Consider the following 56,481-nt stretch of genomic DNA (forward strand, 5'->3'; position numbering starts at 1 on the left):
AGGCGATGGCCGCAATGGGCGTCCCAACGACGCGGGCGCTTGCCGCGGTGGCAACGGGCGATCGGGTGCAGCGCGAGCGCGCGCATCCCGGGGCGGTGCTGACCCGGATCGCGAGCAGCCATATCCGGGTCGGAACGTTCCAGTTTTTTGCCGCCCATTTCGGCGCCGAGCATGTGGCGCAACTGTCGGATTACGCCGTGGCACGCCACTTTCCCGATCTGGCTGGCGCCGACAATCCCCATCTGGCGCTGCTCGACCGGGTGATCGAACTGCAGTGCCAACTGGTTGCCCACTGGCTCGGCGTCGGTTTTATCCATGGCGTGATGAATACCGACAATGTCGCGATCAGCGGCGAGACGATCGATTATGGTCCCTGCGCCTTCATGGATCGCTTTGCGGTCAACACTGTCTTCAGCTCGATCGACGCCAATGGCCGCTATGCCTATGGGCGGCAGCCGCAGATTTTGCACTGGAACATGGCGCGGTTCGCCGAAGCACTGCTGCCGGCGATACACAGGGTGTCGCCGACCGACGTCGATGCGGCGAAAGCGCTGGTGGACGCTATACCCGGCCGCTTTCGCGCGCGGTGGCATGCCCGGGTCCGGTCAAAGCTGGGGCTGGGCGGCAGTGACGCCGACGATGGCGCGCTCATCGACAGTCTCTTCGACCAGCTCGAGCAGCATGACGTCGATTTCACCTCCTTTTTTCGTGCGCTCGCGATGCTGCTGCGCGGGGACGGGGCGATGCTCGAAGCGCTGTTGCCGTCGCCTGACGCGATGGCGCCCTGGATCGCGGAATGGTGGGAGAGGATCGCGCACGAAGCGAAAGGGCCGCTGGAGCACGCTGCGGCGATGGACGCGGTCAACCCGCTGTATATCCCGCGCAATCATTTGCTCGAAGCCGCCCTCATGGCCGCCGAAGCTGGCGATATGGCACCGTGGCTCGAACTGCTCGACGTCGTGCGTCAGCCTTACGATGCGCGTCCGGGGCAGGAGCGCTATACCATGCCGGCGTCTGCCGATTTTGGTCCTTACAAAACCTTCTGCGGAACCTGACGCATCGGACCGCATTTTTCGGGCGAGCAAACCCGGTGAATCCGATTTTTCGGCTCGCCGCATCGCGGGGAACTGTCCCATTGTCGGAGAGTTAGCCTATGAAATGGGGAGAAACGGGTTGCACAGCCATATCTCGCAAGCCACAAGTGCGCACCGGTGGCCAGCAGATGAAAAGATCTGAAATTTCCTGCGAATCTTCAAGGCGCCGATTCTCGCGGATTCGGCCGCTGTTGACTGGCGCGACGTCCTTCCTGTGTCTGGCATGGGCTGGCGCCGCGCAGGCACAACAACAGGTCGAGCCACCCAAGGTGGTTCCGACGCTTGCGCCCGCCACGGGCGGATCCATCGCCGCGCCATCGCCGCCGCCGCCTGACGTCCAATTGCCCGAGGTCGAGCCCATCATAAGCGACGAGGAGTTCGAGAAAGCGATCCCGGCGATCAGCGCCGATGATGACGCCGAACTCGACCGCCCGCTTGAATCGATCGCCGATTTCGAAAGGCGTCAGGCCGCGGAAGCCGCTAAGCCCGCTGCAACGACCGCGGACGGGTCGGCGATTCCCGCAGCGGAGACCATAGTTGAGACGCAGCCGCCTTCGGTTGATGGTATCCCGGTTCCGGCGCTGGCCGATGGCGATGCCGTCGAGGCGATCGGCGACGCGCCGATCAGCGATGTCGAACTTGCCGCGCCGCTGCCGCCGCTCGAAAGCTTCGACGTCGAACCAGTACAATTCGCCGAGGCCGAGGACGACAAGGATAATGTCGAAATCGCTTATACGGTAAAGGTCAACGGCCTCGACGCCGCCGACGACAGCACCGACGTCGACCTCGCCGACCTGTTCGGCGATTTGTCCGCGCTTTACGATGGGGATGGCAAGGCCGACAATGCGGCGATGATCCGCGCGCGCCTTACCGCCGATGGCGAGTTGATGCAGCGCGTCCTCGCGTCCGAGGGCTATTATGACGCGGTGGTCGATACGCGCATCGATCGCGGCGAGCGCACCCCGGGCGAAACGCGCCAGCGGCTGCCGATTACCGCGATCATCGATGTGAAGCCGGGGAAACGCTACACACTGGCCGACATCATCATCAACGCGGATCCCACTGTGCCGCCGACGCTGATCGCTGATAATTTCCCGCTCGCGATAGGCGAACCGATCGTTGCGCAGCGCATTCAGGGCGCCGAGGCTGCGATTGCGCTTAAGCTCCCCCAAGAGGGCTATCCTTTCGCCAAGGTCGGCCAGCGCGACATCCTGCTCGACGGCGCGACCGGCGACGGCGTTTACACGTTGCCGGTCGATATCGGCAAACGCTCGCGGTTCGGCGGGATCGAGACCACCGGCGACCTGGCATTCGACGCCGAGCATGTCGAGGTGCTGACGCGATTCAAGCGCGGCGATCTCTATGACAGCCGTATGGTCGACGATCTGCGGCAGGCGCTTGTTGCCACCGGGCTTTTCTCGACCGTCGCGGCCGAGCCGCAAGCGACGGGCGAAAGCGCCGGCGACGGCACCGAATATGTGACTATGCTTGTCACCCAACAGGCCGGCCCGCCGCGGACGCTGGCGGCGAGCGCCGGCTATGGAACGGGCCAGGGCATCCGGATCGAGGGCAGCTGGACGCACCGCAATCTGCTGCCGCCCGAAGGCGCGTTGACCTTCCGCGGGGTCCTGGGAACGCAGGAACAGGGAATCGGCGCGACGCTTCGCCGCTCGAACGCCGGGCGCCGCGACCGGACTTTCGAGCTGACGACGGAAGTCACGCGCAGCGACTATGACGCGTTCAATGCGATGACCGGCCGGGTGGCGGCACGCGTAAGCTATGATTCGACGCCGATCTGGCAAAAGAAGTTCACTTATGCCTATGGTGTCGAACTGATCGCGACGCGCGAGGATGATTATGATTTCACAAAGGCTGCGCGGTCTTATGATTTCTATACCATCCTCGGCCTGACCGGACAGGTCGGCATGGATCGCACCGACAGCCTGCTCGATCCGACCAAGGGTTTTCGCATCACCACGCTGATCCAGCCCGAAGGTTCGCTGGCCGGAAGCTTCTCGCCCTATGGGCGCCTGCGGACCGACATCAGCGGCTATTATCCGGTGACCGACAGCATCGTCGTCGCGGGCCGCGTCCGCGTCGGATCGATCCTTGGCGCGGCGCGCGAACGACTGGCGCCGTCGCGGCGCTTCTATGCCGGCGGCGGTGGTTCGGTGCGCGGCTTCGGTTATCAGGAACTTGGGCCGAAGGATCCGAACAACGACCCGATCGGCGGCCGCAGCGTTGCCGAGGCGGCCTTCGAAACGCGCTATCGCTTCGGGAATTTCGGCGTCGTCGGTTTTGTCGACGCCGGGCAGGTTTATCGTTCGTCGGCGCCGACCTTCCAGAATTTGCGCTTCGGTGCGGGTATCGGCGCGCGTTATTATACGAACTTCGGTCCGATGCGCTTCGACATCGCGACCCCGATCGGACGCAAGCCCGGCGAGGCGCGCGTCAGCGTCTATGTTTCGATCGGTCAGGCGTTCTGATGGCCGACGATGCCGCCTTTGCTACGGAAGAAACCGCTTCGGTAAAAAAGCGATCATGGCCGCTGACCATCTTGCGCTGGATCGGCCTGTCCTTGCTCGGGCTTGTACTGTTGTTCGCGCTGTTCGTCATCGGGCTCAACAGCGATGCGGGGCGGCGGTTCGTCGTGACCCAGATCGAGAAATATGAATTCGAAAACGGGATGAAGATCGGCATCGGCCGGCTCGATGGTTCGCTCTACGGCCGGATGGTCATCCGCGATTTCACGCTGTCCGATCCAAAGGGCGTGTTCCTCGCATCGCCCGAGGTCAAGGTCGATTGGAGGCCGATCCGCTATCTTGCGAACCATGTCGACGTTCGATCCGCGACTGCGGCGACGATGACGATGCGGAAACTGCCCGAGTTCAAGGTGCTCCCCGACACCGGCGAGCCTTTGTTGCCGGATCTCGACATCGACGTCGGTGCGCTGCGTATCGACCGCTTCATCTTTGAGGCGCCCGTCGCGGGGGAACGGCAGGAAGCGCGCATCGCGGGCAAGATCGCGATTGCCGACCGCCGCGCGCAAGTCACTGCCAATGCCGAGACGATCGGTGCCAATGCCAAAGGCGATACGCTGAAGCTGTTGCTCGATGCCGTGCCCGAGGCAAATCGTCTTGCCGTAACGCTCGACGTCAATGCGCCGCAAGGCGGGGTGATTGCAGCGATGGGCGGGTTCAAGGAACCGCTGACCGCGAAGCTCGACGGGCGCGGCGACTGGAAGGCGTGGAACGGCAATCTGACTGCGAACCTCGGTGCATCGCCGCTGGCGAACGTCGCGCTCACCGGACGCGACGGCACCTTCACCGCCAAGGGAACGGCGCGGGCTTCGCGGCTGCTGGCCGGGCCGATGACCGAGATGCTGGGCACCGAAACGGCGATCGATCTGACGGCGCGGCTGCAGGATCGCAAGGCCGTGATCGACGGGCGATTGTCGTCGGATGCAGCGCGGCTTGGCATCAGCGGCGGCGTCGATCTGGGTGCCAGCCGCTATGAAGGGCTACAACTCGCGGTCAATATATTGCGGCCGGGCGCAATCGCCCCGGCGGTTCGTGCCGATGGCCTCCGCGCGACGGCAAAGCTCGATGGCGCTTTCGCGTTGCCGACGGTTGAATATCAGGCCAACGCCAACAGCCTCGCGTTCAATGACATCATCGTCGAGGGGCTCAGTCTTGCGGGCAAGGCGCGGGTCGATGCCGACCAGATCATCATCCCCGTCGCGGGCCGCGCGGCGCGCATTCGCGGGCTCGATACGGTTGCGGGCGGCACGCTTGTTTCGGTCCGGCTCGACGGCGATCTGGCGTATAGCAACGGCCGTATCCTCAGCGACAATCTGCGGCTGCGTTCGCCGCGCATCGACGCGAAGGCGATCGTCATCGCCGATCTCAACAAGGGTTTCTATACCGGTGCGATCGACGGGCGGATCAACGATTATCGCGTTGAGAGCGTCGGTATTTTCGATGTCGATACCGATGCCGATCTGAAGACCGCACCGCGCGGCGGCTTCGAGATCGTCGGCCGCGTTCGCGCACGATCGACCAAGCTCTTCAATTCGGGCGTGCGCGATTTCCTTGGCGGCAATGCGACGGCGTCGAGCGATGTGCGCTACGGCACCGACGGTATCATCCGCTTCTCGGGCCTTCGTCTGTCGGCGCCGCGCTTGCGGGTCACCGGCGGGCTGGGGAGCTATGCGCCGAACGGCGAGATTCGCCTTACCGCTCGCGCCAATTCGAGCGACTATGGTCCCGTCGGCGTCCAGCTTGCGGGGACGATCAGTGACCCGCGCGCGGTGGTGACCGCCGAACGGCCCGGCCTCGGCATCGGCCTTGCCAATCTGGTGGCGAAGATCAACGGTGCGCCGAACGGTTATCGCCTCGCCGCGACCGGCGACACCGATTATGGCCCGCTCTCGGCCGATGTCATACTGCTCACCGCAACAGGTCCGCTGACGATCGATGTCGAACGCGGCGACCTGTCGGGCATCGGTTTCAACGGCCGGCTGGTGAAGAGCGATGCGGGGCCCTTCGTCGGTCAGCTCAATGCGTCGGGACAGGGCCTCGGCGGTCTCGTCCGGCTGAGTGCTGCCGGTCCATATCAGGCGGCGGCGATCAATGTTCGTGCGAACAATGTCGTGCTCCCCGGACCAGCGCAGCTTGCGGTCGGATCGGCTATTGTCGACGCCGATGTCACCCTTTATGACACGCCGCATGTCGTCGCCGACATCCAGATCGCGGATACGCAAATCCGCGATTATGACATCGCCGTCGGGCGCATGAAGATCGACCATCGCGACGGCGCCGGAAAGGCGCAGGCGCTTGTCGAGGGCACCAGCGGGGTGCCTTTCCGTATCGCCGCGAACGCCGATCTCCAGCCCAAACTCTGGCGCGCATCGGTGCAGGGCCGCGCAACGGGGATCAATTTCCGCACCACCACACCTGCGCGGATCATTCCGGGCGCCGATGGCTATGAATTGCTGCCGACGACGGTCAACCTCGGACGCGGCAGCAGCGCGAGGGTCGCGGGGCGGTTCGGCGATGGGATCATGATCCAGAGCCGGCTGGAGCGCGTCAACATGGCGATCCTCAACGCCGTCTACCCCGATATGGGCCTCGGCGGCCGCGCAACGGGCAGCCTCGATTTCGAGCAGGCCAATTCGGACAGCTTCCCGCGTGCCGATGCGCGGCTGACGATCAGCGGCTTCACGCGCACCACCGCGGCGTCAGTGAGCCAGCCGGTCGACGTCAATTTTGCGGGCAAGCTGCTCGCCGATGGCGGCGAAGCGCGGGCGGTGATGCGCAAGCGCGGCAGCGTCATCGGCCGCATGCAGGCATCGCTCCGGCCACTTGGCGCGGGCGCGGGAACCTGGACCGAACGGTTGATGGCGGCGCCGCTGGGCGGCGGCATCCGCTATAATGGACCTGCCGACACGCTCTATTCGTTCTTCGGCCCCGCGAACCAGCATGTGTCCGGCCCGATCGCGGTTGCCGCCGATTTCAGCTGCAGCGTCGCCGACCCGTGCCTGCAGGGCGTCGTGCGCGGCAAGGACATGGTCTATGAAAACCAGACCTATGGTACGCGCCTGACCAACATGGCCGTCAGTGGCCGTTTCACCGGCAACCGGCTGGAGATCGAGCAGCTCACCGCGAAGGCCGGCGACGGCACCGTCCAGGCCAAGGGCTTTATCAGCCTTGCCTCGGCCGACGGCTATCCGATGAATATCTCTGCCACGCTCGACAATGCGCGCCTCGCCAAGAGCGAGAATATCGCGGCGCGCGCGACGGGCAATCTGACGCTGGAGAAGGTCGCGGGGCAGACCGCCTTGCTGTCGGGTAGCCTGCGCCTGCCCGAAACCCGCTATCGCATCATCCGCGAAGGCGCGGCGCAGGTTCCGGTGTTGACCGGCGTGCGTCGCAAGCTGCCCGCGGGCCGCCAGCGCATCAGCGGCGACGGGCTCGCCGCGGTCGGGGGCAGCCTGTTCGACCTCATCCGCCTTGATATTGCCTTGAAGGCGCCGGACGAAATCTACGTCACGGGCATGGGGCTTGAATCCGAATGGAAGGCCGACATCGTCCTGCGCGGGACGACCGAGGCTCCGCGGGTAACGGGCGAAATCGAACTGGTCCGCGGAACGCTCGGCTTTGCCGGCCGCTCGTTCGAGCTGCAGGAGGGCAGGGTGACCTTCCCGACTGGCGACGCGTTCGACCCTGCGATCCGCCTCCTCGCCAGCGATACGATCGAAACTGTGACGGTCAGCGTCAGCGTGACCGGGCGTGCGAGCAATCCGCAGATCGCCTTTTCGAGCGTTCCCGGCCTGCCGCAGGACGAAATTGTCTCGCGCATCCTGTTCGGCGATTCGATCACGACCTTGTCGCCATTGCAGGCGGTGCAGCTCGCGTCGTCGCTCAATACGCTGAGCGGTAGCGGCGGCGGATTGAGCCCGCTCGGGGCATTGCAATCGGCCACAGGCATCGATCGCCTGCGGGTTCTTGGTCCCGACGATACCGTCGGGCGCGGCGCGGCGCTCGCTGCCGGGCAATATATCACCAAGGACATCTACATCGAGGTGATCACCGATGCGCGCGGCTATACCGCGACGCAGCTCGAGATCAGCCTGACCCCGGCGCTGTCGCTGCTGAGCCAGGCCGGCGGATCGGGGCAATCGAACCTCAGTATCCGTTACCGCAAGGATTATTGATGCGCGCTGCTGTCCTGGTCGTCCCGCTGCTGTTGCTCGTCGCCTGCAAGGACGAGCCTCGTTTCGATGATCGCTATGCCAAGGCGACCAAGGAGATAGAGGCACGCGCCAAGGCCATGGATGCCGACATCGCTGAATCCGAAGCGGCTGCGGCGGCGGGGACCGTGTCGGAGCAGAAAACCGAGCCGGGCGGGAAAATTCCGCGCATGGCCCCCGAACCCTTGCCAGACACCGTCAAGCCGTCTAACCCGCCCGCGTCATCTGGGGAGTAGCCAGCCGTCGTTTGCGACGGGCCATCGTGTCAACATACTCGGCCGAGAGGTCGTGGTGCGGTGGAAGCGGGAAACCGCTTGGGCGAGACCAATGGCATCGACCTTCGTCCGGGCCGGGCGGTGGGGTTGATGTCTATTGGAATCGCAAGCCGCTCGGCCCCGGAGTATCCCATGGAAGCCCTGTTCACCTCGACCGCCGTCGTCGCGCTCGCCGAAATCGGCGACAAGACGCAGTTGCTCGCGATATTGCTCGCGACGCGGTTCAACCGCCCGGTGCCGATCATCCTCGGCATATTATTCGCGACCCTCGCCAACCACGCGCTTGCGGCGCTGCTTGGCGCGTCCGCCGCCGCGTTTCTCGACAGCCCGATCTTCCGCTATGCGATCGGTTTGTCGTTCATTGCGATGGCGGCCTGGACGCTGATCCCCGACAAGCTCGACGACGACGCGCCGAAACCGCGCTTCGGGGCGTTTCTGACCACGCTTGTCGCCTTCTTCCTCGTCGAAATGGGCGACAAGACGCAGGTCGCGACGATCGCCCTCGGCGCGCAATATCACAACGTCCCGTTGGTCACCGCGGGCACGACATTGGGCATGATGATCGCCAACGTCCCGGCGATTTTCCTGGGCCACGAACTGCTCAAGCGCGTCGACCTGGCAAAAGTCCGCATGGTTGCGGCGGGGTTGTTCCTGATCATCGGACTGTGGGTGCTCGTGCAGACCGCCGGCTGGTTCGGCTAGTCGGCGTTTCGCGTCGCGAGCATCCGTTCGAAGCGCCAGCTCGACGCGCACATCGCGTCGAGGTCGCGGTCCGCCGTCCAGCCCAGTTCGCGCGCGGCGCGATCGGGGCTGGCGAAGCAGCTCGCGACGTCGCCGTCGCGACGCGGAGCGATACGATAGGGGATGTTTACACCGTTCACGCGCTGGAACGCCTCCACCATGTCGAGCACCGAATAACCCGTCCCGGTGCCAAGGTTCCAGGTCGAGAGCGGCTGGTCGGTCTTTGTAATCGCATCGAGCGCGGCGACATGTCCGTCGGCAAGGTCGACGACGTGGATGTAATCGCGTACGCCGGTGCCGTCGGGCGTGTCGTAATCGCCGCCGAACACCGACAGTTCGTGCAGCCGCCCGGCGGCGACCCGGCTGATGAACGGCATCAGGTTATTGGGAGTACCATTCGGATTCTCGCCGATCAGCCCGCTGTCATGCGCGCCGACCGGATTGAAATAGCGCAAGATCGCGATGCGCCATGCGGGATCGGCGGCAGCGACGTCGGCGAGCATTTCTTCGATCATCAGCTTGGTGCGGCCATAAGGATTGGTCGCCGAGGTCGGATGGTTCTCGTCGAGCGGCAGATATTGCGGCTGACCGTAAACCGTCGCGCTCGACGAAAAGACCAGCGTCTTGGCGCCGCTATCGCGCATCGCTTCGAGCAGCGATAATGTGCCGCGCACATTATTGTCATAATATTTGATCGGCTCTGCAACCGATTCCCCGACGGCCTTCAGCCCGGCGAAATGGATCACGGCCTCGATGCCATGGTCGGCCATAACCTTGCGCAACGCATCGCCGTCGCGGATATCGCCTTCGACCAGCGGGATGGCCGTCCCGGTAATGGCTTCGAGGCGATCCATCACGGCGGCATCGCTGTTCGACAGATTGTCGAAACAGATCACCCGGTGCCCGGCCGAAACCAGCGGCGCCGCGACATGGCTGCCGATGTAACCCGCTCCGCCCGTCAGCAGAATATTCATGCCTTGCCAGTCTCCGTTCGCGCACAACGCCGTTTCACATGGCCCTATTCTATAGAAGACATCCTGCCAAATCATTGTCCTGCCGACAGCAGAGGCGTTGGTGCAACTTTTGCGGAGATATCAGTGAAGTGAGCAGGAGTGCCGATCATCCGCGCTCTCAAGGGGAATCCTTTGTGCCTGTTTCCGCCATTCGCGCCCGACGCGCACCCTGCCAGAATGCGCGTGAAATGAGCATCGACGAACCTTCGCTCGCGCGCTGGATGGCCGCATCGCAGCGGGGGAGGCAAGCCTATCGCGTGCTGCTCTGCGATTGCCGCATCACGCTCTGGCATGCATCGGCGGTGCCGCTCCCGGCGATCACCGGCAGGCTGATCTTGCCGCGCTTCCGGCGCTGGTAAGCGCAGAGACTCAGGACAGGTCGGTCGCGCCTCGCAACGACAGCCGATAACCGACTGCCAGTTCGTTGACGATTAGGCGGGGCCTCGACGGATCGACCTCGAGCTTCTGGCGCAATCCGCGCACCGCGATGCGCAGATATTCGACGCGTTCTTCGTGCGCTGGCCCCCATATGGCGCGCAACAATTGCACGTGGCTGAGGACGCGATCGGGCCGCCGTGCGAGCTCGGTAAGCAGCGCATATTCCTTCGGCGTTAAATGGACCTCGCCACCACCGCGCGTCACGCGGCGGCGGTCGAAGTCGATCCTTACGTCGCCAATTTCCAACACCGAGGCGCCTTCGTCGGCGGCCTCCGCGCGCTTATGCCGGAGCGCGGCGCGAATGCGCGCGAGCAGTTCTTCGGTGTCGAACGGCTTGGTCAGATAATCGTCGGCGCCGAGGTCGAGCGCGGCGACCTTCTCTGTGCTGTCATCGCGCGCCGAGACGACAATCAGCGTGGCCGCCGAACGCTGGCGAAAGGGTCCGATGAGTTCCAGCCCGTCGCGATCGGGAAGGCCGAGGTCGAGCAGAACGACATCGGGCTTTTCGATATCGAGCAGCGACAACGCTTGCCGCGCGTCGGCCGCCTCTGCCACGTCATGCCCTGCGCGCTGCATCGTTGCGCGCAGCAGGCGCCGGATATGGGCGTCATCCTCGACGATCAGGATTTTCGCTGGACCCGGCATGACGCTGTCTTAGCTTTGCGGCTTCGCGCGGTCGAGCGCGCGATTGAGCAGCAGCACATTGACGCGCGGTTCACCGAAAAAGCCGAGCGCGGGCTTTTCGACCGCCGCCGCTACCAGCGCCTCGACCCGCGATGCTGGCAGACCGCGCGCCTTTGCAACGCGCGTCACTTGCGAAAAAGCCGCCTCGGGACTGATATGGGGGTCGAGCCCCGAGGCGGAGGTCGTCACCAGGTCAGGCGGGACAATGGGGCCCGGTGTCGTCTCGGAAATATGGGCAACGTCGGCACGGACGCGGTCGGCGAGGGCCTGGCTGGCCGGGCCGAGGTTCGATCCGGCAGAGGCGGCTGCGTCATAACCATCGGCACCCGCGGCCGAGGGACGGCCATGAAAATAGCCCGCGCTGGCAAACTTCTGGCCGATGAGTTCGGAACCGACGACTTTGCCCTTGTCGCGGATCAGGCTGCCATTCGCCTGAGCGGGGAAGAGCGTCTGCCCGATGCCTGTGAGCGCGAGCGGGTAAGCGATGCCAAGCAGGGCAGCGAAGAGCAGGGTCAGCACCAGTGCAGGGCGAATGGCGGTTTTGAGGTCGGAAAGCATGGCTTTGTCCTTAAGCGAGGTGAAGGCCGGCGACGGCGAGATCGATCAGCTTGATGCCCACGAATGGCGCGATCAGGCCGCCGAGGCCGAAAACTGAAAGGTTGCGCGCCAGCAGCGGGCCGGCGGGCATGGGGCGGTAGCGAACACCCTTGAGTGCGAGCGGAACGAGGCAGGGGATGATCAGCGCGTTGAAGATGATCGCCGACAGCACCGCGCTCTCGGGGGACGACAACCCCATTACGTTCAGGATGCCGAGCTGGGGATAGAGGACCACGAAGATCGCCGGGATGATCGCGAAATATTTGGCGACATCGTTGGCGACCGAGAAGGTCGTGAGCGCCCCGCGTGTCATCAACAGCTGTTTGCCAAGCCCGACAATCTCGATCAGTTTCGTCGGGTCGCTGTCGAGGTCGACCATGTTGCCTGCCTCGCGCGCCGCCTGCGTCCCCGTGTTCATGGCGACGCCGACGTCGGCCTGCGCGAGCGCTGGCGCGTCGTTGGTGCCGTCGCCGCACATCGCAACGAGGCGGCCTTCGGCCTGTTCGCGGCGGATGAGGTCGAGCTTGTCTTCGGGGGTCGCCTGGGCAAGGAAATCGTCGACGCCCGCCTCGGCGGCGATCGCCGCGGCGGTGAGTGGATTGTCGCCGGTGATCATCACGGTGCGGATGCCCATCTTGCGCAGTTCGCCGAACCGTTCGCGCACCCCGGCCTTGACGACGTCCTTGAGGTGGATCGCGCCAAGCAGACGGCCGTCCTTCACCACCGCGAGCGGCGTGCCGCCCGAACGCGCGATTTCTTCGGTAATCTTGCGCAGTTCCTGCACCGCGGGGCCTTCGACCTGCGGATGAGCGCGCAGCACAGAATCGACCGCGCCTTTCTGGATCGTCACTCCGGCCACGGTCACGCCCGACAGGCGGGTCTGGGCGGTAAAGGGGATGACATCCGATCCGGCAGGAAGTGTTTCGACGCGGATCGCGTAACGTTCGCGCGCAAGCACGACGATCGAGCGACCTTCGGGAGTCTCGTCGGCGAGGCTGGAGAGCAGCGCCGCCTCGGCGAGGGTGTCGGTATAGATGCCGGCCAGCGGACGGAATTCGCTTGCCTGGCGGTCGCCGATCGTGATCGTGCCGGTCTTGTCGAGCAGCAGCACATCGACGTCGCCCGCGGCCTCGACCGCGCGGCCCGATTTGGCGAGCACGTTGAAGCGCACGAGCCGGTCCATGCCCGCGATACCGATCGCCGAGAGCAACGCCGCGATCGTCGTCGGGATCAGCGTGATGAGCAGCGCGGCGAGCAGCGCCACCGGCACCGTGCCACCCGCATAAGAGGCAAAGCCCGGGATCGTCGACACTGCGATCAGGAAAATGATCGTCAGGCCGACCAGCAGAATGGTGAGGGCGATCTCGTTCGGCGTCTTGCGGCGCTCCGCACCTTCGACCAGCGCGATCATGCGATCAAGAAAACCCTGGCCCGGCTCGGCCGTGATTCGCACCTTGATGCGATCTGAAATGACGCGCGTGCCCGCGGTCACCGCCGACCGGTCGCCGCCTGCCTCGCGGATCACGGGCGCACTTTCGCCGGTGATTGCAGCCTCGTTGACCGACGCGACCCCCTCGATCACTTCGCCGTCCGCCGGGATCAGATCGCCAGTTTCGACAAGCACCATCTCGCCCCTTTCCAGCTGGCTTGCCGGGACGATTTCAAAGGTGTCGCCGACCCCGAGCATCAGCTTGGCGCGGAGTTCCGCCTTGGTCGCGCGGAGCGATGCGGCCTGCGCACGCCCACGCCCTTCGGCGAGTGCTTCGGCGAAGGTGCCGAAGAACACGGTGAGCCAGAGCCAGATCACCAGCTGGATCTCGAAGCCAAGCGACAGGCCGGGCTCGCCAATGACGAGCAGGACAGAGAGCAACGTCGCGACGACCGCGGTGACGAACATCACCGGGTTGCGGATCAGCTGGCGCGGGTCGAGCTTGCGTACGGCGTCGCGCATCGCGGGGATCACCAGCGCGGCGCTGAACATGGAGGATGGAGCATTCATGGACATATCCCTCAAAGGAGCTGGCCGCGGATCATCGCAAGATGATCGGCGATCGGGCCAAGCGCGAGGCTGGGGAGGAAGGTGAGGCCGCCAAGGATCAGGATGACGCCGACGAGCAGGCCGACCCACAGACCCCCGGTGGTGGGGAAGGAGCCGCTGCTCGCCGGCACATGGCGCTTGGCGGCGAGGCTTCCGGCGATTGCGAGCGCAGGAATGATCACGAAGAAGCGCCCGAGCCACATCGCGATGCCCAGCATTGCATTATAAAAGGGCGTGCCCGCGGTCAGTCCGGCGAAGGCAGAACCATTGTTCCCCGCGCTCGACGTGAACGCGTAGAGGATTTCCGAAAAGCCGTGCGGTCCCTTGTTGAGCGGACCCGCTAGACCTGCCGGCATGACGCTGGCGATGGCGGTGAAGCCAAGGATCACAAGCGGCAGAATGGCGATCGCGAGCACGGCGAGCTTGACCTCGCGCGCTTCGATTTTCTTGCCGACATATTCGGGGGTGCGTCCGACCATCAGCCCCGCGACGAAGACCGCGAGGATCGCGAAAAGCAGGAAGCCATAGATGCCCGCGCCGACACCGCCGACGACGACTTCGCCCAGCTGCATGTTGAAGAGCGGGATCATGCCGCCGAGTGCCGTGAAGCTGTCGTGCATCGCGTTGACCGCGCCGCAGGACGCTGCGGTGGTAACGACGGCAAACAGTGCGGAGGCGGCGATGCCGAATCGCACTTCCTTGCCTTCCATATTGCCGCCCGCAACACCAAGCTGGTGCAACACGGGATTGCCCGCCGCTTCCTGCCAATAGGTGACACTGGCGCCCGCTATGAACAGCACGCCCATCGCGGCGAGGATCGCCCAGCCCTGGCGCGTGTCACCAACGGCCTTGCCGAAGCACCAGGTCAGCCCGACGCCGATGGAAAAGATCGACAGCATCTGGACGAGGTTGGTGAGCGCGGTTGGATTTTCGAAGGGATGCGCGCTGTTGGCGTTGAAGAAGCCGCCACCATTGGTGCCGAGCATCTTGATCGCTTCCTGGCTCGCGACCGGGCCCAATGCGATCGTCTGTTTGACCCCTTCGAGCGTCGTCGCGTCGATCGACCCGGCAAACGTCTGTGGCACGCCGCTCGCGATCAGAAAGATCGCATAGACGATGCAGATGGGGAGCAGGAGGTAAAGGGTAATACGCGTCGTATCGGCCCAGAAATTGCCAATCGTCTTCATCTCGCGCCTGGCAAAGCCGCGGAACAGGGCGAAGGCGACGGCTATACCGGTGGCGGCCGAGAGGAAGTTGTGGATCGTCAGCCCCAGCATCTGGCTAAGGTTCGATAGTGTCGTTTCGCCGCCATACCATTGCCAGTTGGTGTTGGTCGTAAAGCTGACCGCGGTGTTGAAGGCGCCATCCGCGCCGACCGCGCCAAATCCTTGCGGATTTGCCGGGAGGACGCCCTGCAATCGCAGGACTGCATAGGTGAACATCATCAGCGCAAGGTTGAAGAGCAGCAGGTGAAGCGCGTAACGCCGCCAGCTCTGTTCTTCCGTCGGGTCGATCCCGGCGAGGCGGTAGAAGCCGCGCTCGACGGGCCCGAAGACGCGATGCAGCGGCGTGGCACGTCCTTCATAAAGCGTGAAGAGCCATAGACCCGTCGGCTTGGCGAGTGCGGCGACGAGAGTGACGAAGAGCAGGATCAAAGCCCAGCCGGAAGCGGTCATGTCAGGATCCGATCAGAAACGCTCGGGGCGCAGCAGCGCGACGAGCAGATAGACGAGGAGAGCGGCAGCGGTGACGCCCGCGAGGATCAGCGAAGTCGACATCGGTCAGGCTCCGTCGCAAAGGCGGGCGTAACCGAGCGTCGCCGCGAACAGCAGGGCGGTGAGGCCGAGCCACAATAAATCGGACATGATATTCTCCGGCGAAAAGGACTCCAGCGAGGAGCCGGGGACGATGTGGGCGCCGCTACGCCCCTTCGCCGTAAAGTTTCGCGGGCGAATCCGGCGATCCGCATAAAGTTTCCATAAAGTCCGGCGGGCTTTGCTTGGCGTGGGCGCGCGCGCTGGCTAAGCCTCGCTCATGCCGCCGCCATCCTCTTCAGACAAAAGACCCTCGCCCGACGCGCTGCTCCGTCAAGCGCGGCGGGAAGAGCGCGGCGAGCTAAAGATATTCCTTGGCGCGGCGCCGGGGGTTGGCAAAACCTACGCGATGCTTGCCGAAGGTGCCGCGCTGAGACGCGACGGGATCGACGTCGTGGTGGCGGTCGTAGAGACACACGGCCGTGCCGAGACCGAAGCGTTGCTTGTGAGTCAGGAAATCATCGCGCGGCGCGAGGTCGACTATCGCGGGCGAACTTTGACCGAAATGGATATCGACGCGGTGCTTCGCCGCGCGCCCGCGCTCGCGCTCGTCGACGAATATGCGCACAGCAATGTCGAGGGCAGCCGCCACCCAAAACGCTGGCAGGATGTCGCCGAACTGCTCGATGCCGGGATCGATGTCTATACGACGCTCAACATCCAGCATGTCGAGAGCCTCAACGATGTCGTGGCGAGCTTCACGCGCGTTCGCGTGCGCGAAACCGTCCCCGACAGCGTGTTCGAGGGCGCCGAAATCAAGCTCGTCGACCTGCCCCCCGACGAACTGATCGACCGGCTGAAGGACGGAAAGGTCTATGTGCCGCAGGAGGCGTCGCGTGCGCTCGGCCATTTCTTTTCCAAACCCAATTTGTCGGCGCTGCGCGAAATGGCGCTTCGCCGCGCCGCGCTCAGCGTCGACCGGCAGATGCTGCAGGATCTCGACGCCGGGGGGGTTGTCGGAACCTATGCCGCGGGCGAACGCATTCTTGTCGCAATCAGCGAGCAGCCCGGCGCCGACGCCTTGGTCCGAACAGCCAAACGGCTAGCCGACGGGTTCAACGCGCCCTGGACCGCGGTTCATATCGAAACCCCGCGCAGCGAGATTTTAGACGACGAGGCACAGCGCCGGATCGCCGCGGCGTTGGCGCTCGCCGCGACGCTCGGCGCCACGATCGCGACGATCCCCGCCGAGAATGTCATAGCGGGCCTGCGCGGGCAGATCGAAGCGCAGCGCGCAACGCAGCTGATTATTGGCCGCTCGCAGCGTAGCTGGTGGTTCGAACTGCGCCACGGGTCGGTGGTCGAAACGCTGATCCGCGGCTCCAAGGATCTGGCGGTGCATGTCATTCCGTCACCCGAAACCGCGACGAGCGAGGCGGGGTGGAAAGGCTGGCTGCGCGGCTGGGGTCAGCCGGCGGCCTATGCGGGTGCGCTGGTGTTGATTGCGGCGACGACGCTGCTCGCGAAATTTGCGCAGCCGCTGATCGGGCGCGGCGCGGTCGACCTCCTTTATCTGGTTCCGGTGATCGTTACCGCGACGCTTTATGGCCTGCGCCCGGGGCTGTTCGCCAGCATTGCCGCCGCGTTGGCGTTCAACTTCTTTTTCCTCGACCCGATTCACACCTTCACCATCGCCGACCCGCAAAGCGTGTTGACGATGCTGGTGCTGACCGGGGTGGCGGCGGTGACCAGCAACCTCGCTGGACGGTTGCGGACGCGCGCCCGGATTGGCGTGCGCAGCGCTGAGGAAAACGCGTCGCTCGCGGCGTTCGGGCAGATGCTCGCGCGTGCGTCGGACCGCGAAGCCACTGCGGTCGCGACCTGCGACGAAGTGTCGCGCCTGCTCGGAGTGCGCTGTGTCATGCTCGCGGAAACCGAAGGGGTTTTGACCTCGATCGTGGCGCGTCCGCGCGAAGCGACGATCTCGCCGGTCGATCAAGCCGCTGCCGAATGGGCGTGGAGCAGCGGCGAACCCGCCGGCCGCGGTACCGGAACCCTGCTGGCGTCCGACTGGCAATTTCATCCGCTCAAGACCAGCCTTGGCGTGCTCGCGGTGCTCGGTATCGCGCGCGACGATGACAGCGCGCCGGTCGCTGCCGACAAGGCCACCCTTTTCGCGACCTTGATCGGGCAGGCGGCCCTAGCCCATGAGCGGCTTCACCTTGAGGATGACATGCGCAGCCTTTCGGTGCTCGAAGAGCGCGACCGGCTGCGCGCGGCGTTGCTATCCTCGATCGGCCACGATCTGCGGACCCCGCTCACCAGCGTCACCGCGGCAATCGAGGCGATAGGCGCCGAGCATCCCGATGCCGCATCGCTGCCGACCGCACGCGCCGAACTGTCGCGCCTGCGGCGTTTCCTCGACAATCTGATCGAATTGGTACGGATCGATGCGGGCGGCATCCACCTCAGCATGGCGTCGGTCGACCTGACCGATGCCGTGGCCGGCGTCGTCCATGACCTGAAGGACATGCTTCGCGGCTATCATATCGATTTTCAGGTTCCGGCCAGCCTGCCGTTTGTCAAAACCGACGAGCGACTGCTCCATCATATCCTGCTCAATCTACTCGCCAATGCCGTGCAGCATGGCGGCAATGCGGGGCCGATTTCAATCGTCGGGCGGCGGACGCCCGACGCGTTGCTCCTGACGATCCGCGATCGCGGCGCGGGTCTTGAACCGGGAACCGAGACGGCGATTTTCGATACGTTCGCGCAAGGCACCGGCACGGATCGCCATGGCGGCAGCGGCCTCGGTCTGGCGATTGCCAAGGGCTTTGCGGATGCACTGGGCATCGGGATATCGGCGACAAACCACCCCGACGGCGGCGGCGCATTCACGCTGACCTTTGCTAACCACCTCGTCGTTGCGCTGCCCGCGTAGCCGCGAGCGTCGTTGCCGGAATCGGCAGGCCGCGGGCTTTCAGTTTCCAACGCCCGATAGCAATGCACCAAACGCCATGAGCGAGGCGCCGAGGCCGGTGAACAAAGCGACTTTCGGCCAGCGCGAAAGCAACAGGACAAGCGGAAGTCCGGCGACGGAGAGCATGCCGATGAATGCCACGGGCCCCTGATGCACGCCGAAGGAATGAGCTGCGCACCAGCCGGCGAGAAGGAGCAGCGCCGCCGCGAACGCGCGTAGCGCGGCGACCGCCGGAAGCCGCCTGAACCCGGCATCGCGGCGCAACCGGTGCGTGCTCAGTGCGAGGCATGCCAAGCCGGCATATGATAGAAATACCGGTTCAAATTGCATCGGCGGCTTCCCGCATCGGCTTCGCGGGCTCTTGTGTCCTGCGGGCTCGCGATTTCGGGCTTAACGACGGTCGGGCCGTTCGCCATGCTCCAAATCCAAGCAGCATCCCCGTTGCAAGCATCGCGAGATCGAACGCGGCAAACAACCAGTCGCCGGTCGCAAGGGATCGAAAAAGACCGCGCCCGGTCGTGAGGCCGTTTACCAGTGGCAGAGCAAGGAAAGCGATTGCCGCAATCGCGAGCGTTTCGGTCCACGCGCGGCGGATCGGGCGCAGGCACGCAATCGCCGCGAGTCCAAACCAGGTCCAGAACATGATGGCGACCTCGGCGTCGGCGCGCTCCGCCATCCTCGCCGGGAGCAGGCGGTTGGCGAGGAAAAAGGCGGCCATGCCCGCGGGAAGGCAGGCGATGGCGCCGACATTCAGCCGCTCGGCCAGCCGGATTCCGAAGAAGGGGACGGCATTCGGGCGCTTGCGCTTCACCGTCCAAAGCATCAGCCCCGTGCCGACCATCGCGGTACCGGCAAGGCCGAGCAGGAAATAGGTCCAGCGCATTACGGGGCCGGCGAAGCTGCCCGTGTGCAGGCCGAGCATGACGCCGCTCGTCTCAACCGCGGGGCCAGGCGGAGGCGACGCCGATAGCTGGCGCCCATCGACGCCGGAAAAGACGATCGATCCGCCGCGCGCATTGAGCCGGTCCCTGGAATTCTGGAACAGGGTGACCGTCGCGGCTTCGTCATTGGGATTGCGGACGATCATCGTAGCGGGCGCGCCGCCGCCCCATTCTTTCGAGGCGCGCGCGATGAGCGGCGCGACGGGCGTCAGCGGCGCAAAGCGTCCCGAAACCTCTGCGTCGGGCTCGGCCCCGAAGACGGTGGTCTCGAAGGATGCGGGATCCTTGTAGTTCGCCTGAATTGGCCACGGCATGTACATCGCGACCAGCGTGATAAGGCCGGTGTAGGTAATCATCGCGTGAAAGGGCAGGGCGATCACCGCCGACGCATTATGCGCATCGAGCCAGCTGCGTTGTCCCTTGCTCCAGCGCAAGGTGAAGAAATCTACGAAGATGCGCTTGTGCGTGATGACGCCCGAAATGATCGCCGTCAGCATCGCCATCGCGCAGAGTCCGGCAAGCCATCGGCCCCAAGGATGGGGGATCTGGAGCTGGAAGTGAAAGCGATAGAAATGCTCGCCGCCACGCGTGTCGCGTGACGTCAGTTCCTGACCGGTCGCGGGGGCGAGCCGGAGTTCGGATGGCCGGGGTACGGGCTTCGCATTTGGATCGGGATCGGGCCGGTCGCGGATGAAGATGCGCGTTGCGGTCGTCCGCGCATCGGGCAGCAAGACGAACCATTGCTCGGCGTCGGGCGCGATTTTTTGCAGGTGCGCGACCGCTGTTGTGGCTGCCGTCGCGGGCGCGACCTGACGCAGGTCGATCTCGGGCTGCATCCAGCGCGTGATTTCGGGCCGGAAATAGCTCGCGGTGCCAGTGAGGAACATGGCGAACAGGATCCAGCCCGCGATCAGCCCTAGCCAGCCGTGGATCCACGCCATCGACTGGCGAACGCCGGGCGCCTCGTTCGATGCGGCCTTGCTCATAGCGCCGGCCCCAGAATCCAAAGGCCGCCGATCGACCCGAGTGCAAGGCCCCAGATGATGCCCGCGACGCGTGACAGCCTGGTTTCGTGGAACGCCCAGAGGATGAGGCCGGCATAGGCGAGGAAGGACAGGATCATCGCCCAGATCGTCGCCTCCGCACGGTCGACCGGCGCGATCCGGGCGACAAGCGATACGCTGCCTGCCGCGGCGGCATATCCACCGGCAAATGCAGTCAACGTCCGCGCCGCCATGCGGCCATTCGCGATATAGGATGTCGCCATTGTCCCCTTCATTCCTGATCGCCCGACGGCGGCTTGCCCTAAACAGATTATGCGACTAACTGCAACTGCGAATCTATATCAATAACAATAAGGGGTTATCGATGAAGCCGAATCCGGAGGCCGCTGTGCGGTCGAATCTGTCACGCGCGGCGCTTGCCATGGCGATGCTCGTGGGTTCGCAGCCTGCTTTTGCGGGCGAAGACGCCGCGGAGAGCGGCGCCGCGGGCGAAACGATCGTCGTGACCGGGCTTCGCGAAGCCAGCGTCTCCTTGGCGACCAAGACCGGCACCCCTTTGATCGAGACGTCGCAGACGATCACGGTGATCGATAGCGAAGAGCTCGAACGCCGAAACGCGACAACGCTCAACCAGGCGGTCGGCTATGTCGCCGGCGTCGCTGCGAACCAGCGCGGCGGCACCGTGTCGCGCTATGACCAGATGAATTTGCGCGGCTTTGCGCCCGGTCTTTTCCTCGACGGGATGCGACTGATCGCGGGTCCCTATTCGACCCCGCAGACCGATTTCAACCGGATCGACCAGATCGACATCATGAAAGGACCCGCGTCGGTCCTTTACGGCAACGGCACCCCCGGCGGCCTCATCAACCTGTCGAGCAAAAAGCCCGAGGGCGAAGCATTTGCTCGCTTCGAAGCGCAGGTCGGCAATTACGACAGCCTGCGCTTCGTCGGCGACATCAACCAGCCGCTCGATGCCGATGGCCAATGGCGCGTGCGCCTTGTCGGCGGATGGCAGAAGACCGACGGCTTCACCAAGCAGACCGAGAGCGAGCGCTATCACATCAGCCCGATGATCGCCTTCGCCCCCGACGATCAGACGAGCATCACGCTGATTGCGTCCTACCAGCATGCGCCGTCGGGCGGCGGCTATTCGGGCGTGCCCGCTTATGGCAGCGTGCTGCCGAACACCAACGGCCCGATGGACTATCATCTCAACACCGGCGATCCGGCTTATGAGGTCTATGACCACAAGCAGAAGTCGGTCGCGCTGCTGTTCCGGCGCGAGCTCAGCGAGCATCTGGCCTTCCGCTCGAATTTCCGGTTCCAGAACAACAAGCTGAATTATCGCCAGATCTACGTCGGTGGCTTTGCGACCACCGGGACCGGACTCAATATCAATACCGATTACAGCAGGATCGTCCGCGGCGGCGGCGGCGCCGACGAGGATTTCGACACGCTGACGATTGATAACAGCCTGAACGCGAAGTTCGAAACCGGGGGCATCGAGCATGACATATTGGTCGGCCTCGATTATCTGCGGATCACCGGCGAGAATTTCCAGCAGTTCAACACCGGCCAGACCGCCAATCCGCTGACGAGCATCCCGAACCTCAATCTCTATGCACCCGTCTATGGCGTCGGGATACCCAGCCGCGATCTGACGCTGCTGTCGCCCGCCTATGTCAACACCACCACCACCCGCGACCAGGCCGGCCTCTATATCCAGGACCAGGTGACGATCGGCCAGCTGCACCTGATCGCGAGCGGCCGCTGGGACTGGTATGATCAGCGCACGCTCAACAAGAAGAATCGCGCGCTGACGCCGCTCTCGCAAAGCGCCTTCACGATGCGGTTCGGCGCCCTGTACGAGTTCGAGTTCGGCCTCTCACCCTATGTCAGCTACACCGAATCGTTCGAGCCGCAGGCGGGCGCCGACTATCTCGGCAATCCCTTCTCGCCGACCACCGGCAATATGTATGAGGCGGGCCTGAAATATCAGCCGCGCGGCCTCAATGCGCTCGTCACCCTGTCGGCGTACGAGCTGAAACGGCAGAATGTCCCGGTCGGCGATCCGCTGGCGGGCACCGGCGGCCGTCCGGCGAATTCGCAGGTCCAGATCGGCGAAACCCGCGTCCGCGGCGTCGAGATCGAAGCCCGCGGCGAACTCCGTCCGGGCCTCGATCTCATCTTTGCCGGCACCTACACCGACGCGGTGATCACGCAGGGAACGCCCGCAGTAACTGCCGTGGCGCCCACGCTCACCCGGCTCGGCACCACCGGCACGCCAACGACCACCGGCACCGCCGCACTCGGCGTTCCCAATTGGCAGGCGTCGGCGTTCCTGTCGTACGACTTCGGCCCTGGCGGGGCAGGCGACGCGCCGCTGGGCGGTCTGAGCCTGGGCGGCGGGTTCCGTTATGTCGCTGGCTCCTATGGCTCGACGAACTACAAGGTCGTCAACAGCGTGACGACGTTCGAGCTGTTCAAGACGAAGAGCTTCATCCTGTTCGACGCGATGTTGGCCTATGACCTCGGCCACGCCAGCCCTGCGCTCGAGGGTCTCAGCGTCGCGGTGAATGCGCAGAATCTGTTCGATAAGCAGCATGTCTCGGCCTGTCCCTTCTCCAACAGCTGCTATTTTGGTGCGTCGCGGACCGTCGTGGGGTCGCTGCGCTATAAATGGTGACCCTGCCGCCATAGCGCGGTCGACAAGCAAACGCCGGCTTTCGGGCAAAGCGACCCGGAAGCCGGCGTTTGCGCGCCTTGCCGCCATCGGAGCGGCGCCTCATCCATGAAATGATGGTGAGCCCTGCTGGGTTCGAACCAGCGACCTACTGATTAAAAGTCAGTTGCTCTACCGACTGAGCTAAGGGCCCATCGCTGCGCCGCCGAAGCGGGCTTGCGAAGTGAGCCGTCGCCCTAGTGCGCCGATGCGCCCCGGTCAACCGGCTTCGGACGCGAAAGTCGCGCGGCGAGTTGACGGACGGTTCGGCCATGCAGCGGGTGCTGCCATTCGGGGACGATCGCGCGGAGCGGGCCGAGGACAAAGGCCCGCTGTTCGATCGCCGGATGAGGGATCGTCAGCGCAGCGTCGGACCAGATGCCGCCCGACCAGAGCAGGATATCCAGGTCGAGCGTGCGCGCGCTCCAGCGCTGGCCGGTACGACGGCCAAAGCTCGCCTCGATCGCTTGTAACCGTTTGAGCATTTCGGGCGGGGTGAGCGGCGAGGCGACCAGCGCGACGGCGTTGGCATAACGGCGGCGCGACGGGCCGATCGGGTCGCTGGCGATGATCGGGCTCGCGTCGACCGCTTCGATATCGTCGCTTTCCAGCACGGCGAGCGCGGCGAGCAGCACCGCGCGCGGGTCGCCGTGGCGCGCATGGCGCCGGTTCGAACCGAGGCCGATGGCATAAAGCGGAAGCGGCATTGCGTTGCTCATGGCCCCGCGCCTATCGCAGATGGGTGGAAATTGACAGCCCATTGCCCGGAACCGAGCCGCCGCGCGACTGCCCGCGATGCCCGCGGCTGGTGGCGTTGCGGCGGGAATGCCAAGTTGAATATCCCGATTGGTGGAACGCGCCCGTCAACGCGTTCGGCGATCCCGACGCCTGGTTGGTCTTTGCTGGACTGGCGCCCGGCAAGCATGGCGCGAACCGGACAGGCCGGCCGTTCACCGGTGATTATGCAGGCGATCTTTTGTTCGCGACGCTTGCCGAGTTCGGCCTCAGCAAGGGCCGCTACGAGGCCCGCATCGACGACGGGCTGGTGCTCGACGGGGCGATTATCGTCAACAGCGTCAAATGTCTGCCGCCGCAGAACAAGCCGACGCCGGCCGAAATTGCGAGCTGCCGGCCGTTCTTCGAAAGGCAGCTGGCGGCATTGTCGAAAGTCCGCGTCGTCATTGCGCTTGGTCGCATCGCGCACGATGCGACGCTACGGGCGGTGGGCCTGCGCCTCGCGGACAATCCTTTCGCGCATGGCGCAGTCCATATGCTGCCCGATGGACGCCATCTGGTCGATAGTTATCACTGCTCGCGTTACAACACGAACACCGGGCGGCTGACGGCGGAGATGTTCGCCGATGTCTTCCGCACCGCGCTGGCGCTCAAGGATCAGACGAGCGGACCGAATTCCTCGACCAGTCCGCGGTAAAGGACGCGCTTGAACGGCACGATCAGTTTCTCGATCTCGCTCAGCTCGGCCCATTTCCACGCGCGAAATTCCTGGTGCTTCGTGTGGATGTCGACGTCGCTGTCTTCGCCCATGAAGCGCATCAGGAACCAGTGCTGGCGCTGGCCACGATATTTACCGCCCCACATCTTGCCGATCAGATGGTCGGGCAGGTCATAGAAATATTCCTCGCGGCTGCGCGCGATGATCTCGACCAGTCCGCCGTGCACGCCGGTTTCCTCGCCCAGTTCGCGGATCGCGGCTTCCTCGGCGTCCTCGCCGTCGTCGATCCCGCCTTGCGGCATCTGCCAGGCTTCGCTGGAGGTATCGAGGCGCTGGCCGACGAAGATGCGACCGTCGCGATTGGCGAGCATGACGCCGGCACAGGGGCGATAGGGAAGGGAGCTATGATCGATCATGTCGCCCCGGTAGCTTCGGCGACGATCGCTTTCAATACAGTCAATGCCCCGCGAATATCTTCCTTCGCGCTCGGGATTCCCTGCGCCAGGTTGATATAACCGTGGATCGTGCCCGTCGCCTCACGATAGGTGGTCGGCACGCCGGCCTCGATCAGCTTGGCGGCATAGGCGCGGCCCTGATCGCGTAGCGGGTCGAGCCCCGCAGTGATCAGCAGCGTTGGCGGCAGACCCTCGGCCGGGAAGTCGAGCGGCGAGGCGCGATAGTCGGCGGGGTCGGCGGCATAATGATTGCCGAACCAGGTCATGCTGCCCGTGGTCAGCAGATGGCCTTCGCCGAAATCGCGATAGCTCTGCCAGTCATCGTGCGTCGTGACCGCGGGATAGATCGGGTGGATCGCGATCACCGGCTTCGAGGCTGGACGGTCGCGCAGCGCCAGCGCGGCTGCGATGGTCAGATTGCCACCGGCGCTTTCGCCCGACAGAACAAGGCCCGTGCAGGGGATATTGTCGGCAACCCAGCGCGCCGCGGCCTCGCAATCTTCGGGAGCCGCGGGGAAGGGATGTTCGGGCGCGAGGCGATAGTCGATCGCGATCACCGGCATGTCGAGCAGCCGGGCCGCCTCGGCACAATAGGCGTCGTGCGTATCGAGATCGCCGATCACCCAGCCTCCGCCGTGATAGAAGATCATCACCGGGCCTGTTTCGCGGTCCGGACGATTGTCATAGATTCGAACCGCAATATCGCCCGCGGGGCCGGGGATGGTCCGATCCTCGACCTTTGCGATATCCCCGCGCGGCACATCTGCGAGCTGGCCCATCATGCGGAACATCTCGCGTGCGCCTTCGGGCGGCATCTCTTCCATCTTCGGGCCGTCCTGCGCATTCAGGAAGGCGAGGAAAGCCGCCACATCGGGGCGGGCATGTTGGGTGGTGCCGTCGGTCATCCAGTCTCTCCCTCGTCGCTATTATCGCCCCGCTATTCGCTATCGTCGGTGCAAATTCAATCGCAAATCGAAACCGACCTGTCCTTTGCCCTTTGCAGCGCACAATTTTTTCTGAATTGCGGCATCGCCCCCACAGGCCTAGGCCGTTGTCACAGGTTCGCAAGATTGAGGCAGAAGAGATAATGGCGACAGCGGTAGTGGACGAAGCCGACAAGCGGCAGTCCCCCCTTTCGGATGCGGTAGTGGTACGATTTGCCGGGGATAGCGGCGACGGGATGCAGCTGACCGGCGGTCAGTTTACCCTGTCGTCGGCGCTCGCGGGCAACGACTTCGCGACCTTCCCCGATTTCCCCGCCGAAATTCGCGCGCCCCAAGGCACGCTGTTCGGGGTGTCGGCGTTCCAGATCAATTTCGGTTCGTCGGCGATCGACACTGCGGGTGATGCGCCAGACGTGCTCGTGGCGATGAATCCCGCGGCGCTCAAGACCAATGTCCCCTCGCTCAAGCAGGGGGGGCTCATCATCGCCGACGAGGGCGAATTCAACGACCGCAATCTCGCCAAGGCGAAATATGAGGCGAATCCGCTCGACGATGGCAGCCTTGCGAAGTGGCAGTTGCTCAAGCTCAACATCAGTCAGTTGACGATGGACGCGGTGAAGCCGTTCGGCCTCGGCAACAAGGAAGCCTTGCGCTGCAAGAATATGTGGACGCTGGGGCTCGCGCTCTGGATGTTCGACCGCGACCGCCAGCCGCTGATCGACTGGCTGAACGCGAAGTTCGCGAAGGCGCCCGACCTCGCCGCCGCCAACGTCGCAGCGCTCAACGCGGGTCACGCCTATGGCGAGACCGCCGAGCTCGCGGGCCCGCTCAAACAGCATCATGTCGATCCGGCCCCGGTTGCGCCGGGCCTCTACCGCACGCTGACCGGCGCCGAGGGGATCGCGCTCGGTCTCGTCGCGGGGGCGCAGCTGGCGAAGCTGCCGATGTTCTTCGGTGGCTATCCGATCACGCCCGCCTCGGCGATCCTGCACCATCTGTCGCGGCTCAAGGAATATGACGTCACGACGTTCCAGGCCGAGGACGAAATCGCCGCGATATGCTCGGCGATAGGCGCCAGTTACGCTGGCTCGCTCGGCGTCACAAGCTCGTCGGGCCCGGGTATCGCGTTGAAGGGCGAGGCGATGGGTCTTGCGATCATGACCGAGCTGCCGCTCGTCATCGTCAATTCGCAGCGTGGCGGCCCGTCGACAGGCCTGCCGACCAAGACCGAGCAGTCGGACCTCTATCAGGCGGTCTATGGCCGCAACGGCGATGCGCCGATGCCCGTCATCGCCGCACGCTCGCCCGGCGATGCGTTCGAGTGCGCGGTCGAGGCGGTGCGGATCGCGGTGCAATATATGACCCCGGTGATGCTGCTGACCGACGGCTATATCGCGAACGCCGCCGAGCCGTGGGCGGTCCCCGATCTCACGACCTACGAAGCGTTCCCGGTCGAATTCCTGACGGAAGTGCCCGAGGGCGGGTTCAAACCCTATGGCCGCGACGAAAATCTGAAACGTCCGTGGGTGAAGCCCGGTACGCCGGGCCTGCTCCACCGCATCGGCGGGATCGAGAAGGAACTCGATACCGGCCACATCAATTATGAGGCGTCGAACCATCAGGCGATGACCGACATCCGCAAAAACAAGATCGACGGCATCAAGGTTCCCGACCAGATCGTCGAACTCGGTGCAGAAAGCGGCAAGCTCGCCGTCGTGGGATGGGGCTCGACCTTCGGTCCGATCCATCAGGCGGTGCGCCGCAAACGTGCCGAGGGCGCCGACGTCAGCCACGTCCATATCCGTCATATCTGGCCGCTGCCCGCCAATCTCGGCGAATTGTTGAAAAGCTATGACAAGGTGATCGTGCCCGAAATGAACACGGGTCAGCTCAAAACAGTGCTGCGCGACCAATATCTGGTCGACGCCAAGCCGGTGAACAAGGTGTCGGGCCAGCCGTTTACGATAGCGGAGATCGAAGCCGCGATCGAAGAGGCGCTGGGCTGATGAGCCAAGAAGATTTGGCAGGCATGTCGCCAGAGCAATTGCTCCTCCGCGACCTGATCTACGAAATGCCGGACGTCCTGAAAGACGCTTCAAACGAAAGCATGGAGTATAAGTCGGGGCTGTATAATCTTGCTAAGCTCTTGGAAATGAAGCTCGAGGCTTTCGAAATCGACCAGACGAATTTTGCGCGCCAGATGCCAGACATCAGCGCTTGGTATGAAAGAGGTGCCCTGTGAACGAGATGACCACCATCGCGCGCACGACTACACTCAAGGATTGGGAAACCGATCAGGAAGTCCGCTGGTGCCCCGGCTGCGGCGATTATGCGATCCTGAAGGCGGTGCAGCGCACGATGCCCGAAATCGGCACCGCGCCTGAAAACACCGTGTTCATCAGCGGCATCGGCTGCTCGTCGCGCTTCCCCTATTATATGGAAACCTATGGCTTCCATACGATCCACGGTCGCGCGCCGGCGTTCGCCACGGGGCTGAAGCTGGCAAACCCGAACCTTGATGTGTGGATCGTCACCGGGGACGGCGACGGGCTGTCGATCGGCGGCAATCACACGATGCACCTGATCCGCCGCAACCTCGATTGCCAGATCATGTTGTTCAACAACGAGATCTATGGCCTTACAAAAGGACAATATTCTCCGACAAGCCGCGTCGGGACGACCAGCCCGTCGACCCCTTATGGCTCGGTCGACCGCCCGGCGCAGCCCGCCGCGTTTGCACTCGGTGCGGGATCGAGATTCGTGGCGCGCGGTTTCGACGTTTCGAAGAAGCTGCCCGAGGTGTTGAAAGCCGCCCATGCCCATAAAGGCGCGGCCTTTATCGAGATTTTCCAGAACTGTATCGTCTATAACAAAGACGTGTTCGAGGATTTCGCCGCGCCGAAGGGTGCCGAGGACCGCCAGCTCTGGCTCGAGAATGGCGAACCGATGCTCTATGCCAAGGGTACCAAGGGCATTGCACTCGATGCCGAAGCGCTGCACCTCAAGACCGTCGATGTCGTCGACGGCGACTGGCAGGCCGCGGGCGTGATCGTCCATGACGTCACCAACCGCAGCGTTGCGCATATGCTCGTCGAAATGCGCTTCGGCGAATTCCCGATGGCGCTCGGCGTGCTCTATGACGATCCGCGTCCGACCTTCGAGGCCGATGTGTGGCGGCAGAACGCGGCTGCGCGCGAAGGCAAGACCGCCGATCTCCAAAGCCTGCTCAAAAAGGGGCAGACCTGGACGGTGACCGAGGGCGGCCCCGATCTGTGAAAACAGGGCGGGCAGGGCTGACGCTTTGCTCCGCCTTGTTCCTTGCGACCGCAACCGAGCAGGCTGGCGCGCGATCGCTGCTGGTCCACAGGTCGGAGATTCCCGAGCCGATCGTGGTCGCTCCGTCGGCCGAAAGGCAAAGCGACAATCGGCCCGCCCTTATGTTCGTAGAATTTCGCCAGCCCGCGAAATTTATCGGCTTTCCAAAAATCTGTCCCGGCTCCTCGCCCGACGAAAATCCAGACGAGGTCATTTGCCTGGCGGAACTCTATCAAGGGCCGGCGATGCGGCTCCGCCACCTGTCGGGGCCGAAGACGCCGCGCAGCATGCGGCTGCGTACCACCGCACATTCGGCGCATGTTTATCTGCGCCCGGGCAATTTGCTCCTCGTTGCCGCGCGCCCGTTCGATGATCAGGGTACCAGAGGCATCTTCGCCCACTGGTGGACGATGGCTGACGAAAAGGGGCGTTTTTGCCTGCCCGAGAATGATCTCGCCGAGCTTGGGCTTGCGAAATATTGGGGGCGGGCCAAGCTGTGGGTCGAGGACGGCCCCTATGTGAAAGATCCGATCAGGCGCCGCTGCCTGAAGCCCTGACGCGAGGCCCATTGCAAAGGGCCGCGGCACACGCCACCAAGAGCCCATGGATAATCTCACGCACAGCCTTGCCGGCGCACTCCTCGGCCAGATGGGGCTCAAGAAAAAGACCGGCCTCGCGATGCCGACGCTGATCATCGCGGCGAACCTGCCCGATATCGACGCGACCTGCGCGATCTATGGAATCGAATCGCTGTCGATGCGGCGCGGGATCACCCATGGGCCGATCGCGCTGCTTTTGCTGCCGATCCTTCTATGGGCGCTGATGCTTGCCTTCGACCGATGGCAGGACCGGCGCGGCAAGCGCCCGGCGGGGCGTCTCCCGATCCACAAGGGCTGGCTGCTCGTGCTCGCCTATGTCGGATGTCTCAGCCATCCCGCGCTCGACTGGCTCAATAATTACGGCATCCGCCTGCTCGAACCATTCAGTCATCGCTGGTTTTATGGCGACAGCATCTTCATCATCGATCTGTGGATATGGATCGCGCTGGGGGCATCGATCTGGCTGTCGTTGCGCCGCGAACGGCAGACGGAACCGAATTGGCAACGGCCGGCATGGATCGGCTTCGCCGCGGTCTGCGCCTATATTTTCGTCAATGGTCTGATCACCGGCGCTGCCGAGCGTATGGCATCGAGCGCGCTCGATGCGAGCGGTCATCGCAACGCGCTCGTTGTGGCCAGCCCGCCGCCCCTGCAATTCTGGAAACGCGACATCTTCTGGCGGACCGCCAGCCGCTATGGAACCGCGAGCTTCACTCCGGGGGTTGGCGGCAGTATCGACGTGACCGGAAAGCCGACCGGAATGGACGATCCGCGGCTTGCGACGTGGGTCAAGGCGGACCCAATAGCGCGTGCCTTCCTGTTCTGGTCGCGCATGCCCGTCGCGCAAAGCGAGGGCGATGCAATCCTGCTGCGCGACCAGCGGTTCATGCACCCGCTCGCGCAGGACCGGTTTCAGGTTCGCGTGACCGCGCCTGATACCGCCAGCTATCCCGAATGACAGCACGCGCATGACGTCATGGCGGTGCGCTTCAACCGATTGTCAGGCGTGTGTGTTTGAGGCAGGAAGGCGGGGATGAACACGCATGTAAGCCCGCGCCGCGGTAGAGAATTGCTTCGCGCCGATCGTGCCTATCGCACGGGCGGCGGGATGGCGCGGCTGATCGGACTGGCCCCTGCCAGCCTGTTTCACCGGATGCTCGACCGGATCGATGCCGGGCTCGCTCACGGCACGATCGAAAGCCATCTGCCCGACGGCAGCGTGCGCCTGCTCGGGGGGCGGGGTAAGGGGCCGATCGCCGTCGTCCACCTCCACAGCTGGGCATCACTCGCCCGGCTTGCGCTATCGGGTTCGGTGGGCTGGTATCGTGCGTGGGAAGCGGAGGAGTGGTCGTCAGCCGATCCCGTGCCGCTGTTTGACCTGTTCGCCCGTAACGGTGAAGCGCTGGGCAATGTCGCACGCGCGCACGGACCGTGGCGGTGGCTGAATAAGGCCATCCATGCCCTGCACCGCAACGATCGCCGCGGCGCGAGACGAAATATTCATGCCCATTATGATTTGGGCAATGATTTCTACAGCTTGTGGCTCGACCCAAACATGAATTATTCGAGCGCGCTATTCACCGACCCGGGTCAGTCGCTCGACGAAGCGCAGGCGGCGAAAATCGACGCGATCCTTGACCGGCTGGATTTGCGGTCGGGAAGCCGGCTTCTCGAAATCGGTTGCGGCTGGGGCGCGCTCGCCGAACGCGCGGTCGAGCGGCACGATGTGATTTATACCGGCATCACCTTGTCCCCGGCGCAAGCCGAAATCGCCGATGCCCGGTTGGCAACGGTCGATTTGTCGGATCGTTCGCGTATTGAAATCTGCGATTATCGCGATGCACAGGGGCCCTATGACGCGATCGCGAGCGTCGAGATGGTCGAGGCGGTGGGTGAGGCCTATTGGCCCACGTATCTCGACGCGATCGCGCGGCTGCTGCGCCCGGGGGGCAAGGCGGCGATCCAGTATATTCTGATCAATGATGCGCTGTTCGAACGCTATGCCGCGAGCAGCGATTTCATCCAGGCCTATATCTTTCCCGGCGGCTGCCTGATTTCCGAAAGCCGGTTCCGCGCTCTCGCCGAGGCCCGCGGGCTGACATGGCGCGGTGTCCGCCGGTTCGGCGGCGATTATGCGGAGACGCTGCGCCAGTGGCGTGAGCGTTTCGATGCAGCGGTCGCGGCTGACCAGTTGCCCATGGGGTTCGATGCGCGCTTTGTGCGGCTATGGCGCTATTATCTGCAATATTGTGAGGGTGGCTTTCGCGGCGGCGGGATCGACGTCGCGCAAGTCACGCTCGAAAAGACAGCCTGAAAACGGGAGAGGGAAGCATGCGAAGATTTTTGGCGGCGGTGCTGTTGTGCACCGCGGCGGCGGGGTGCAGCGCACCCGCACCGACCGAAACAACCGACAAACTGCCAAAGGATCTCAATGTGCTGTTCTGGACCCAGGATCAACGCGACGCCGCTTTCCGCACGATGGAAACGGTCCCCAAGGTTGTAGTCAATACGGTTGGGGCCGGCGGCCCGGTCTATCCGTTGCCGCAGGGCAAGCCGATCGAACTTGGCACCGATGTCGACGCCTATATGGCGAAGCAGCGCAACGCCGGGCTGATCATCGTTCAGGACGGCAAGATCCGGCTTGAGAAATATGCGCTCGGCTATGGCGCATCGGGACGCTGGACCAGTTTCTCGGTCGCCAAGAGCTTTACTTCGACGCTCGTAGGCGCTGCGGTGAAGGACGGCTATATCAAGAGCCTCGATGACAAGGTCACCGTCTATATCCCCGGTCTCAAGGGATCAGCCTATGACGATGTCTCGGTAAAGCAGCTGCTCACGATGACCTCGGGGGTCAAATGGAATGAGGATTACACCGATCCCAAGTCCGACGTGGCTTTGTTCAATATGCAGAAGCCCGTTGCAGGCGAAGACATAACGGTCAGCTATATGAAGACTTTGCCGCGCGAAGCGCCCGCGGGGTCGAAGTGGGTGTACAAGACGGGCGAGACCAATTTGATCGGCGTGCTGGTGTCGAGCGCGACGGGCAAGACGCTGTCGGCCTATCTATCCGAAAAGGTCTGGAAGCCGTTCGGCATGGAGCAGGATGCGGTGTGGATGCTCGGTGCGACGGGGCATGAAATCAGCGGCTGCTGCATGTCGGCGAGCCTCAAGGATTATGCGCGCTTTGGCCAGTTCATGCTGAATGGCGGGATCGCAGGAGGCAAGAAAGTATTGCCCGACGACTGGCTTCCTGATGCGACGACGAAGCAGGCCGGAATCGACCTGCCGGGGCGTGGCTATGGCTATCAATGGTGGACGAACGACGACGGCAGCTTCGCCGCGCAGGGCATCTTCGGCCAGGGCATCTTTATCGACCCGAAGCGCAAGCTGATCATCGCATCGAATGGCAACTGGCCGACTGCAACCGACCCCGAAGGCGTCGGCGCGGCGCGCGAAGCGTTCTACAAGGGGGTGCAGGCGGCAGTGGACAAGGAAACGGGGCAATAATAAGCCCCGTTTCGGTCAGTCGGATACAATAGCGGTCGCGCGCTGGGCCAGCCATACCGCGGCAAGCGGGACGGCAACACCCAGTGCCATAATCCACCACGCGTCGGCGAGCGTGACGGCGCGATAAAGCGCCGCGCCGATCACCGCACCCGCGACGATCCAGCCCGCGCCCGTGCCGGCTGAAATGCGCATCGCGAACCAGCCGCCGCCAAAGGTGCCGATGAACCAGCCCACGATCAGCGCAATCGTCGATCCGATCGGGATCAGCACTTCCCCGCTGTTCGGGTCGTAAACGTCGGGCGAAATCTCGCTGCCGGCATATTGGGCGAGCCAGATCAGCCCGAACGCGACGACGATGCCGATCACCGCGGCAATCGCCGATCGCAAAATATCCTTGGTCATTCCAGCCCTCGCAAACCCTCTTATGCAAGCTTATTAGCGCAGGAAAACAAAGATGGCGTTAAGCTTTTTCCATGACCTTCGGCAGCGCGTGGAACGCGGTGCTGTCGAATCCGTCAACCATCAGCTTGGCGACAAATTCACCGACGGCATCCGGATCTTTGATGCTCTGCGGATCTTCTCCGGGATAGGCGCGCGCGCGCATCTGCGTCCGGGTGCCGCCGGGATCGAGAATCGCGGTGCGCACGGTCGAGATATTGCGCATTTCGGCGCCGTAGCTGGTGACGAGCGTTTCGAACGCCGCCTTTGATGCCGCATAGGCGCCCCAATAAGCGCGCGGTTCGCGAGCGACGCTGCTCGACAGCGCAACCAGTCGTCCGTTCGCGGCGCGGCGGAGCAGCGGATCGAAATTGGCGATCAGCGCCTGCTGCGCGATCAGGTTCAGCGTCAGCAGCTTGTTGAATTCTTTGCCGTCGATCGCGGCCACGGGGGTCAGCGTCCCGAGCATCGCGGCGTTGAGCACGAGCATATCGAGCTGCTGCCAGCGTTCGGCAATCGCGCTCGCGAGCCGGGCAATGCTGTCGCCGTCGGTGAGGTCGAGCGGGGCGATCGTCGCGCTGCCGCCGGCTTCGTGAATGCGGTCTTCGAGTTCCTCGAGCCCGCCCGCGGTGCGCGCGGTGATTACGACATGCGCGCCGCGTGCGGCGAGCGACTCTGCTATCGCTTCGCCGATGCCACGGCTCGCCCCGGTGACGAGCGCAACCTGGCCCGCCAGCTCTTCAGTCTTGATAATCATTCTGTCAGACAACCCGTTCGGCAAGCAGCGAAAATTGATCTTCCAGCCCATGCTCGTCAAAATCGGTCAGCGTGGTCGGATAATCGCCGGTAAAGCAGGCGTCGCAATATTGCGGCGCGTCGTCGCTGCGCTTCGCTTCGCCCAGCGCGCGATACAGGCCATCGATCGAGATGAAGGACAGGCTGTCGGCGTTGATGAAATTCGCCATTTGGCCGACGCTCATCTGCGCCGCGAGCAATTTGGCGCGTTCTGGCGTGTCGACGCCATAGAAACAGCTGTGCTGCGTCGGCGGGCTCGCAATGCGCATATGCACCTCGGTCGCGCCGGCATCGCGCATCATCTGCACGATTTTCAAGCTGGTCGTGCCGCGCACGATCGAATCGTCGATCAGCACGATACGCTTGCCCGCGATCAGCGCGCGGTTGGCATTGTGCTTCAGCTTGACGCCGAGATGGCGGACTTTGTCGCCGGGCTGGATGAAGGTGCGCCCGACATAGTGCGAGCGGATGATGCCGAGCTCGAACGGGATGCCCGATTCCTGCGCATAGCCGATCGCTGCGGGGGTGCCCGAATCGGGGACGGGGATGACGAGGTCGGCATCGACCGGATTCTCGCGCGCCAGCTCGGCACCGATCGCCTTGCGCACCGAATAGACGCTCGTTCCGTCGACGATCGAATCGGGGCGCGAGAAATAGACATATTCAAAGATGCACGGGCGCGCCGATTGCGAGGCAAAGGGGCGGTGCGAGGTCAGCTGGCCGTCGCGGATGATGACGAGTTCGCCGGGTTCGACCGAGCGGACGAATTCGGCGCCGACGACGTCGAGAGCGACCGTTTCGGACGCAAGGATATGCGCATCGCCAAGCTTGCCGATCACAAGCGGGCGAATGCCCAGCGGATCGCGGCACCCGATCATGCCTTCTGCCGTCAGGCAGATCAGCGAATATGCGCCTTCGACCTGCTTCAGCGCGTCGATGAACCGGTCGAGCAGCGAGCGATAGCTTGACGTCGCGACGAGGTGGATGATCACCTCGGTGTCGCTGGTCGACTGAAAGATCGACCCACGGCGGACGAGCACCTTCTTCAATGCCGTCGCGTTGGAAATATTGCCGTTGTGCGCGACCGCAAAGCCGCCGGTCGATAGATCGGCGAAAAGAGGCTGCACATTGCGCAGCGCGGTTTCGCCGGTCGTCGAATAACGGACATGGCCGACCGACGATCCGCCTTGCAACTGGCGCATGATATCGTCGCGGTCGAAATTGCCCGCGACATGGCCCATCGCGCGGTGGGTGTGGAATTCCTTGCCGTCGAACGCGGTGATGCCCGCGGCTTCCTGTCCACGGTGCTGCAGGGCATGCAGCCCCAGCGCGACGACCGCGGCGGCGCTGTCGGCGCCATGGATACCAAAGACGCCGCACTCCTCACGGAGTTTGTCGTCGTCGAAAGGGTGAGTGGTGAGCATGACGGTCCAGCAGCGAGGGCAGTGACTGGGGCGCATATAGGGAGGGACATTGCAAATGTCGCCCCCCCAAATTCACGATATTGTCACGACACCCGCCAAGCTCTGCGTGACAGTGGCTTATATCCTGCTCTAAAGCGCGGTTTATGGATGATCAGCGCGACACGACCGACCGATTTCTTCCGCGTTTCGACGCTGCCGGACTGGTAACCGCGATCGTCACCGATGCAGACAGCCATATATTGCTGATGGTCGCGCATATGAACGCCGAGGCGATCGAACGGACCCGGGCAACGGGGCAGGCGCATTTCTGGTCGCGGTCGCGCGGCACGCTTTGGCGCAAGGGCGAGACGTCGGGCAATGGACTGACCTTGATCGAGATGCGCGTCGATTGCGATCAGGACGCGCTGTTGCTGCGCGTAAAGCCCGCGGGTCCGGCATGCCACACAGGCCGCCGCTCGTGCTTTTATCGCCGCGTCGAGAGCGACGGCAGCCTGACCTTTCTCGACGACAATGCACAGGGCTAGCGCCGCGCTGGCGCTCGTGTCGCTCCTCATCGCAGGGTGCGACCGGCCTGCGCCGGTTGAAAACGCAGAGGGAATCGACGCGAACAACCCGCTTGAGGTCGCCGCACGCCAACGCGGCGTCGTCCATCCCGATGCGGCAAGCCCGGTCGGGGTGTTCGAACGCAAGCATGATTTGGGCCGCGATGCGATGTGCGTCGTTCCCGATGGCGCGGGAAAATGGCGCTTTGCCGTCACTGCGGCCTTTGGTCCCAGCGTCTCCTGCACCGCCTCCGGAACGATGGCGCGCGAAGGCAATGGCTGGCGGATGCGCTTTGCCGGCGTTGACGGCTGCGCGGCGTTCGTCCACGAGGAAGACGACGAACTGAGACTGCCGGGAAGCCTGCCGCCGCAATGCGCGCGCCTCTGCCCTGATCGGGCTTCACTCTCGGGTTTGCGGCTGCCGCGCGCCAGCTGGTCGGCAAGCGATGCGGGGGACTTGCGGATTACCGATCGAAGCGGCAATATAGGGCGTCCTTGCGCGGGCTGAACTGCCCCGAAATGACCCGACCTGCCGGTCTTGACGTTCACGTCAACGGAAACTAGTTTCATCCGCATGACCGAACAATATGGCCACGCCCATATCGATACGCCCGACCATCTGGGGCGCGAACAATTCAGCATCACCGACTTGTCGACCGAGTTCGGGGTAACGGCCCGTGCGCTGCGTTTCTATGAGGATGAAGGGCTGATCAGCCCGTCGCGCAAGGGATTGTCGCGCATCTATTCGAAACGCGACCGTGCGCGGCTGGCGTGGATTCTGCGCGCCAAGCGCACGGGGTTCAGCCTTGCCGACATTCGTGAGATGATCGACCTTTACGACGTCGGCGACGGCCGCAAGCTGCAGCGTCAGGTGACGATCGAAAAATGCGAACAGCGTATCGGCCTGCTGCGTCGTCAGCGCGACGATATTGACAGCGCTGTAGATGAGCTGTCACGTTTCATCGATACGGTGAAGAAAGTCGACGCTGGCCAATAGGCCGCCCGACTACTGACCCTCTGCCTCTCCCCAGGCAAGTTTCGCAAAACTGCTTTTCAGAAGGATTTTCCATGCCCGTCTATCGCGCGCCCGTGCAGGACACCCTCTTTCTTCTCAACGATGTGCTCGGGATCGAGCGCTATGCGAACCTGCCGGGTTTCGCGAACGCGACCCCCGACATGATCGAGGCGGTGCTGACCGAAGCGGGGAAGTTCTGCGAGGAAGTCCTGTTCCCGATTAACCAGTCGGGCGACCTCGAAGGATGCACACGCCACGACGACGGGTCGGTGACGACGCCAAAGGGCTTCAAGGAAGCGTATAAGGCGTATTCGGAAGCTGGGTGGGGCCTGCTCACCGCACCGGAGGAGTTCGGCGGGCAGGGGCTGCCGCATGTCATCGGTTTCCCGGTCGAGGAATATCGCAACGCCGCGAACCAGGCGTTCGCCATGTATCCGGGTCTGACGCAGGGCGCGACCGCGGCGATCCTCGCCAAGGGTTCGGACGAGCAGAAGGCGACCTATGTCCCCCGGATGATCTCGGGCGAATGGGGCGGGACGATGAATCTGACCGAACCGCACAGCGGGACCGACCTTGGCATGATCCGCACCCGCGCCGTTGCGAACGGCGACGGCAGCCACGCAATCACGGGCACGAAAATCTTCATTTCGTCGGGCGAGCACGATCTCACCGACAATATCATCCACCTCGTTCTCGCGAAGACTCCCGACGCGCCCGACAGCGTCAAGGGCATCTCGCTGTTCATCGTGCCGAAGTTCATCGTGAACGACGACGGCTCGCTCGGCGATCGCAACACGCTGTCGTGCGGGTCGATCGAGCACAAGATGGGAATTCACGCAAACTCGACCTGCGTGATGAACTATGACGGCGCGAAGGGCTGGATGGTCGGTGAGGAGAATAAGGGCCTCGCCGCGATGTTCGTGATGATGAACGCCGCGCGCCTCGGCGTCGGCATTCAGGGCCTCGGCCAGGCCGATGTCGCGTATCAGAATGCTGTCCAATATGCGAAAGACCGCCGTCAGGGCCGCGCGCTCACCGGACCGCAGGACCCGCAGGAAAAGGCTGACCCGCTGTTCGTCCATCCCGACGTGCGCCGCATGCTGATGGACGGCAAGGCGACGGTCGAGGGGCTGCGTGCGCTGTGCACATGGGGCGCGCTGCAGGTCGATCTTGCGCATGTCGCCGAGAGCGAGGAAGAACGCCAGCGCGCCGACGATCTCGTCAGCCTGCTCACCCCCGTTATCAAGGGTTTTGGCACCGACAAGGGCTATGAAGTTGCGACCAACGCGCAACAGGTGTTCGGCGGTCACGGTTATATCGAAGAGCAGGGCATGAGCCAGTATGTCCGCGATGCCCGCATCACGATGATCTACGAAGGCGCGAACGGCGTGCAGGCGATGGACCTCGTCGGCCGCAAGCTCGCGCAGAATGGCGGGCGTGCGATCCAGGCCTTCTTTGCGATCATCGACGAGGAATGCGACCGGGCCAAGGGCAATGAAGCGCTCGCCGACTTCGCTACGCGCCTCGAAAAGGCGAATGGCGAACTCAAGGCCGCGACGATGTGGTTCATGCAGAACGGAATGGCGAACCCGAACAACATCGGCGCCGGCGCGCATCATTATATGCACATCATGGGCATTGTTGCGTTGGGTTCGATGTGGCTGATGATGGCCGAGGCGGCGCAGAAGGCGCTCGCGGAAGGCCGCGGCAACAAGGATTTCCTTGAGGCCAAGCTCGTCACCGCGCGCTATTTTGGCGAACGCTTCCTGCCCGATGCCGGATCGCTCCGCCGCAAGATCGAGGCGGGCAGCGAGGCGATGATGGCGCTGACGCCCGAGCAGTTCGTCGCCGCCTGACCCGCGCCTTTGCAACCATCGCCGCCGCCATGCGTGTCGGCGGCGATGAGCAACCGCGACCTCCAACCGATTGTCGTCGAAGGACGCAATTGCTGGCGAATCGAACGCGCCGACAAGGCGCGGATGATCGTCGATGCCGCCGATTATTTTGCGCTGCTCGAACGGCTGATGGCGGATGCGAAGCAGCGTATCCTGCTGATCGGCTGGGACTTCGATCCGCGCATTGCATTGAAGCCCGACAAGCATGGCAAGGGCGAATCGCTCGGCGATTATCTGTTGCGCCTCGCGCATGAAAAGCCCGATCGCGACATCGACATCTTGCGCTGGAATTTCGGCGGGCTGAAACAGTTCGCGATGCCGCGCATCCTGTCGATGATCGCACGCTGGAAACTGACACGCTCGATCAGCTTTCGCCTCGACAGCGCGCATCCTGTCGGATGCAGCCATCATCAAAAGGTCGCCGTGTTCGACGATCACCTTGCGATATGCGGCGGCATCGACGTCGGTTCGCGCCGTTGGGACACGCGCGACCACACAGACGGTGACCCGCACCGCACCGCGCCCGACGGCAAAGCCTATATGCCGTGGCACGATTTGACGATGATCCTCGCCGGGCCGGTCGGTAATGCGCTCGCCGACCTCGGCAACGAACGCTGGAAACGCGCCACCAAAAAGCCGCTGCGCGACCTCGAAGGCGAGGGCGAGAATTGGCCCGACGACCTCGAACCCGATTTCGAGGATGTCGATGTCGCCATCTCGCGCACCCGCGCCGAATATGATGGCTCAGAGGAAATCCGCGAGATCGAGCAACTCTATCTCGACATGATCGCGGCGGCCGACCGCTTCGTCTATTTCGAGAATCAATATTTCACCTGCGGCAAGATTGCCGCCGCGATCGCCGAGCGGCTGAACGAGGATGATCCGCCCGAATTTGTCATGGTGATGCCGAAAACCGCCGACGGCTGGCTCGAGCAGATGGCAATGGACGCCGCGCGAGTGCAACTGGTGCGCGAGATCGCCAAGGCAAAGCATGGTAATCGGCTGAAGGTTTATTATCCCCGCACCAAAGGCGGAGAGCCAATCTATGTCCACGCCAAGACAGCGATCGTCGACGATCGCATGATCCGCGTCGGGTCGGCCAATATGAACAACCGCTCGATGGGGCTCGACAGCGAATGCGATGTGACGATCGACACCGCGCTCCCTGCGAACAAAGGCGTCGAGCCCGTGATCGCGCGCCTGCGCACGTCGCTGATCGCCGAACATCTCGACGTGTCGGAGGAAGAGGTCGCGGCAAGTTTCAAGCGCACCGGCTCGCTGATCGACACGATCGAGGCATTCCGCTGCAAGGGGCGCTCGCTCGAACTGCTTGATCTCGTGCCGCCGGGTCCGATGGACGAGTTCATCGCCGACAATGAAGTGCTCGATCCGACCAGTCCCGACGCGATGTTCGAAGGCTTCACCGAACGCGGCCTCAAGAAGAGCTGGCACCGCGGCCGCAACTGGATGAAGCACCACCGGCCATTTCGGCGCAAAACATCCTGATTGCCTTGTGCGCATAGTCACTTGCGGTCGTGCGGCATGCTCATATGATGGCTGCAATGAACGACGCAGGACCACCGCCGATCACGCCGAAGCGGCTTTCCGCTTTCATCAGCCATCACAGCTCGCAGGTTGAGACCGCCCGGCGGTTGAAACGCTTGCTGGCTGCGCGCGGAATCGATAGCTGGCTCGCGCCTGACGATATCGCCGCAGGTACGGCGTTCGATCAGTCGATCGTCGACCAGATCGATCGCTCCGATGCCATCGTCCTGTTGTTTTGTCCGCAATCCGACCAGTCGCGCCATGTAAAGCGCGAACTGATGCTGGGCGAGGACAGCAACAAGATCATCCTGCCGGTGCGGCTCGAGGATGTGCGTGCGCAGGGGCTCGCCTACTGGCTCAAGGATTATCAGTGGATCGACTGGTTCGCGGGCGAGGAGCAGGCGGTCGAGCGGATCGTCGGCGCGATGACCCCGGGCGCCGCGCCCGCGGTGTCGCCCGGTACGACCGCGCGGCAAATGCCGATGGCGTTTGCGCCGCGTCCCAAGCGGCTATGGATGGTTATTGCTGCGGGCGTCGCGCTGACGGCCCTTATTGGCGGCGGCCTTTGGTGGCAAAACCGTGCCCCGGCGGCGGGCGATCCGGGCTCGGCGGTCGCCGACAATCCGATCGAGCCCGGTATCTGGACGAGCAAGCGCGAGGTCGTCGAAATTCTCTTCCCTGAAATGGCGCCCGAGTTCGTCGCGCAGTTCAAGGAAGTGCTGGAAACCGACCCCGATCCCGAAGACTGTATTGCACCAAAAGTCGCGGCGAAACCCGACGTTTTGCTGTTCGATCCCGACCATGAAGCGAAATGCACGATCGGTGCGTTCAAGATGAATGGCGGCCGGATCAGCGGCTACCTCAACTGCAAGCCTGCGGGGGACGATCCGAACGCCAATCTGCAGATCACCGTTCGCGGAACCTACACACGCACCAGCATGGAGTTCGACAATGTCGTCACCATGCAGTCAAGCCAGGGCATGGTCCGCTTCCGCAGCCACGAAACGCAGCGCTGGCTGCGCGGACCTGCCTGCAACTGATCAATCCGCGAGCGACAGGATGTGCTTCGCCTGTTTGAGGTGCGGCGCATCGACCATCTTGCCATCGACCTGCAACACCCCGACGCCGGGATTGGCGGCGAAGGCATCGACGATAGCTTGCGCACGCGACACGTCATCGGCGCTGGGGGTAAAGGCGGCGTTGATCGGTTCGACCTGTGACGGGTGGATCGCCATCATGCCGGTGAAGCCGTCGCGCCGCGCGCGGGCGGCATAGGCGGCGAGGCCCGTCTCGTCCTTGATCGCCGGAAACACTGTATCGATGGCGGCCACGCCTGCGGCGTGTGCGGCGAACAGGGTCATCGCGCGCGCGACTTCATAGGGCGAGGTATAGCTGCCGTCGTCATGCCGGCTTGTCGTCGCCCCGATGGCGGCGGGCAGATCTTCGGCGCCCCAGGTCAGCCCGAGCAGGCGATCTTTCGCTTCGCGATAGCTGCCGAGCGTGAAGATCGCCGCGGGCGTTTCGGTGGCGATTGGCAGGACCGGCGGCAGCGAGGCATCGCGTGCGGATTCGCTGCGCAGGATCGTGTCGAGCTGCGCGATGCTCGGCGCGCCTTCGGCCTTTGGCAGCATGATGGCGTCCGGCCGCGCGGCGATGATCGCCGCGACATCGGCGGCGGTCAGATGGCCATCGAGGGGATTGACGCGGACCAGAGTAACAACCTCGCGCGTCCCCGCCAGATAATCGGCGATCGCGTGGCGCGCGGCATCCTTGTTCGCGAGCGACACCGAATCCTCCAGGTCGAGGATGATCGCATCGGCACCCGATGCGGCCGCCTTGGCGAAACGCTCGGGGCGGTCGCCGGGGACGAAGAGGAGGGAACGAAGTCGCATCAGCTAGCCTTCCGTTGAACGAGCGTAGAACGCTCGCACTGGCAGACAAGTTCATCGCGCTGGTTGATACAGCGATGAAGGAACGTCACGATCCCCGCGTTGGGCCGCGATTTTGATTCTTTCAGGCCTATCACTTCGCTTGTCGCGCGCAGCGTGTCGCCGATAAACACCGGTTTCGGCATTACCAGCTTGTCGTAGCCCAGGTTTGCGACGAGCGTCCCGAGCGTCGTGTCGCCGACCGACAGCCCGACCATCAGGCTGAAGGTGAAAGTGCCGTTGACGAGGATCTGGCCGAATTCCGACGCCTTCGCCGCCTCGATATCGAGGTGCAGCGGCTGCGGATTGTGCGTCATCACGGTGAAGAGCAGATTGTCGGTTTCGGTGACGGTGCGACGAATGTCGTGGGTCAGCGTATCGCCGACCTGCCATTCGTCGAAATATTTGCCGGCCATTATGCGTCTTCCTTTTCGATCCGCACGAGCAATGCCTCGACCTGAACCTGCGCGCCCGCGGTCGCGTTGAGTTCGGCGACGATGCCATCGAACGGCGCGGTCAGGCTGTGCTCCATCTTCATCGCTTCGAGCGTGAGCAGTTTCTGCCCCTTGGTCACCTTGTCGCCCGGGGCGACCTCGACCGCGATGACCTTGCCGGGCATCGGCGACAGGATCGCGCCATCGCCCGCCGCTGCGCCAGCGCTGCCTTCGGCGCGCCAGGGCGTCAACTGCCAGACCGAACCGCCCTCGGCAACGAGCATGGCGGGGGAGGGCTCTTCGGCGCCGGGGCCGTGCAGCTCGACCTCGACGCGTTTGCCGTCAAGCAGGAAGGGCGCGGTGCGTACGTCGGGCGCGTTGAGGCGAAAGCCGGACTGGAGCGCGCGCGGCACCATCGCCATCGCGGCATTGGTCAGCGCCTGTTCCGTCGGCACGGGCTCTGCGGTCATCGCGTCGCCGTCGCGGCCGATCAGCCCGGTATCGACTGTGCCCGCCACAAAATCGGGATGATCGAGCGCATTGATAAGAAACGCCGAGTTGGTCTTCACCGGCCAGATCGCGCTGTCCTCCAGCATCTCCGACAGCAATTCGCGCGCCTCCTCGCGGTCCTCGCCCCAGGCGATGACCTTGGCGATCATCGGATCATAAAAGGGCGAGACTTCGGCGCCTTCATAGACGCCGGTATCGACGCGGCCGATATGCTCGGGGAGCTGGAACAGTTCGAGCGTGCCGATCGAGGGCAGGAAGCCTTTGGCGGGATCCTCGGCATAGAGCCGCGCTTCCATCGCCCAGCCATTGATCGCCAGTTCTTCCTGCGCGAGCGGGATCGGTTCGCCCGAAGCGACGCGCAGCTGCCATTCGACCAGGTCGACGCCGGTAATCTCCTCGGTCACCGGATGCTCGACCTGCAGCCGCGTGTTCATTTCCATGAACCAGATCCGATCAGCGCGCAGGCCCTCCGACGCATCGGCGATGAATTCGATCGTCCCCGCACCGACATAGTCGACTGCTTTTGCCGCACGCACCGCAGCCGCACACAAATCGGCACGCGTCGCTTCGTCCATGCCGGGGGCGGGGGCTTCCTCGATCACCTTCTGGTGCCGGCGTTGCAGCGAACAGTCGCGTTCGAACAGATGGACGACATTGCCGTGGGTATCGCCGAACACCTGCACCTCGATGTGGCGCGGGGTGAGGATATATTTCTCGATCAGCACATGGTCGTTGCCGAACGACGCCGCCGCCTCGCGCTGGCACGAAGCGAGCGCGTCGATGAAGTCGCCTGCTGCATCGACCTTGCGCATGCCCTTGCCGCCGCCGCCGGCGACTGCCTTGATCAGCACCGGATAGCCGATCTCCGCTGCCCGTTCGGCGAGGAAGGCGGGATCCTGATTCTCGCCCATATAGCCGGGGGTAACGGGTACGCCGGCCTCGGCCATCAATTTCTTTGCAGCGTCCTTCAGCCCCATCGCAGTGATCGACGAAGGTTTCGGTCCAACCCAGACGAGCCCTGCATCGGCCACCGCCTGCGCGAACTCGGCATTTTCCGACAGGAAACCATAGCCCGGATGGATCGCCTCGGCGCCCGTCGCCTTGGCTGCGGCAATGATCTTCTCGCCGATCAGATAGGATTCGCGCGCTGGCGACGGCCCGATATGCACCGCCTCGTCGGCCTCGCGCACGTGCAGCGCTTTGGCGTCGGCATCCGAATAGACAGCGACGGTTCTTATGCCCATCTCGCGCGCGGTGCGGTTGATGCGGCAGGCGATTTCGCCGCGATTGGCGATGAGGAGCGAGTTGATCATGGATGGGGTTCCGGAAAGCCGTGACGGGTGTGAAGCGTTTCAAGCAACAGCTTGATCTCGTTCACGAAGCCGCCATCGGAAAAGACAAGGGCAGGGAGGTTCTGGTTCGGTTCGCCGATGGCATCGACCACGAGCGGGCGCGGACGCGGCCAGGGAACGCGGATCACCTCGAGGTTGGCCGTGCGATCGGGGAACATTGCGAGCAGGCCTTCGATCAGGATGCAATCGCGGCAATAGAAGGTCGAACCCGGAAAGGCCGGGTCGTCGAACTCGCGATCGAGAATGAACAGGCGATCGGGTTTGTCGCGCATCGCCGTCACATCCTGAACACGCCGAAGCCGCGGTCCTCGACCGGGGCGTTCAGCGTTGCGGCAAAGGCCAGCCCGAGCACGTCGCGCGTCTGCGCCGGGTCGATGATGCCATCGTCCCACAGGCGCGCGGTCGCGTGATAGGGATTGCCTTCGTCTTCGTACTTCTGGCGGATCGGCGCCTTGAAAGCTTCGGCCTCTTCAGGCGTCCATTTGTCGGCGTCGCGGTGGACGGTCGCAAGGACGCTCGCTGCCTGCTCGCCGCCCATCACGCTGATGCGGCTGTTGGGCCAGCTGAACAGGAAACGCGGGCTGTAGGCGCGGCCGCACATGCCATAATTGCCCGCGCCGAAACTGCCGCCGATCAGCACGGTAATCTTGGGCACCGTCGCCGTCGCGACCGCGGTCACCAGTTTTGCGCCATGCTTCGCTATGCCTTCGGCCTCATATTTGCCGCCGACCATGAAGCCCGAGATATTTTGAAGGAACAGCAAGGGAATGCGCCGTTGCTGCGCGAGCTCGATGAAATGCGCGCCCTTGACCGCGCTCTCGCTGAACAGCACGCCATTGTTCGCAAGGATTGCGACCGGGATGCCCCAGATATGCGCGAAGCCGCAGACGAGCGTGCCGCCGTAATTCGCCTTGAACTCGTGAAACTCGCTGGCGTCGACGAGGCGTGCGATGACTTCGTGCACGTCGTAGGGCGCGCGGACGTCGTCGGGGACGACACCGTAAAGTTCTTCGCCATCATATTTGGGCGGGCGCGGGGCCTTCAGCGGAACCTCGAAACCCTTGTTCTCGCCAAGGTGGCTGACGATGTCGCGGACGATCGTCAGCGCATGCTCGTCATTTTCGGCGAGATGGTCGACGACGCCCGATTTCTTCGCGTGGAGGTTGCCGCCGCCCAGATCCTCGGCGCTGATTTCCTCGCCCGTCGCCGCCTTCACCAGCGGCGGGCCGGCGAGGAAGATCGTGCCCTGATTGCGCACGATCACCGTCTCGTCCGACATGGCGGGAACATAGGCGCCGCCCGCGGTGCAGCTTCCCATCACGCAAGCGATCTGCGGAATGCGCTTTGCTGACATATTGGCTTGATTGAAGAAGATGCGCCCGAAATGGTCGCGGTCGGGAAACACTTCGTCCTGATGCGGCAAATTCGCGCCGCCGCTGTCGACGAGGTAAATGCAGGGCAGGCGGTTCGCCTCGGCAATCTCCTGCGCGCGAAGATGCTTCTTCACGGTCATCGGGTAATAGGTGCCGCCCTTCACCGTCGCATCGTTGCACACGATCATGCACTGACGCCCCGATACGCGCCCGATGCCGCAGATCAGCCCCGCGCCCGGTATCTCGCCGTCATACAGGTCGTTCGCAGCGAGCTGGCCTATCTCGAGGAAGGGCGAGCCCGGATCGAGCAGCCGCTCGACGCGCTCGCGCGGCAGCAATTTGCCGCGGCTCGTATGGCGGTCGCGCGACTTCTCGTTGCCGCCGAGCGCCGCTTCGGCAACCTGCGCGCGCAGCGCGTCGGCCAGTGCGCGATTGTGCGCCGTGCGGGTGCGATATTCGTCGCTGTCCACGTTGATGCTGGTGCCAAGAACCGGTGCGCTCACTGTATCATCTCTCCTGGAAGTCGGTTCGGAACTAACCCGTCGCTCGTCGATTGAAAAGCGCAGCAGGCCGAAAATGGTTGGCGTTGAAACCGGATTCTCGCACGCGTCGGTCGCCTGCCTATCCGTGACAAAATAAGGTCATTCTTATGAAAAAAGCTGTCTTTGCCGTTCTTCTGTCCACCGCGGCGGTTCTCGCTGGTCCTGTCGCCTGTACCAGCGGCAAAGAGGAAGGCAGCGCGGCCTACACCGTCGGCACCGACATCGGGATCAGCAAGGCCGCGATGGACACCGCCGCCAAGCCCGGCGACGACTTCTACGCCTATGCCAACGGCAATTGGGACAAGACGACCGAAATTCCCGCGGACCGTTCGTCGGTCGGGGGCTTTTACGTCGCGCAGATGGAAACCGAAAAGCGGAACCGCGAATTGATCGATGCGATCGTCAAGGGCAATGCCGCAGCTGACACCAACGATGGTCGCATCGCTGCTTTTTACAAAGCCTATACCGACACGAACGCAATCGATGCTGCGGGCCTGAAGCCGGTCGCCGCCGACCTCGCGCGCTTTGCTGCGATCAACGACAAGGCCGCGCTGTCGAAGGTGCTGGGCGAACAGCTTCGGGCCGACGTCGATCCGCTCAACGCCACCAATTTTCAGACCGAGAATTTGTTCGGGGTGTTCGTGACGCAGGGCCTCGCGACCCCGGGCGACGTCATCCCCTATCTGCTGCAGGGTGGGCTCGGGATGCCCGAGCGCGAATATTATCTGTCGGCCGATCCCAAGATGGCGACGATCCGCACCGCCTATCAGGCCTATATCGCGAAGCTGTTGACCGCCGCCGGTCAGCCCGACGCCGCCGCGAAAGCGAAGCGCATCTACGATCTCGAGGTCAAGATCGCCAACGCCCACGCGACCCGCGAACAGAGCGAGGACTTCACCAAGTCCGCCGACGTCTGGGCCAAGGCCGATTTCGCCAAAAAGGCGCCCGGCATCGACTGGCCTGCATTCATGAGCGCCGCCAAGCTTGACGGTGCGGCGAAGTTTGGCGCTTACCACGCTGGCGCGATCACCGGCCTGTCGGCGCTCGTCGCGTCCGAGCCGCTTGACGCTTGGAAGGACTGGCTGGCGTTCCATCAGATCAACAGTCACGCCGACGTGCTGCCGACCACAATCGACGGCGCGCATTTCGCTTTCTACGGCACGACGATGGCGGGCACGCCGCAGCAGCGCAGCAGGGACAAGCGCGCGCTCGACGCGCTCGACATCTATCTCGGCGATGCGGTGGGCAAGGCCTATGCCGACAAATATTTCCCGGCTTCGGCCAAGGCCGAAGTCGGCGACATGGCAAAGAATATCAAGGCGGCCTTTGCGACCCGCGTGAACACGATCGACTGGATGGCGCCCGAAACCAAGAAGGAAGCGATCAAGAAGGTCGAAACGATCGCGGTCGGCGTCGGCTATCCCGACACATGGCGCGACTATGGCAGCTACACCGTCGGCACCGATGCCTATGCGAACGAAGTTGCCGGACAGAAAGCCGAATATGCACACCAGCTCGCCAAGATCGGCAAGCCGATGGACAAGGGCGAATGGTGGATGGTCCCGCAAACGGTCAACGCCGTGAACCTGCCGGTCCAGAATGCGCTGAACTTCCCCGCCGCGATCCTTCAGCCGCCGTTCTTCAACGCCAAGGCCGACCCGGCGTTCAACTATGGCGCGATCGGTGCGGTCATCGGCCACGAGATCAGCCACAGCTTCGACAACAATGGCGCCGCGTTCGATTCTACCGGCGCGCTGCGCAACTGGTGGACACCGGCGGACCTTGCTAAGTTCAACGCCTCGGGCGCGGCGCTCGCGGCGCAGTACGACACCTACAAGCCGTTCCCCGACCTTGCGGTCAACGGCAAGCTGACGCTGGGCGAGAATATCGCCGACGTGGCCGGACTGCAGGCGGCTTACGACGCCTATCGCGCGTCGCTGGGTGGCAAGGAAGCCCCGGTGATCGACGGCTTCACCGGCGACCAGCGCTTCTTCATCGCCTATGCGCAGACATGGGCGACCAAGATGCGCGCCGAGGCGCTCCGCGCGCGCGTCGCGACCGATGGCCATGCGCCGGGGATGTACCGCGCGCTGACGGTGCGGAACCTCGACGCCTGGTACAAGGCGTTCAACGTGCAGCCGACCGACAAGCTGTATCTCGCCCCCGACAAGCGCGTGCGCGTCTGGGGATGATGTGATGCAAGGGCGGGGCATCAACCGGCCTCGCCCTTGCCGGGCTGTTCGCCGGGCTTTTCCTTCAGGATCAGGTAGCGATAGACGCCGATCGCGTTGATGATCAGCAAGGCGATATTCTGCCACCCGATGCCTTCGCTGTCGGGTTGCAGGAAGCCCCATCCGATCAGCGCGGCGCTGCTCGTCACAAACACGACAAACGCCCAGCCGGTCCAGCGCCGGCCGAGGTTCAGCGACACGACGAGCGCGGCGAGCGTCGCGGCCCCCGCGCCATAATATTGCAGGATGGTGAGCAGCGTGTCGCTCACTGTCCGGTCGCCCCGAAAACGAATTCGAGTTTCAGCCCGTCGGGATCGGCAAAGAAGACGGCATAATAGGTCGGGCCATAGCGCGGATAATCGGCGGGCGCGTCGAAGATCGTCGCGCCGGTCCGGATCAAAAGCTCGTGGAGGCGATCGACATCCTCGCGGCTCTCCGCGGTCCATGCGAGATGATGCAACCCGGGCGAAGTGCGGTCGTGGGTGCGCTCCGCCCCCGCGCCGCGTGCTTCGACGATACCGATCGAATGAAAGGGCTCGCCCGAGCGATCCCAGTCGCTGCCATGATCATAATCGGCCGAGCGCCGATAACCTAGAAAACCGAGCACGGCGTCATAGAAGAGGCGCGACCGTTCCTTGTCGGTGACCGTCAGGTCGATATGATGGACCAGTCCGCGCATTCTCAGGTCAACGCGCCGATCAGTGCGAAGATGCCCGACGCGGTCAGGAACGGCCATCCGATGTGGCGCCCGCGCGTGTAGATTGCATCGAACAGCCCGGTCGCCGTCCAGGCCGTTCCGATCAACAGGACAAGGTCCCGCGGCGTGCCCGGCCAGACCACCGATGCTGCTGACACAAGCATCAGAAGGGACAGCGCATGCCACGCCAGGCGAAATATCTTGCGCGCCAGATCGACTCCCATGACGCCCTGATCGAGCGTCATCAGCGGGCCGATCAAGCGCCGTTCACCCAATAGGCCATGAACGATGGCCGTCGCCGCCATGAAGGCGGCCGACAGCCAGAGCCAGATCACGCGCCGGCGCCGATCAGCTCGCGGCCGATCAGCATGCGGCGGATTTCGTTCGTCCCCGCGCCGATGTCGAGCAGCTTGGCATCGCGCCAGTAACGCTCGACCGGCCAGTCCTTGGTGTAGCCCGCGCCGCCCAATGCCTGGATCGCTTCGCCCGCGACCTTCACCGCATTCTCGCTCGCGAGCAGGATGCACCCCGCGGCGTCGAAGCGCGTCGTCTGGCCGGCATCGCAAGCTTTGGCGACGTTATAGACATAAGAGCGCGCCGACTGGAGCATAACATACATGTCGGCGACCTTGGCCTGCATCAACTGAAACGACCCGATCGGTTTGCCGAACTGCCTACGATCGCGGACATAGGGAATGACCGTGTCGAGGCACGCTTGCATGATCCCGAGCTGAAGCCCCGCGAGCACGACGCGCTCATAATCGAGTCCCGACATCAGCACGCCCACGCCGCCATTTTCGGGGCCCATGACTTGCTCTTCAGAAACCTCGCAGTCGGTGAACACCAGCTCCGCCGTCGGCGAGCCGCGCATACCGACCTTGTCGATCTTTTGCCCGATGCTGAACCCCGGCATGTCCTTTTCGATCAGGAAGGCGGTGATGCCACGCGATCCGGCTTCGGGACTCGTCTTGGCATAGACGACCAGCGTGTCGGCGTGCGTCGCGTTGGTGATCCAGAATTTGGTGCCGTTGAGCAGGTAGCCGCTGCCCTTGCGCTCGGCCTTCAGCTTCATCGACACGACGTCGCTGCCGGCACCGGCTTCGGACATCGCGAGGCTGCCGACATGCTCGCCGCTGATCAGCTTCGGCAGATATTTCGCCTTCTGTTCGGCGTTGCCCCAACGACGGATCTGGTTGACGCAGAGGTTCGAGTGCGCGCCGTAGGAAAGGCCGATCGCGCCCGATGCGCGCGAGACTTCCTCGACGGCGATGACATGCTCGAGATAGCCGAGCCCTAGTCCGCCAAACTCTTCCTCGACGGTGATGCCGTGCAACCCGAGGTCACCCATCTGCGTCCATAGTTCGTCGCGCGGAAACCAGTCTTCGGCGTCGGCCTTCGCAGCAAGCGGGGCAATCTGTTCGTCCGCGAAACGGGCGGTCGTGTCGCGGATCATGTCGGCGGTTTCGCCGAGCGCGAAATCGAAATCGGGGGTGGCGCGCATGGGTTACCTATCGATCAAAGGGGCAGGACAAGCCGCGATACTGCATCAAATCTCCGGCATATGGAAATTGAAACGAAGCGACATTTAGCATAAAGAAAACTTATGATTAAGCGCGCGCACATTCGCCAATTCCTTGCCGTCGTCGACGCCGGCAGTTTTACACAGGCGGCGCTGCGTATTCGCGTCACCCAGCCGGCGCTTTCGACCGGCATAGCCGAACTCGAAAAACTGGTCGGCACACCGCTCTTTATCCGCAATCGCCGGCAGATTCGACTGACCCAAGCGGGCGGGCGCTTCCTGCCTATTGCACGTGATCTTGAGCGCGGCTTTCGCGCCGCCGACGGCTTTGGCCGCGAGGGCGACGTGCAAGCAACCGAGCTTAAACTCGGCATTATCCGCTCGGCCCCTGCTGAACTGCTGCAAGCGATCGCCGCCGCGCTGCGCCCGAGCTTTGCCATCGAACTCATCGAAAACACCGACTCCGAACTGCGCGCCGCGCTCGGCAGCGGTCGCATCAACATGGCGCTCGTCCCGCTCCGGTCGGGCGAGCGCGGGACTCATGTGATGCCCCTTTATGAAGAGCCGCTCGCGATGTTCATCGCCTCCGATCATCCCCTCGCCGGACGCATCGAAGTCGGCCCTGAGGAACTTGCTGCTGAAACGATGATCGCGCGCCGATCGTGCGAGTTCCTTGACGCAACAAGCCGCTTCTTCACCCGCCATGGCGTCCGCCCGCGTTTCGCGCTGCGCAGCGAAAGTGACGAGCGCTGCCTGCGCATGGTTGCGGCGGGGATCGGCATCACCACGGCGCCCGTCTCGCTGGCGATCGAAGGGATCGTTCCGCTGAAGGTCGCAGGCTATGATTTTCGACGCGAGCTTGGCCTGATTACCGACCCGGCGTGGAGATGCTTGCCCGAGGTCGAACCGCGGCTGGCGCATGCGCTCGAAACGATCGGTGCGATCGCGGCCGACTGGCGGCAGATGAAGGTCGACGCCGCTGCATGACCCGGCGCCTCACAAGTCTGGCTTGCAACGCCAAAAGCCCATACAGCTTGATCGCCCCAAACTGGGGAGGCAAGGGCGGGGCATGACCGATACGCTGACCCATCTCGACCGGCTCGAGGCCGAGAGCATCCATATCATGCGCGAAGTGATGGCCGACGCCACCAAGCCCGTGATGCTCTACAGCGTGGGTAAGGACAGCGCCGTGATGCTCCATCTCGCGCGCAAGGCCTTCTATCCCTCGCCACCGCCGTTCCCGCTGCTCCATGTCGATACGACTTGGAAATTCCAGGCGATGTACGAGCTGCGCGACCGCATGGCGCGCGAGAGCGGAATGGAATTGCTCGTCTATCAGAACCCCGAAGCGAAGGAGCGCGGGATCAACCCGTTCGACCACGGCCCCTTGCATACCGACATGTGGAAGACCGAGGGGTTGAAGCAGGCGCTCGACCTCCACGGCTTCGACGTCGCTTTCGGTGGCGCGCGCCGCGATGAAGAGAAAAGCCGCGCCAAGGAGCGCATCTTTTCCTTCCGCACCGCAACGCACGGATGGGATCCGAAAAAGCAGCGCCCGGAACTCTGGAATCTCTACAATGCCCGCAAAGCAAAGGGCGAAAGCATCCGCGTCTTCCCGATCTCGAACTGGACCGAACTCGACATCTGGCAGTATATTGCGCGCGAAAATATCCCGATTGTGCCGCTCTATTTCGCGGCGCCCCGCCCGACGGTCGAGCGCGACGGTCTGCTGCTGATGGTCGACGACGATCGCTTTCCGCTGCTCCCCGGCGAGGTGCCCGTCGAGCGTTCGGTGCGTTTCCGCACCCTCGGCTGCTACCCGCTCACCGGTGCGGTCGAGAGCGAGGCCAGGACGCTCTCCGAAGTCATTCAGGAAATGCTCCTCACAACGACCAGCGAACGGCAGGGCCGCATCATCGACAAGGATGGCGGCGACGCATCGATGGAGAAGAAAAAGCAGGAGGGGTATTTCTGATGACCGATCCTGTTTACGTTACCGACGCGCTGATCGCCGAGGACATCGACGCCTATCTCGAACAGCATCAGCAGAAGTCGCTGCTGCGCTTCATCACCTGCGGCTCGGTCGATGACGGCAAGTCAACGCTGATCGGCCGTCTGCTCTATGACTCGAAGATGATCTTCGAGGACCAGCTCGCCGCGCTCGAAGCCGACAGCAAGCGCGTTGGCACACAGGGGCAGGAGATCGACTTCGCACTGCTCGTCGACGGCCTCGCCGCCGAGCGCGAGCAGGGGATCACGATCGACGTCGCGTACCGCTTTTTCACGACAGAAAAGCGCAAGTTCATCGTCGCCGATACTCCAGGGCACGAGCAATATACGCGTAACATGGTCACCGGCGCCTCGACCGCCGACCTTGCCGTCATCCTGATCGACGCACGCAAGGGCGTGCTGACGCAGACGCGGCGGCACAGCTTCCTCGCGCACCTGATCGGCATCAAACATATCGTGCTCGCGGTGAACAAGATGGATCTCGTCGGTTACGACAAGACCGTATTCGAACGCATTCTGTTGAGCTACCGCGCGTTCGCTAGCGAGATCGGGATCACCAATTTCACCGCGATCCCGATATCGGGATTCAAGGGTGACAACATTACCGCGCTCTCCGACAACACCCCATGGTTCAAAGGGCCGGCGCTGATCGAGCATCTCGAAAATGTCGAGATCGCTGCCGCCGCCGACGAGGCAAAAGCGTTCCGCCTGCCGGTGCAATGGGTCAACCGCCCGAACCTCGATTTCCGGGGTTTCTCGGGCCAGATCGCGGGCGGAACTGTCAAGCCCGGCGACGCAGTCCGCATCCTGCCCAGCGGTAAAACGACGACGATCGATCGCATCGTCACCCTCGATGGCGACCTCGAAGAGGCGGCTGCGGGCCAGTCGGTCACGCTGACGCTTGCCGACGAAGTCGACTGTTCGCGCGGCGATGTGATCGCTGCCGCCGACGCCCCGCCAGAGGCCGCCGACCAGTTCGAGGCGACTTTGGTGTGGATGGCCGACGAGGCGATGATCGCGGGCCGCGCCTATTGGCTCAAGCTTGCGACACAGAGCGTCTCGGCCACGATCCAGCAGCCGAAGTACGAAATCAACGTCAACACGCTCGATCATCTTGCGGCGAAGACGCTCGAACTCAACGGAATCGGCGTTGTAGAACTCAGCACCGACAAGCCGATCGTGTTCGAAGCCTATGGCGACAACCGCACGCTCGGCGGCTTCATCCTGATCGACAAGCTGACCAATGCGACCGTCGCTGCGGGCATGCTGCACTTCAGCCTTCGCCGCGCGCAGAATGTCCATTGGCAGGCAACCGACGTCAGCCGCGAGGCGCGCGCGGACCTAAAGAACCAGAAGCCCGCTTTGCTTTGGTTCACCGGCCTGTCGGGGTCGGGCAAGTCGACGATCGCCAATCTAGTCGAAAAACGGCTGCACCGGATGAACCGGCACAGCTTCCTGCTCGACGGCGACAATATCCGTCACGGGCTCAACCGCGACCTCGGCTTCACCGAGGCCGACCGGATCGAGAATATCCGCCGCGTCGGTGAAGTGGCAAAGCTGATGACCGACGCCGGGTTGATCGTCATCACCGCCTTCATCTCGCCGTTTCGCGTCGAGCGCGACATGGTGCGTTCGATGCTGCCCGAAGGCGAATTCATCGAAGTCTTCATCGATACACCGCTTGCGGAGGCTGAGCGCCGCGACGTCAAGGGGCTCTACAAAAAGGCGCGCGCGGGCCAGCTCAAGAATTTCACCGGCATCGACAGCCCCTATGAGGCGCCCGAGGACCCCGAAATTCGTATCGACACGACCGCAATGACGCCCGAAGAAGCGGCGGACCTCATCATCGATCGCCTGCTGGGATAATATGGCTGAGAGTGACGCTCAACTCGCCGAAAGGCTCGCGAACGCCGCGGGCGTTATCCTGCTCGACCTGCGCGGGCAGAATGGTCTTGAAGGCAGGGCGCTGGGGCAGGCGGGCGACGAGGCGGCCAACGCGTTGCTATGCCGTGAAATCCGCGCCGCGCGGCCCGATGATGCCCTGTTGTCCGAAGAGGAAAAGGATAATCGCGCGCGTTGCGGGCAGAGCCGCGTGTGGATCGTCGATCCGCTCGATGGCACTCGCGAATATGGCGAGGGCAGGGACGATTGGGCCGTCCATGTCGCACTGGCGATCGACGGCATCGCGACGATCGGCGCGGTCGCGCTACCGGGGCGCGGCGTCACGCTGACCTCCGCTTCGCCCCTGGCGCTGCAGCCTGCAAACCAGCCGCTTCGGATGCTCGTCAGCCGCACCCGGCCCGCGGCTGAAGCCGTATATGTCGCCGAACAAATAGGGGCGGAATTGCTCCCGATGGGCTCGGCGGGCGCGAAAGCCATGGCGGTCGTGCGCGGCGAGGCCGATATCTATCTCCACACCGGAGGCCAGTATGAGTGGGACAATTGTGCCCCCGTTGCGGTGGCGCAGGCGGCGGGCCTCCATGTAAGTCGCGTCGATGGATCACCGATCCGGTACAATAATCCCGATACCTACCTTCCCGATTTGCTGATCTGCCGGAAGGAACTGGCCGAAGAGGTGCTTCGGTTCGCCGCACAATATTCGCCTGCCTGACCGACAGGCCATTGCCAGCGGCTCACCCGCGCCTTAATCCGTTGCATCAAGAAACCCAAAAGCGACGGGAGACGCGCGATGACCGATTTGCCTGAAACCAATCTCACCATGCTGACGCTTGTGAAGCCCGAAGGGCAGCTCGAAGTGTCGCTCGAACGCCGCCCGATGCCGACGCCGAAACCGCACGAAGTGCTGGTGAAAGTGCTCGCGGCGCCGATCAATCCGTCCGACCTTGGTCTGTTGTTCGGTGGCGCCGACATGTCGACCGCGCGCGCTTCGACCAGGGATGGCCTGCCGCTGATCACCGCCGACGTT

At 63.6% G+C, this 56,481-nt stretch carries 52 protein-coding genes, 1 tRNA gene and 1 riboswitch (2 of these 54 only partly in view); of the genes, 28 read left to right on the forward strand and 25 right to left on the reverse strand.

All coding sequences use genetic code 11. The features are described from left to right. From AC3A43_RS04210 to AC3A43_RS04230, 5 genes are all read left to right on the forward strand, one after another. Positions 1-1,055, forward strand: the 3' portion of a protein-coding gene (locus AC3A43_RS04210) for a protein adenylyltransferase SelO (protein ID WP_487791276.1). It extends 409 nt beyond the left edge of the window; only the last 1,055 of its 1,464 coding nucleotides appear in the window; its start codon lies beyond the left edge, outside the window; its stop codon occupies positions 1,053-1,055. A 230-nt stretch (positions 1,056-1,285) separates the two neighbouring features. Continuing rightward, a complete protein-coding gene (locus AC3A43_RS04215; protein WP_487791277.1) occupies positions 1,286-3,580 on the forward strand; it encodes an autotransporter assembly complex protein TamA in 2,295 nt (764 codons plus the stop codon). Beyond that, on the forward strand, positions 3,580-7,809 hold the full coding sequence (locus AC3A43_RS04220) for a translocation/assembly module TamB domain-containing protein (protein ID WP_487791278.1): 4,230 nt from the start codon (positions 3,580-3,582) through the stop codon (positions 7,807-7,809). Before AC3A43_RS04215 ends, AC3A43_RS04220 begins: the two co-directional genes overlap by 1 nt. Beyond that, positions 7,809-8,081 (forward strand): hypothetical protein, encoded by a 273-nt coding sequence (locus tag AC3A43_RS04225; RefSeq protein ID WP_487791279.1) that lies wholly within the window; start codon positions 7,809-7,811, stop codon positions 8,079-8,081. The genes AC3A43_RS04220 and AC3A43_RS04225 overlap by 1 nt, the downstream gene beginning before the upstream one ends. Then, positions 8,057-8,235: riboswitch (yybP-ykoY riboswitch) on the forward strand. (Overlaps the previous gene by 25 nt.) 17 nt (positions 8,236-8,252) lie before the next feature. After that, positions 8,253-8,822, forward strand: a complete 570-nt coding sequence (locus tag AC3A43_RS04230; protein WP_487791280.1) for a TMEM165/GDT1 family protein — start codon at positions 8,253-8,255, stop codon at positions 8,820-8,822. Here AC3A43_RS04230 and galE read toward each other — a convergent pair. After that, positions 8,819-9,835, reverse strand: a complete 1,017-nt coding sequence (gene galE, locus AC3A43_RS04235; protein ID WP_487791281.1) for a UDP-glucose 4-epimerase GalE — start codon at positions 9,833-9,835, stop codon at positions 8,819-8,821. The two genes, AC3A43_RS04230 and galE, sit on opposite strands and share 4 nt — an antisense overlap. Before the next feature lie 227 nt (positions 9,836-10,062). Between galE and AC3A43_RS04240 the strand changes: the two genes are divergently transcribed. Then, a complete protein-coding gene (locus AC3A43_RS04240; protein WP_487791282.1) occupies positions 10,063-10,233 on the forward strand; it encodes a hypothetical protein in 171 nt (56 codons plus the stop codon). Between the two features lie 10 nt (positions 10,234-10,243). Here AC3A43_RS04240 and AC3A43_RS04245 read toward each other — a convergent pair whose 3' ends face one another. Genes AC3A43_RS04245 through kdpF form a run of 5 tightly spaced genes read right to left on the reverse strand, consistent with a single transcriptional unit; the run spans position 10,244 to position 15,409 of the window. After that, positions 10,244-10,957: a response regulator gene (locus AC3A43_RS04245; RefSeq protein WP_487791283.1), complete on the reverse strand. Its 714-nt coding sequence runs from the start codon at positions 10,955-10,957 to the stop codon at positions 10,244-10,246. 9 nt (positions 10,958-10,966) lie between these two features. After that, entirely contained in the window at positions 10,967-11,554 is a 588-nt protein-coding gene (gene kdpC, locus AC3A43_RS04250; protein ID WP_487791284.1) for a potassium-transporting ATPase subunit KdpC, read from the reverse strand. A 10-nt stretch (positions 11,555-11,564) separates the two neighbouring features. Continuing rightward, positions 11,565-13,592 (reverse strand): potassium-transporting ATPase subunit KdpB, encoded by a 2,028-nt coding sequence (gene kdpB, locus AC3A43_RS04255; RefSeq protein WP_487791285.1) that lies wholly within the window; start codon positions 13,590-13,592, stop codon positions 11,565-11,567. Positions 13,593-13,603: 11 nt separating this feature from the next. Then, complete coding sequence (gene kdpA / locus AC3A43_RS04260; RefSeq protein WP_487791286.1) at positions 13,604-15,307, reverse strand: potassium-transporting ATPase subunit KdpA; 1,704 nt, start codon at positions 15,305-15,307, stop codon at positions 13,604-13,606. A 12-nt stretch (positions 15,308-15,319) separates the two neighbouring features. Beyond that, on the reverse strand, positions 15,320-15,409 hold the full coding sequence (kdpF, locus tag AC3A43_RS04265; protein ID WP_487791287.1) for a K(+)-transporting ATPase subunit F: 90 nt from the start codon (positions 15,407-15,409) through the stop codon (positions 15,320-15,322). Between the two features lie 256 nt (positions 15,410-15,665). On the opposite strand from kdpF, the gene AC3A43_RS04270 reads away from it, so the two are divergent. Continuing rightward, positions 15,666-18,326, forward strand: a complete 2,661-nt coding sequence (locus AC3A43_RS04270; RefSeq protein ID WP_487791288.1) for a DUF4118 domain-containing protein — start codon at positions 15,666-15,668, stop codon at positions 18,324-18,326. Positions 18,327-18,365: 39 nt separating this feature from the next. On the opposite strand, the gene AC3A43_RS04275 is transcribed toward AC3A43_RS04270, so the two are convergent. Genes AC3A43_RS04275 through AC3A43_RS04285 form a run of 3 tightly spaced genes read right to left on the reverse strand, consistent with a single transcriptional unit; the run spans position 18,366 to position 20,573 of the window. Continuing rightward, positions 18,366-18,695, reverse strand: a complete 330-nt coding sequence (locus tag AC3A43_RS04275) for a DUF3325 family protein (protein ID WP_487791289.1) — start codon at positions 18,693-18,695, stop codon at positions 18,366-18,368. Further along, positions 18,685-20,292, reverse strand: a complete 1,608-nt coding sequence (locus AC3A43_RS04280) for a PepSY-associated TM helix domain-containing protein (protein ID WP_487791290.1) — start codon at positions 20,290-20,292, stop codon at positions 18,685-18,687. Before AC3A43_RS04280 ends, AC3A43_RS04275 begins: the two co-directional genes overlap by 11 nt. Next, positions 20,289-20,573: a hypothetical protein gene (locus AC3A43_RS04285; RefSeq protein WP_487791291.1), complete on the reverse strand. Its 285-nt coding sequence runs from the start codon at positions 20,571-20,573 to the stop codon at positions 20,289-20,291. The genes AC3A43_RS04280 and AC3A43_RS04285 overlap by 4 nt, the downstream gene beginning before the upstream one ends. A gap of 101 nt (positions 20,574-20,674) precedes the next feature. On the opposite strand from AC3A43_RS04285, the gene AC3A43_RS04290 reads away from it, so the two are divergent. Then, complete coding sequence (locus AC3A43_RS04290; RefSeq protein ID WP_487791292.1) at positions 20,675-22,996, forward strand: TonB-dependent siderophore receptor; 2,322 nt, start codon at positions 20,675-20,677, stop codon at positions 22,994-22,996. A 114-nt stretch (positions 22,997-23,110) separates the two neighbouring features. Here the strand turns inward: AC3A43_RS04290 and AC3A43_RS04295 are convergent. Both AC3A43_RS04295 and folK read right to left on the reverse strand, forming a co-directional pair. Further along, positions 23,111-23,186: transfer RNA gene (locus tag AC3A43_RS04295), tRNA-Lys, on the reverse strand. A gap of 43 nt (positions 23,187-23,229) precedes the next feature. Then, positions 23,230-23,751: a 2-amino-4-hydroxy-6-hydroxymethyldihydropteridine diphosphokinase gene (gene folK, locus AC3A43_RS04300; protein WP_487791293.1), complete on the reverse strand. Its 522-nt coding sequence runs from the start codon at positions 23,749-23,751 to the stop codon at positions 23,230-23,232. A gap of 23 nt (positions 23,752-23,774) precedes the next feature. Here folK and AC3A43_RS04305 point away from each other — a divergent pair, with 23 nt between their 5' ends. Next, the gene (locus AC3A43_RS04305; protein WP_487791294.1) at positions 23,775-24,464 is read left to right on the forward strand and encodes a uracil-DNA glycosylase; all 690 of its coding nucleotides are present in this window, start codon (positions 23,775-23,777) and stop codon (positions 24,462-24,464) included. Here the strand turns inward: AC3A43_RS04305 and AC3A43_RS04310 are convergent. Together AC3A43_RS04310 and AC3A43_RS04315 are read right to left on the reverse strand one after the other, a co-directional pair. Continuing rightward, on the reverse strand, positions 24,425-24,901 hold the full coding sequence (locus AC3A43_RS04310) for an RNA pyrophosphohydrolase (protein ID WP_487791295.1): 477 nt from the start codon (positions 24,899-24,901) through the stop codon (positions 24,425-24,427). The genes AC3A43_RS04305 and AC3A43_RS04310 overlap by 40 nt on opposite strands. Next, on the reverse strand, positions 24,898-25,845 hold the full coding sequence (locus tag AC3A43_RS04315) for an alpha/beta hydrolase (protein WP_487791296.1): 948 nt from the start codon (positions 25,843-25,845) through the stop codon (positions 24,898-24,900). Before AC3A43_RS04315 ends, AC3A43_RS04310 begins: the two co-directional genes overlap by 4 nt. Positions 25,846-26,027: 182 nt before the next feature. Here AC3A43_RS04315 and AC3A43_RS04320 point away from each other — a divergent pair, with 182 nt between their 5' ends. The 7 genes from AC3A43_RS04320 to AC3A43_RS04350 all read left to right on the forward strand — a co-directional run bounded on the left by AC3A43_RS04320 (position 26,028) and on the right by AC3A43_RS04350 (position 33,305). Continuing rightward, a complete protein-coding gene (locus AC3A43_RS04320; RefSeq protein ID WP_487791297.1) occupies positions 26,028-27,890 on the forward strand; it encodes a 2-oxoacid:acceptor oxidoreductase subunit alpha in 1,863 nt (620 codons plus the stop codon). Then, entirely contained in the window at positions 27,890-28,126 is a 237-nt protein-coding gene (locus AC3A43_RS04325) for a hypothetical protein (protein ID WP_487791298.1), read from the forward strand. The genes AC3A43_RS04320 and AC3A43_RS04325 overlap by 1 nt, the downstream gene beginning before the upstream one ends. Beyond that, complete coding sequence (locus tag AC3A43_RS04330) at positions 28,123-29,160, forward strand: 2-oxoacid:ferredoxin oxidoreductase subunit beta (protein ID WP_487791299.1); 1,038 nt, start codon at positions 28,123-28,125, stop codon at positions 29,158-29,160. Before AC3A43_RS04325 ends, AC3A43_RS04330 begins: the two co-directional genes overlap by 4 nt. Positions 29,161-29,444: 284 nt before the next feature. Then, positions 29,445-29,756 (forward strand): hypothetical protein, encoded by a 312-nt coding sequence (locus tag AC3A43_RS04335; RefSeq protein WP_487791300.1) that lies wholly within the window; start codon positions 29,445-29,447, stop codon positions 29,754-29,756. A 46-nt stretch (positions 29,757-29,802) separates the two neighbouring features. Beyond that, the gene (locus tag AC3A43_RS04340; protein WP_487791301.1) at positions 29,803-30,756 is read left to right on the forward strand and encodes a metal-dependent hydrolase; all 954 of its coding nucleotides are present in this window, start codon (positions 29,803-29,805) and stop codon (positions 30,754-30,756) included. Positions 30,757-30,831: 75 nt separating this feature from the next. Next, positions 30,832-32,112, forward strand: coding sequence for a class I SAM-dependent methyltransferase (locus AC3A43_RS04345; protein ID WP_487791302.1), 1,281 nt, complete (start codon positions 30,832-30,834; stop codon positions 32,110-32,112). 17 nt (positions 32,113-32,129) lie between these two features. Then, the gene (locus AC3A43_RS04350) at positions 32,130-33,305 is read left to right on the forward strand and encodes a serine hydrolase domain-containing protein (RefSeq protein ID WP_487791303.1); all 1,176 of its coding nucleotides are present in this window, start codon (positions 32,130-32,132) and stop codon (positions 33,303-33,305) included. Between the two features lie 15 nt (positions 33,306-33,320). On the opposite strand, the gene AC3A43_RS04355 is transcribed toward AC3A43_RS04350, so the two are convergent. Genes AC3A43_RS04355 through purF form a run of 3 tightly spaced genes read right to left on the reverse strand, consistent with a single transcriptional unit; the run spans position 33,321 to position 35,962 of the window. Beyond that, complete coding sequence (locus AC3A43_RS04355) at positions 33,321-33,707, reverse strand: hypothetical protein (protein ID WP_487791304.1); 387 nt, start codon at positions 33,705-33,707, stop codon at positions 33,321-33,323. Between the two features lie 58 nt (positions 33,708-33,765). Beyond that, the gene (locus AC3A43_RS04360) at positions 33,766-34,500 is read right to left on the reverse strand and encodes an SDR family NAD(P)-dependent oxidoreductase (protein ID WP_487791305.1); all 735 of its coding nucleotides are present in this window, start codon (positions 34,498-34,500) and stop codon (positions 33,766-33,768) included. A gap of 4 nt (positions 34,501-34,504) precedes the next feature. Then, the gene (purF, locus tag AC3A43_RS04365) at positions 34,505-35,962 is read right to left on the reverse strand and encodes an amidophosphoribosyltransferase (protein ID WP_487791306.1); all 1,458 of its coding nucleotides are present in this window, start codon (positions 35,960-35,962) and stop codon (positions 34,505-34,507) included. Positions 35,963-36,105: 143 nt separating this feature from the next. On the opposite strand from purF, the gene hisI reads away from it, so the two are divergent. From hisI to AC3A43_RS04395, 6 genes are all read left to right on the forward strand, one after another. Further along, complete coding sequence (gene hisI / locus AC3A43_RS04370) at positions 36,106-36,486, forward strand: phosphoribosyl-AMP cyclohydrolase (protein WP_487791307.1); 381 nt, start codon at positions 36,106-36,108, stop codon at positions 36,484-36,486. Then, a complete protein-coding gene (locus AC3A43_RS04375; RefSeq protein ID WP_487791308.1) occupies positions 36,473-37,012 on the forward strand; it encodes a hypothetical protein in 540 nt (179 codons plus the stop codon). The genes hisI and AC3A43_RS04375 overlap by 14 nt, the downstream gene beginning before the upstream one ends. A gap of 66 nt (positions 37,013-37,078) precedes the next feature. Then, the gene (locus AC3A43_RS04380) at positions 37,079-37,501 is read left to right on the forward strand and encodes a MerR family transcriptional regulator (RefSeq protein ID WP_447754517.1); all 423 of its coding nucleotides are present in this window, start codon (positions 37,079-37,081) and stop codon (positions 37,499-37,501) included. Between the two features lie 71 nt (positions 37,502-37,572). Further along, on the forward strand, positions 37,573-39,375 hold the full coding sequence (locus tag AC3A43_RS04385; protein WP_487791309.1) for an acyl-CoA dehydrogenase C-terminal domain-containing protein: 1,803 nt from the start codon (positions 37,573-37,575) through the stop codon (positions 39,373-39,375). Positions 39,376-39,420: 45 nt separating this feature from the next. Further along, a complete protein-coding gene (locus AC3A43_RS04390) occupies positions 39,421-40,920 on the forward strand; it encodes a phospholipase D-like domain-containing protein (RefSeq protein WP_487791310.1) in 1,500 nt (499 codons plus the stop codon). A 56-nt stretch (positions 40,921-40,976) separates the two neighbouring features. Next, positions 40,977-41,999 (forward strand): TIR domain-containing protein, encoded by a 1,023-nt coding sequence (locus AC3A43_RS04395; protein ID WP_487791311.1) that lies wholly within the window; start codon positions 40,977-40,979, stop codon positions 41,997-41,999. On the opposite strand, the gene AC3A43_RS04400 is transcribed toward AC3A43_RS04395, so the two are convergent. Genes AC3A43_RS04400 through AC3A43_RS04420 form a run of 5 tightly spaced genes read right to left on the reverse strand, consistent with a single transcriptional unit; the run spans position 42,000 to position 47,059 of the window. Continuing rightward, positions 42,000-42,851 (reverse strand): HpcH/HpaI aldolase/citrate lyase family protein, encoded by an 852-nt coding sequence (locus AC3A43_RS04400; RefSeq protein WP_487791312.1) that lies wholly within the window; start codon positions 42,849-42,851, stop codon positions 42,000-42,002. Continuing rightward, a complete protein-coding gene (locus tag AC3A43_RS04405) occupies positions 42,851-43,303 on the reverse strand; it encodes a MaoC family dehydratase (RefSeq protein ID WP_487791313.1) in 453 nt (150 codons plus the stop codon). Before AC3A43_RS04405 ends, AC3A43_RS04400 begins: the two co-directional genes overlap by 1 nt. Further along, the gene (locus AC3A43_RS04410; RefSeq protein WP_487791314.1) at positions 43,303-45,144 is read right to left on the reverse strand and encodes an acetyl/propionyl/methylcrotonyl-CoA carboxylase subunit alpha; all 1,842 of its coding nucleotides are present in this window, start codon (positions 45,142-45,144) and stop codon (positions 43,303-43,305) included. Before AC3A43_RS04410 ends, AC3A43_RS04405 begins: the two co-directional genes overlap by 1 nt. Further along, positions 45,141-45,455 (reverse strand): DUF3088 family protein, encoded by a 315-nt coding sequence (locus AC3A43_RS04415; RefSeq protein WP_487791315.1) that lies wholly within the window; start codon positions 45,453-45,455, stop codon positions 45,141-45,143. The genes AC3A43_RS04410 and AC3A43_RS04415 overlap by 4 nt, the downstream gene beginning before the upstream one ends. 5 nt (positions 45,456-45,460) lie before the next feature. After that, entirely contained in the window at positions 45,461-47,059 is a 1,599-nt protein-coding gene (locus AC3A43_RS04420) for a carboxyl transferase domain-containing protein (protein ID WP_487791316.1), read from the reverse strand. Between the two features lie 146 nt (positions 47,060-47,205). Here AC3A43_RS04420 and AC3A43_RS04425 point away from each other — a divergent pair, with 146 nt between their 5' ends. Beyond that, positions 47,206-49,290 (forward strand): M13 family metallopeptidase, encoded by a 2,085-nt coding sequence (locus tag AC3A43_RS04425; RefSeq protein ID WP_487791317.1) that lies wholly within the window; start codon positions 47,206-47,208, stop codon positions 49,288-49,290. 20 nt (positions 49,291-49,310) lie between these two features. Here AC3A43_RS04425 and AC3A43_RS04430 read toward each other — a convergent pair whose 3' ends face one another. From AC3A43_RS04430 to AC3A43_RS04445, 4 genes are read right to left on the reverse strand one after another with little or no spacing between them, the layout of a single operon-like run. Then, positions 49,311-49,598 (reverse strand): hypothetical protein, encoded by a 288-nt coding sequence (locus AC3A43_RS04430; RefSeq protein ID WP_487791318.1) that lies wholly within the window; start codon positions 49,596-49,598, stop codon positions 49,311-49,313. Further along, a complete protein-coding gene (locus AC3A43_RS04435) occupies positions 49,595-50,008 on the reverse strand; it encodes a VOC family protein (RefSeq protein ID WP_487791319.1) in 414 nt (137 codons plus the stop codon). Before AC3A43_RS04435 ends, AC3A43_RS04430 begins: the two co-directional genes overlap by 4 nt. A gap of 2 nt (positions 50,009-50,010) precedes the next feature. Continuing rightward, positions 50,011-50,361, reverse strand: coding sequence for a hypothetical protein (locus AC3A43_RS04440; RefSeq protein ID WP_487791320.1), 351 nt, complete (start codon positions 50,359-50,361; stop codon positions 50,011-50,013). Next, on the reverse strand, positions 50,358-51,527 hold the full coding sequence (locus tag AC3A43_RS04445) for an isovaleryl-CoA dehydrogenase (RefSeq protein ID WP_487791321.1): 1,170 nt from the start codon (positions 51,525-51,527) through the stop codon (positions 50,358-50,360). The genes AC3A43_RS04440 and AC3A43_RS04445 overlap by 4 nt, the downstream gene beginning before the upstream one ends. Before the next feature lie 102 nt (positions 51,528-51,629). Here AC3A43_RS04445 and AC3A43_RS04450 point away from each other — a divergent pair, with 102 nt between their 5' ends. The 5 genes from AC3A43_RS04450 to AC3A43_RS04470 all read left to right on the forward strand — a co-directional run. Beyond that, complete coding sequence (locus tag AC3A43_RS04450) at positions 51,630-52,532, forward strand: LysR family transcriptional regulator (protein WP_487791322.1); 903 nt, start codon at positions 51,630-51,632, stop codon at positions 52,530-52,532. Between the two features lie 82 nt (positions 52,533-52,614). Further along, the gene (cysD, locus tag AC3A43_RS04455; RefSeq protein WP_487791323.1) at positions 52,615-53,520 is read left to right on the forward strand and encodes a sulfate adenylyltransferase subunit CysD; all 906 of its coding nucleotides are present in this window, start codon (positions 52,615-52,617) and stop codon (positions 53,518-53,520) included. Continuing rightward, positions 53,520-55,421 carry a sulfate adenylyltransferase subunit CysN gene (gene cysN / locus AC3A43_RS04460; protein ID WP_487791324.1) on the forward strand — a complete coding sequence of 634 codons (1,902 nt, stop codon included), beginning with the start codon at positions 53,520-53,522 and terminating at the stop codon, positions 55,419-55,421. The genes cysD and cysN overlap by 1 nt, the downstream gene beginning before the upstream one ends. Before the next feature lies 1 nt (position 55,422). After that, positions 55,423-56,166, forward strand: a complete 744-nt coding sequence (locus AC3A43_RS04465) for a 3'(2'),5'-bisphosphate nucleotidase CysQ (RefSeq protein ID WP_487791325.1) — start codon at positions 55,423-55,425, stop codon at positions 56,164-56,166. A gap of 78 nt (positions 56,167-56,244) precedes the next feature. Then, a protein-coding gene (locus tag AC3A43_RS04470) for a zinc-binding dehydrogenase (RefSeq protein ID WP_487791326.1) crosses the window boundary here: on the forward strand, positions 56,245-56,481 show its beginning. Its footprint extends 903 nt past the window's final position; 237 of the gene's 1,140 nt are visible here — the first part of the coding sequence; the start codon lies at positions 56,245-56,247; the stop codon falls past the right edge of the window.

This window comes from Sphingopyxis sp. Soil_C_28 (genome assembly GCF_057657055.1).

What these genes read in the sequence shown, in the direction of transcription:
- AC3A43_RS04220 (WP_487791278.1), top strand. Translation starts at nt 3,580, where the DNA reads ATGGCCGACGATGCCGCCTTTGCTACGGAAGAAACCGCTTCGGTAAAA.
- AC3A43_RS04225 (WP_487791279.1), top strand. Translation starts at nt 7,809, where the DNA reads ATGCGCGCTGCTGTCCTGGTCGTCCCGCTGCTGTTGCTCGTCGCCTGC.
- AC3A43_RS04230 (WP_487791280.1), top strand. Translation starts at nt 8,253, where the DNA reads ATGGAAGCCCTGTTCACCTCGACCGCCGTCGTCGCGCTCGCCGAAATC.
- galE (WP_487791281.1), bottom strand. Translation starts at nt 9,835, where the DNA reads ATGAATATTCTGCTGACGGGCGGAGCGGGTTACATCGGCAGCCATGTC.
- AC3A43_RS04240 (WP_487791282.1), top strand. Translation starts at nt 10,063, where the DNA reads ATGAGCATCGACGAACCTTCGCTCGCGCGCTGGATGGCCGCATCGCAG.
- AC3A43_RS04245 (WP_487791283.1), bottom strand. Translation starts at nt 10,957, where the DNA reads ATGCCGGGTCCAGCGAAAATCCTGATCGTCGAGGATGACGCCCATATC.
- kdpC (WP_487791284.1), bottom strand. Translation starts at nt 11,554, where the DNA reads ATGCTTTCCGACCTCAAAACCGCCATTCGCCCTGCACTGGTGCTGACC.
- kdpB (WP_487791285.1), bottom strand. Translation starts at nt 13,592, where the DNA reads ATGAATGCTCCATCCTCCATGTTCAGCGCCGCGCTGGTGATCCCCGCG.
- kdpA (WP_487791286.1), bottom strand. Translation starts at nt 15,307, where the DNA reads ATGACCGCTTCCGGCTGGGCTTTGATCCTGCTCTTCGTCACTCTCGTC.
- kdpF (WP_487791287.1), bottom strand. Translation starts at nt 15,409, where the DNA reads ATGTCGACTTCGCTGATCCTCGCGGGCGTCACCGCTGCCGCTCTCCTC.
- AC3A43_RS04270 (WP_487791288.1), top strand. Translation starts at nt 15,666, where the DNA reads ATGCCGCCGCCATCCTCTTCAGACAAAAGACCCTCGCCCGACGCGCTG.
- AC3A43_RS04275 (WP_487791289.1), bottom strand. Translation starts at nt 18,695, where the DNA reads ATGCAATTTGAACCGGTATTTCTATCATATGCCGGCTTGGCATGCCTC.
- AC3A43_RS04280 (WP_487791290.1), bottom strand. Translation starts at nt 20,292, where the DNA reads ATGAGCAAGGCCGCATCGAACGAGGCGCCCGGCGTTCGCCAGTCGATG.
- AC3A43_RS04285 (WP_487791291.1), bottom strand. Translation starts at nt 20,573, where the DNA reads ATGGCGACATCCTATATCGCGAATGGCCGCATGGCGGCGCGGACGTTG.
- AC3A43_RS04290 (WP_487791292.1), top strand. Translation starts at nt 20,675, where the DNA reads ATGAAGCCGAATCCGGAGGCCGCTGTGCGGTCGAATCTGTCACGCGCG.
- folK (WP_487791293.1), bottom strand. Translation starts at nt 23,751, where the DNA reads ATGAGCAACGCAATGCCGCTTCCGCTTTATGCCATCGGCCTCGGTTCG.
- AC3A43_RS04310 (WP_487791295.1), bottom strand. Translation starts at nt 24,901, where the DNA reads ATGATCGATCATAGCTCCCTTCCCTATCGCCCCTGTGCCGGCGTCATG.
- AC3A43_RS04315 (WP_487791296.1), bottom strand. Translation starts at nt 25,845, where the DNA reads ATGACCGACGGCACCACCCAACATGCCCGCCCCGATGTGGCGGCTTTC.
- AC3A43_RS04320 (WP_487791297.1), top strand. Translation starts at nt 26,028, where the DNA reads ATGGCGACAGCGGTAGTGGACGAAGCCGACAAGCGGCAGTCCCCCCTT.
- AC3A43_RS04325 (WP_487791298.1), top strand. Translation starts at nt 27,890, where the DNA reads ATGAGCCAAGAAGATTTGGCAGGCATGTCGCCAGAGCAATTGCTCCTC.
- AC3A43_RS04335 (WP_487791300.1), top strand. Translation starts at nt 29,445, where the DNA reads ATGCGGCTCCGCCACCTGTCGGGGCCGAAGACGCCGCGCAGCATGCGG.
- AC3A43_RS04340 (WP_487791301.1), top strand. Translation starts at nt 29,803, where the DNA reads ATGGATAATCTCACGCACAGCCTTGCCGGCGCACTCCTCGGCCAGATG.
- AC3A43_RS04345 (WP_487791302.1), top strand. Translation starts at nt 30,832, where the DNA reads ATGAACACGCATGTAAGCCCGCGCCGCGGTAGAGAATTGCTTCGCGCC.
- AC3A43_RS04350 (WP_487791303.1), top strand. Translation starts at nt 32,130, where the DNA reads ATGCGAAGATTTTTGGCGGCGGTGCTGTTGTGCACCGCGGCGGCGGGG.
- AC3A43_RS04355 (WP_487791304.1), bottom strand. Translation starts at nt 33,707, where the DNA reads ATGACCAAGGATATTTTGCGATCGGCGATTGCCGCGGTGATCGGCATC.
- AC3A43_RS04360 (WP_487791305.1), bottom strand. Translation starts at nt 34,500, where the DNA reads ATGATTATCAAGACTGAAGAGCTGGCGGGCCAGGTTGCGCTCGTCACC.
- purF (WP_487791306.1), bottom strand. Translation starts at nt 35,962, where the DNA reads ATGCTCACCACTCACCCTTTCGACGACGACAAACTCCGTGAGGAGTGC.
- hisI (WP_487791307.1), top strand. Translation starts at nt 36,106, where the DNA reads ATGGATGATCAGCGCGACACGACCGACCGATTTCTTCCGCGTTTCGAC.
- AC3A43_RS04375 (WP_487791308.1), top strand. Translation starts at nt 36,473, where the DNA reads ATGCACAGGGCTAGCGCCGCGCTGGCGCTCGTGTCGCTCCTCATCGCA.
- AC3A43_RS04380 (WP_447754517.1), top strand. Translation starts at nt 37,079, where the DNA reads ATGACCGAACAATATGGCCACGCCCATATCGATACGCCCGACCATCTG.
- AC3A43_RS04385 (WP_487791309.1), top strand. Translation starts at nt 37,573, where the DNA reads ATGCCCGTCTATCGCGCGCCCGTGCAGGACACCCTCTTTCTTCTCAAC.
- AC3A43_RS04390 (WP_487791310.1), top strand. Translation starts at nt 39,421, where the DNA reads ATGAGCAACCGCGACCTCCAACCGATTGTCGTCGAAGGACGCAATTGC.
- AC3A43_RS04395 (WP_487791311.1), top strand. Translation starts at nt 40,977, where the DNA reads ATGAACGACGCAGGACCACCGCCGATCACGCCGAAGCGGCTTTCCGCT.
- AC3A43_RS04400 (WP_487791312.1), bottom strand. Translation starts at nt 42,851, where the DNA reads ATGCGACTTCGTTCCCTCCTCTTCGTCCCCGGCGACCGCCCCGAGCGT.
- AC3A43_RS04405 (WP_487791313.1), bottom strand. Translation starts at nt 43,303, where the DNA reads ATGGCCGGCAAATATTTCGACGAATGGCAGGTCGGCGATACGCTGACC.
- AC3A43_RS04410 (WP_487791314.1), bottom strand. Translation starts at nt 45,144, where the DNA reads ATGATCAACTCGCTCCTCATCGCCAATCGCGGCGAAATCGCCTGCCGC.
- AC3A43_RS04415 (WP_487791315.1), bottom strand. Translation starts at nt 45,455, where the DNA reads ATGCGCGACAAACCCGATCGCCTGTTCATTCTCGATCGCGAGTTCGAC.
- AC3A43_RS04425 (WP_487791317.1), top strand. Translation starts at nt 47,206, where the DNA reads ATGAAAAAAGCTGTCTTTGCCGTTCTTCTGTCCACCGCGGCGGTTCTC.
- AC3A43_RS04435 (WP_487791319.1), bottom strand. Translation starts at nt 50,008, where the DNA reads ATGCGCGGACTGGTCCATCATATCGACCTGACGGTCACCGACAAGGAA.
- AC3A43_RS04445 (WP_487791321.1), bottom strand. Translation starts at nt 51,527, where the DNA reads ATGCGCGCCACCCCCGATTTCGATTTCGCGCTCGGCGAAACCGCCGAC.
- AC3A43_RS04450 (WP_487791322.1), top strand. Translation starts at nt 51,630, where the DNA reads ATGATTAAGCGCGCGCACATTCGCCAATTCCTTGCCGTCGTCGACGCC.
- cysD (WP_487791323.1), top strand. Translation starts at nt 52,615, where the DNA reads ATGACCGATACGCTGACCCATCTCGACCGGCTCGAGGCCGAGAGCATC.
- cysN (WP_487791324.1), top strand. Translation starts at nt 53,520, where the DNA reads ATGACCGATCCTGTTTACGTTACCGACGCGCTGATCGCCGAGGACATC.
- AC3A43_RS04465 (WP_487791325.1), top strand. Translation starts at nt 55,423, where the DNA reads ATGGCTGAGAGTGACGCTCAACTCGCCGAAAGGCTCGCGAACGCCGCG.